Origin of the sequence: Sphingomonas sp. CFBP 13720 (assembly GCF_014842075.1) — a bacterium.
Classification (GTDB): domain Bacteria; phylum Pseudomonadota; class Alphaproteobacteria; order Sphingomonadales; family Sphingomonadaceae; genus Sphingomonas.
In genome coordinates this window covers 288358-343455 of the sequence record NZ_JACYVA010000001.1, presented here as the reverse complement: position 1 = coordinate 343455, position 55098 = coordinate 288358, and the positions used below count along the sequence as shown (strand labels likewise).

The window sequence follows — 55098 nt, the reverse complement described above, 5'->3', positions numbered from 1 at the left end:
TGCGAAGCTGGATGCCGATGATGATGGTCGGCTCAGCTTCGACGAATGGGCGGCAAAGACGACGGGGAAGTTCGTGAAGGCCGATGCCGGTCGCAATGGCGCGCTCGATCCGGCAGAGTTCGCGACGACGGCAGTAAAACGCAAACCGGCACGGCGGGTCGAGTGTCCCCCTGCCGCCGAAGATGCGGAAAGTTGACGCTTACGTAAGCGTAATCTAAAGTCCGAAGATGGGCGCTTCCGCCAGCTTCGCACCGACAACGCCTTTGCAAGACGGCGAACATTTTTCGATCGGCGATCTGTGCCAAGCGTTCGGGGTGACCCCACGGGCGCTGCGCTTTTATGAGGACGAAGGGCTGATCGCGCCCGAACGGCGTGGCGTCACCCGCGTCTATACGCGGCGTGATCGTGCGCGGCTGGCGTGGATCCTGCGCGGCAAGCGGGTGGGGTTCAGCCTGTCCGATATCCGCGAGATGATCGACCTGTACGATATGGGCGACGGACGGCGCGCGCAGCGGGAATTGACCGAACGCAAATGCCGTGATCGGATCGCGCTGCTCGAAGAACAGCGCCGCGATATCGACGCGGCCGTCGCCGAGTTGCGCCAGTTCGTCGACACGCTGACCCATCGGACCGGTTCGACAGAAGCCGGCACGGAGAAGGATTGAACGATGCCCCAATATACGCCGCCGGTGCGCGACACGCGCTTCGTGCTCGACCATGTCCTGCGCATCGGCGAGCATGCCGATCTGCCGGGTTTCGTCAACGCCACGCCCGACATGGTCGAACAGGTGCTGGAGGAAGGCGGGCGGTTCGTTGCCGACGTGCTGTTCCCGCTGAACCAGTCGGGCGACCGGGAGGGATGCACGCACCACGCCGATGGTCGCGTGACGACGCCGACGGGCTTCCCGGAAGCCTATCGCCGGTTCGTCGAATCGGGCTGGGGGACGTTGTCCGCGCCTGAGGCGTTCGGAGGGCAGGGGATGCCGCACGTCGTGTCGACCGCGTTTCAGGAATATATGATCTCCGCCAACATGGCATTTGCGATGTATCCCGGCCTGACGCACGGCGCGGTCGCGGCGTTGCTCGCGAAGGGAAGCGTCGAGCAGCAGGCGCGGTATGTGCCGAAGATGGTGTCGGGCGAATGGGGCGGCACCATGAACCTGACCGAACCACAGTGCGGCACCGATCTGGGCCTCATCACCACCCGCGCCGTGCCGACGGGCGACGGGGCGTGGGCGATTACCGGAACGAAGATTTTCATCTCGTCGGGCGAACACGACCTGACCGACAACATCATCCATCTGGTGCTGGCCAAGACGCCGGGCGCGCCGGATAGCTCGAAGGGTATTTCACTGTTCGTGGTGCCGAAGTTGCTGGTGCGCGATGACGGGACGCCGGGCGAACGCAACGCGGTGTCGTGTGGTTCGATCGAGCACAAGATGGGTATCCACGCCAATTCGACCTGCGTCATGAACTATGACGGCGCGACCGGATGGCTAGTTGGCGAGGAGACGAAGGGGCTGGCCGCGATGTTCATCATGATGAACGCAGCGCGTCTGGGCGTGGGTCTGCAGGGACTGGGCGTGGCGGAGGCCGCGCACCAGAATGCGGTGCGCTATGCTGGCGACCGGCGGCAGGGGCGCGGACTGACCGGGGCGCAGGAGCCGGACGAGAAGGCCGACACGCTGTTCGCGCATCCTGATGTCCGGCGGATGCTGATGGAAAACAAAGCGCTGACCGAAGGACTTCGCGCGCTGTGCCTGTGGGGCGCATTGCAGGTCGATCTGGCGCACGGCGCTTCCGATCCGGCGGCGCGCGAGTTGGCCGACGATCTGGTCGGGCTGCTCACTCCGGTCATCAAGGGATATGGCACCGACAAGGGGTATGACGTCGCGACGTCGGCGCAACAGGTGCTGGGCGGTCATGGCTACATCGCCGAATGGGGCATGGAGCAATATGTCCGCGATGCGCGGATCGCGATGATCTATGAAGGCACCAACGGCGTGCAGGCAATGGATCTGGTCGGGCGCAAGCTGGCGAAGAACGGCGGGCGCGCGGTACAGCACTTCTTCCGTATCGTCGGCGAAGCGATTGTAGCGGCGAAAGGCGTGGACGCCACCGCCGACTTCGCGACCCGGCTGGAGCGCAGTCTGAACGATCTTCAGGCGGCAACCATGTGGTTCGTCGGCAACGGCATGCAGAACCCGAACCATGTTGGCGCAGGCGCCTATGCGTACATGCACCTGATGGGGATCGTCGCGACCGGGCTGATGTGGTTGCGGATGCTGGAGGCGGCGGAAGCAATGTTGGCGGCGGGCACCGGCGATCCGGCGTTCCTGCGCGCCAAATCGGTCACCGCGCGCTTCTTCGCGGAACGCATCCTGCCCGACAGCGGCGCGCTGCGTCGCAAGATCGAGGGCGGGGCGGATGCCGTCATGGCGTTGACGCCGGAGATGTTCGCGGCGGCATGAAGGTCGTGCCGCCCCCTCCGGTCCGTACCGGAGGGGGCGGCGGGGCGACGTTACTTTCCGTCGCGAAGCTTGCGATGCACTTCGAGGTCGAGCACCGACGAATCGGCACCCTCGGGCATCAGGCCCAGCCGGCGTGCGACCTCCTGATACGCTTCGACCTCACCGCCCATGTCGCGGCGGAACCGGTCCTTGTCGAGCTTCTCGTTCGTGGTCATGTCCCACAAGCGGCAGCCATCGGGACTGATTTCGTCGGCGAGGATGATCCGGCTGAAGTCGTTGTCCCAGATGCGGCCGAATTCCAGCTTGAAGTCGACCAGCCGGATGCCGACACCCGCGAACAGGCCCGACAGGAAATCGTTCACGCGGATCGCCATGTCTGCCATCTCGTGCAGTTCGTCCTGCGCCGCCCAGCCGAAGCACAGGATATGTTCGTCCGATACCATCGGATCGCCCAGCGCGTCGTCCTTGTAATAATATTCGATGATCGTGCGGGGCAGTTGCTGCCCCTCCTCGATTCCCAGCCGCTTCGAAATAGAGCCGGCGGCGACGTTGCGCACGACGACCTCGATCGGCACGATCTCGACCTGCCGGATCAGCTGCTCGCGCATGTTCAGACGGCGGATGAAATGCGTCGGCACCCCGATATTGCCGAGCAGCGTGAACACATGCTCGGAAATACGGTTGTTCAACACGCCCTTGCCGTTGATCGTACCCTTTTTCTGGGCGTTGAAGGCGGTGGCGTCATCCTTGAAATACTGGATGAGCGTACCCGGTTCCGGACCCTCATAGAGAATCTTTGCCTTGCCTTCGTAGATCTGGCGGCGGCGAGCCATACGCATTCCTTCGACGATGTAGCGAGGGCGGCGCTCCGCCCGACAGAGCCCGCCGCATAGCGGAAGGCCCGCCGCCACGCAATCAGGCCGGACGGGCTCCGCGTGCGTGCCACGCCCGTGCGAATCGGGACCATGCCCAGAAGCCGAACAGCGCGAGCATCAACGGTGGCAGGGCCACACCAAGCAAGGCAAGCGTCGTTCCGAACGTCCAGCGGGCCGATGCGACGGCGAGGTCGGCGGCATAGGTCAGCGGAGACGTCGCATCGAAGCTGCGCGCCGCCTGACCGGACACATAGGCGAAGGTGACGGGCGTCGCGGCCAGCGCGGCACGTTGCGCCGCGACGCCGACGTCAGCGCGGCGGGCGGCGGCTACGAAATCCGTGCGCTGGCGTTCGAGTTCGGCGCGTGCTTCCCCCGTGGTTCCGACGGTGCGCGAGTCGATCGTCACCCGCTCTGTGGCAGCGGTTTCGCGTTCTCCAGCAAGCTGTTCGATCCGTGCGCCGGCGTCGTCACCATCGATCTGTGCGGTCAGCACCATACCCTCCGCCGCCTCGATCGCCTTGATACCGTCGCGCCCGAACGCACGGGCAAGTTCGGGCGCGAGCCGGAAGCCGAGCGAGGCATCGATCCGGTTGTCGCTGTTGCGGGCGTACCGCATCGCCGTGATACGGCAGCGCGCGATGCCCAGTCGTTCGCAGGCGGCGGCATGCGCCTCCTGCACAGCCGAGATCCGCGGGGCGGGCGCACGGAACGTGTAGGCATAGCGAAAGGCGACACCCGGCGCGGCGGTAACGTTGATCCCGGGTGCGTGATCGCGAGCCTGATCCCCGGATGAATCGTCGGGCACCGAGCCGCACCCGGAGGCGAGGAGAGCGATCAGTATCCCGAGTCCAAGACGCATCGAACGCTCCTGCCTTAATCTGGACCAAAATGTGGCAAGAATAAGGCAAACGCGTCAAGCACCTCTCAGCTTGGTTGCAATCGTCGCCGGATTTGCCGCTTCGCTTCCGCCCACGCCGGCGTTTCCGGCGCGACCAGTTCGACATGACCGGTATCGGCGACGGTGTGCAGATCGACCGTGTCGCCGGCAGCATGCGCGAGGGCGGCATAGTCGGTCGCCATCCGGTACGGCACGATCCGGTCTTCGCGGCCGTTGACCAGCGTTTGCGGCACGCCCAGCGGTAGCAGGCGGGGGATCGAGGTGTCGGCGAACCGGTCGTCGCGCCCTTCGCCGACAAGCTGTGCGATGACGTCGGTGCCGCAGCCGTTTTCCGGGCTGGCTTCCACGTCGGCAAGATCGGGCAGGCCGCCAATGCTGACGATATGGCGGATGGGCAATGGGTCGGGTGTGCGCAGCGCGCTGTCTGCCGGTAACTTTGCGCGCGCCGCCAGCCACAGTGCGAGGTGTCCCCCCGCCGAGTGGCCGACCGCTACTACCCATGTAGCGTCCAGTCCGTGCTTGGCTCCCGTGTCGCGCAGCAGGTCCGCAGCGGCGGCGACATCTTGGAACGTGCCCGGATAGCCGCCGCCGTCGCGGTCGACCCCGCGATAGTCGATGTTCCAGACCGCGATGCCGTCCGACCGAAGATCGTCCGCGATCCAGTCCATCAGCCGCCGGTCGGCGATGCTGCTCTGCCAGCAGCCTCCATGGACCATCAACACGACCGGACGCGGCGTACTGGCCCGGTCGGCGGGCAGCCAAAGGTCGACGACCTGCAACCGGTCTTCGCCATAGCGGACGGTGACGTCGGGCGCCGGGCGCGGACGGCTGGTGAGGTCGGTCCAGGCCAGCGGGACTGGTTGGGCGGCGGGCGGCTTCGTCGTCATGACCGACGCCCGTATCGAAACTTGTCCGTTGCCGCGACTCGTCCCGACCGGAAGGCTTGTTCGCCTGCACTACGACCAAAGAACGAAGGCATCGTATAACAAATGATGTACGGTACGGATGCCTGCTGTTGCGGGCGATCTGTTGGATCAGGACCGTGCAGACGGTCGCGCAAGGGCTGGGTCATTGGGACGGATACGGACGATCGAACGCGACGCGATTCTGGATGCAGCGGAATCGGTGACCATGGCGAAGGGACCCGCCGGCCTGACGATCGCGGCGGTGGCCGAGAAAATGGGCATCACGAACGGCGGCGTGCAGTATAGTTTCCGCAGCAAGGAAGCGATGATCGCCGCCATGTTCGAACGTTGGCGCGAGGAATATGCCGATCGGATGGCGCAGTTGCAGATCGATACCGACGACGGTCATGCGATGACCCGCGCACATATCGACCTGACGCGGAATTTCGACGAATGCTCGCGGCGGCGCGTTCCGAGCATCCTCGTCGCGATCCTGAACTCGCCGCAGCATGTCGCGCTAACGCGGGCATGGTATCGCGACCGGGTCGACGCCATCGACGCGACGACCGATGAGGGCCGGATGCTGCGGGTGGCGCTGTTCGCGATCGAGGGCGCGTTCCTAATGCGGCTGTTCGGGCTGGTCGAGATGGAGCCGCACGAATGGGACGAACTGGCGGCCGACGTCCTGCGCCTGATCGACCGCGAGCCCGTGGCGGCGGTATCCATGACGTCACGCGCGGCCTGATCCCGGTTCGTTCCAATTCGGACCTCGCGGTGATGCCGTCGGCCTGCTATCGCGTACCACGATGGCCAACGACCTGACCGATACCACCCCGATCATTCCCGAACCGCCGATCGGCGTGTTCGACGCACCGTTCGACAGCGCGTTGTCCGAGCGCTATCTCGTCTATGCGCTGTCGACGATCACCGCGCGATCGTTGCCCGACGTACGCGACGGGCTGAAACCCGTACATCGTCGTCTGCTGTGGGCGATGCGGCTGCTGAAACTCGACCCCGCGTCCGGGTACAAGAAGTGCGCACGCGTTGTTGGCGACGTGATCGGCAAATATCACCCGCATGGCGACCAGTCGGTCTATGACGCGATGGTCCGCCTCGCGCAGGATTTCGCGCTGCGCTATCCACTCGTCGACGGCCAAGGCAATTTCGGCAATATCGATGGCGATAATGCCGCCGCCTATCGCTATACCGAAGCACGGTTGACGCAGGTCGCGATCGACCTGATGGCCGGCCTCGACGAGGACGCGACCGACTTCCGCGCGACCTATAATGGCGAGGATCAGGAACCGGAACTGTTCCCCGGCATGTTCCCCAACCTGCTGGCCAATGGTGCCAGCGGCATCGCCGTCGGCATGGCGACCAGCGTACCGCCGCACAACGCCGCCGAACTGCTCGACGCCGCGATCGTGCTGGTCGATCAGCCGGAGGCGGACGATGCGGCGGTGCTGGCCCATGTCCGCGGGCCGGATTTCCCGACGGGCGGCATCGTGGTCGATCCGCCCGCCGCGATCCGCGACGCCTATGCCACCGGCCGTGGCGGGTTTCGCGTCCGCGCGCGGCACGCGATCGAGCGGGAGAAGGGCGGCGGATGGCAGATCGTCGTCTCGCAGATTCCGTACGGGGTACAGAAGGGCAAGCTGATCGAACAGATCGCCGCGCTCATCAACGACCGCAAGCTGCCGATCCTGACCGACGTACGCGACGAATCGGACGCCGAGATCCGCATCGTCCTCGAACCGCGCAGCCGGACCGTCGATCCGCAGGTTCTGATGGACGGGCTGTTCCGGCTGACCGATCTGGAAACGCGGATACCCTTGAACCTGAACGTGCTCGACAAGGATCGCACGCCGCGCGTGATGTCGCTGCGCGAGGCGTTGAAGGCGTGGCTCGACCATCAGTTCGAAGTCCTGCGCCGCCGTTCGGAACACCGGCTGGCGAAGATCGCCGACCGGATCGAACTGCTCGACGGCTATCTTGCCGCCTATCTCAATCTCGATCGGGTGATCGCGATCATCCGCGGCGAGGACGAGCCGAAGCCGGTACTGATCGCGGAGTTCGCGCTGACCGATCGGCAGGCGGAAGCGATCCTGAACATGCGGCTGCGCTCGCTGCGCAAGCTGGAGGAAATGGAGATTCGCGGCGAGCGCGCGAAGCTGGAAAAGGAACAGGCCGAACTGACGCTGCTGATGTCCAGCGAGGCGCGGCAGCGCACGCGGATGAAGCGCGACCTGGGCAAGTTGCGCGACCGGTATGGCCCGGAAACCCCGCTCGGCCGGCGGCGCACCACGATCGAGGAAGCGGCACCCGCGCGCGAGATTCCGCCCGAAGCGATGATCGAGCGCGAGCCGCTGACCGTGATCCTGTCGAAGCGCGGCTGGGTCCGCGCGCTGAAAGGGCATGTCGATCTGGCGTCGGCGGATACCGCCAAATTCAAGGAAGGCGACGGCCCGGCCTTCGCCTTTCACGCGCACACCACCGACAAGCTGTTGCTGGCGACCGATGGCGGGCGTTTCTACACGCTCGGCGCCGACCGCCTGCCGGGCGGACGCGGGTTCGGCGAGCCGGTGCGCGCGATGATCGATCTGGAGGGCGAGGCGCAGATCGTCAGCCTTGCCAAGGCGGCGGCGTCGGAACGACTGCTGCTGGCGGCGACCGACGGGCGCGGCTTCATGGTGCGGATCGCCGACGTGCTGGCGGAAACGCGCAAGGGTAAGCAGGTCATGACGCCGCGTGCCGGCGCGCGGCTGCGTGTGGTGCGGCCGATCCTGCCGACCGACGATTATGTCGCGGCGATCGGCGACAACCGCAAGCTGGTGCTGTTCCCGCTGACCGAACTCGCCGAACTGGCGCGGGGGCAGGGGGTGCAGTTGCAGCGCTTTCGCGACGGGGGTCTGTCGGATGCACGGACGCTGCGGTTCGCCGACGGGCTCCACTGGGCGATGGGCGGCGGTACAGGCCGGACGCGGACCGAAGCCGATCTGTCGCCGTGGCGCGCGGCACGCGGTGCGGCGGGACGGATGCCGCCGATCGGATTCCCGCGCGACAACCGGTTCTGACGCCGGGGGCGGTTCGTGGGCAGTGCGCTGGCCTGCCGCGTCCCGACGCCATACTACCCCTCGTCTCTTCGGATGAGTGGGTCGGAGCATGGCAACGATGACGTATTGTTTTAGGCGGCCTTAACCCTCCCGCGTCTACGTTGCGGGCAATGGTATTCCGTCGTTCCCTGTTCCCGGTCGCGAAACCGCCTGCCACCGTCGCGAACGACGTGCGGGAAGAACAGGTCGCGTCGGTGGTCCACAGCGACGTGATCTGCCCGATGACGCTCGATCTGTTACCGGTGCCGACCGCCGTCATGGCGCTGACCGATGGCGCGATCGTGTTCGAAAGCGTGAACCAGGCGTTCAAACAGGCCGGGTTCGGCACCGATGGCATACGGTCGCCGCTGACGGCTGCGGTCGGCGAGCAGATCGCCGCCTTTCTGCGGTCCACCGATGTGCGACAGCGGCTGGCGCTGCGGCTGGGCGACGCGATCGATTGCCGGCAATATGACGTGACACTGGCGCGGCGAGCGGCGTTGCGGACGATCGCGCGATGCATCGTCACGCTGGTCGACCAGACGCCCGAACAGCGGACCGAAACCAGCCTGCGGCGCGAAATGAACACCGACTCGCTGACCGGACTGCCGAACCGGGCGGGGTTCGACGACCGGATCGACGAGCGCATCACCGACGCCAACCGCGTTTCCTACGCGGTGCTGGCGATCAACCTCGACCGGTTCAGCCGGATCAACGCGTGCATGGGGTCGCTGTCGGGCGACGAATTGCTGATATCGGTCGCTCGCCGGCTGCGAGGCGCGTTGCGCGCGCGTGATACGTTGGCGCGAACCGGTGGCGACGAATTCGCAGTGCTGATGACGGTCGATGACGGGTCCGAAGATGCGTTGCAGGTCGCGGGCCGGATTCAGCAGGCGCTGGTCCAGCCATTCCGGCTGTCCGACTTTCAGATACAGGTCGATTGCTCGATCGGGATCGCGTTGGGGCAAGATGCGGCGGACGACACCGAAAACCTGATCCGCCACGCGCAATTCGCCGTGAAACGGTCCAAACGGACCGGCCAGACCGAGGTCTATCGTCCCGACCTGTTCGATATCGTGCGCAACCAGTTCTCGATCGAGACCGAATTGCGCATGGCGATCGAGCAGGGCGAACTGAGCTTCGCTTTCCAGCCGATCTGCGACCTGTCGACCGCGCGGGTAAGCAGTTTCGAGGCGCTGGCACGATGGCGAACGCGCGACGGACGCGCGATCTCGCCGACGGAATTCATTCCGGTCGCGGAGGAATCGGGATTGATCGTCCCGCTCGGGCGGCTGGCGATGGACCAGGCCGCGCGAACGCTGGCGACATGGGACGCGGCATCGGGCGGGCATTGCGGCGTCAAGATGGCGGTCAACCTGTCGGCGGTGCAGTTGCAGCGCGACGATGTGGCGACGATGGTCGGCGACGTGCTGTCGCGCCATGGGTTGTGCGGAAAGCGCTTCGACATCGAACTGACGGAAAGCGCGTTCGTGGTCGATCCCGACCGGACCTTGCGAACCATGCTGACGCTGAAGGAACTGGGTGCCAGCATCGCGATGGACGATTTCGGCACGGGATATTCGAACCTCGCCTATCTTCAGAAACTGCCGATCGACAAGCTCAAGATCGATCGCAGTTTCGTCACCGGCATGATGGCGGATCGCGACAAGGTGGCGATCGTCGGCGCGATCCTCAGCCTGTCGCAGGCGCTGGGCATGCGGACGGTGGCAGAGGGAATCGAAACACCGGAACTGGAACAGGCGCTGGCGGCGATGGGCTGTGCGTTCGGGCAGGGATTTTTCTATTCGCAGCCGATCGATGCCGATGCCGCCTATCGGTTCCTGATCGCGCGCAACCACTGATCCACGACCGCGTCGGCGATGGCGGCGGTGCGGTCAGCGTCGGGAAACCGCTCCGCGATCCACTGGGTCTCGACCGCGCGCAGCGCCCGCGCCACGTCCGGCCCCTTTGCCAGCCCGCGCTCGACCAGCGCGCCGCCGGACAGTGGCAGGACGGGGCGGGTCCAGTCGCGCAGTTCCGCGACGGCATCAATGTCGCCGGCCAGCAGCGCGCGGTCGATCGCCCCTTCGATCCCGATGCGATAGCCGAGTGCCAGTGGTGGTTGCGGGGGATCGATCGCCAGCGCCACCGCGATGCGCTTGCGTTGCGCGTTCGACAACTTCAGCCGGGCCGCCACCGCTTCCGCTTGGGCCGGGGGCAGCAGCGCGGCGAGCCGCCGGATCGGATCGGCGGGCAGCGCGGCGGCGGCTTCGGTCGCCGCCAGCGCCGTCAGCCGATCGACCGCCGCCGCATCGATCTCGGGCAGCACCGGGCGCAGGATGCCATACGTCACCATCAGCCGGACGATCGCCACCGCGCCGCGCGTCGCCAGCAGCTTGAGCAGTTCGTCGGCGATGCGTTCGCGCGACAATGCCATCAGATCGTTGGCGCGCGCGATGCACGCCGCCAGTCCGTCGGCGTCGGGCACGTCGCCGAATCGCGCGAGAAAGCGGAAGAAGCGCAGGATGCGCAGATGATCCTCGGCGATACGGCGCAGCGGATCGCCGATAAACCGCACCCGTCCCGCCGCCAGATCGTCCAGCCCGCCGAAATAATCATGCACCGTGCCGCCGCGCAGGTCGGCGTAGAGCGCGTTGATCGTAAAGTCGCGCCGCGCGGCATCCGCCTGCCAGTCGTCGGTGAATGCCACCTCCGCATGACGGCCATCGGTGGTCAGGTCGTGGCGCAGCGTGGTGACTTCGACCACCGTGCCGTCGCTGATCGCGGTGACCGTGCCGTGGGCGATCCCGGTCGGCACCGCCTTGATTCCGGCGGCTTCCAGCCGTCGGACGACCTCGGCGGGCGTATGGATCGTCGCGATGTCGATGTCCGATACGTCGCGTGCCAACAAGGTATCGCGCACCGCACCGCCGACATAGCGCGCGCCGCCCGCATCGGCGTCCAGCGCGATCGCCAGCCGGTCGAGGCCGGGGCGGTCCATCCACCCGGCGTGCGGCAAGGTCCTCACGGCCATGCGAGCCGCCGCGACAGATTGACGATCATCGCCGCGGTCGCTCCCCAGATGCGCCATTCGCCGAAGATCAGTTCGTGGAACTGGCGTTCGCGTCCATCATGCCATCCGCTGCCCGTTGCATGGTTCGCGCGATCGAGCAGGAAAGTGAGCGGCACTTCGAAGATCGCCTCCACCTCGGCCGGTGCCGGGACCAGCGGCAGCCCGGCGGGGACCACCGCCAGTACCGGCGAGACTTCGAACCCGGTAACGGTGCGATAGCGATCGAGTGTCGCGACGACCTCTGCCTGCGCCGGTGGCAGGGCGATTTCCTCCCATGCCTCGCGCAGCGCCGCTTCGGCCGGGCCGGCGTCGTCGGGATCGACGCTGCCGCCGGGAAAGGCGATCTGTCCGGCATGGTTGCGCATCGTGTCGGTCCGACGGGTGAGCAACACGCCGGGATCGGCGCGATCGGTCACGGCGATCAGCACCGCCGCCGGTCGCCATCCCGTCAGCGGCTCCGGCGGTTCACCGTTCAAATCGCCCACCAGCAGGTCGTCCGCTACCGCCCGCAATCCGCCACGCAATCGTTCGGCAAGGGTCATGCGGGTTCGAAGGCGAAGAACGTCCCATCGCTCCACAATCCCTGCCGTCCATCCGGGCCGGGGGTCAGTTCAGCGACCAGATCGTAGAATACGCTGCGGGCGATCAATGCGTCCATCCCGCCGCGAACGCGGATATAGGGGCGGGGGGCGTCGGCCGGACCCTCGACCCGGATCGGATGGTCAGGACCGGCCACGACCAGTTCTTCGGTGTTCAGCCGGAAGGCGATGCGCGCCGCCGGACCTTCTCCCGACAATTTTGCCTCGACCGCCACGAACGGCGCATCGTCGACGGCGATCGTCAGTTTCTCCACCGGTGTGACCAGCACATGGCTGCCATCGGCTTCCCGGCGCAGGATCGTCGCGAACAGCCGCATCATTTCGGGGCGGGTGATCGGACTGCCCTGATGATACCAGCTGCCGTCGGCGGCGATTCGCATCTCGCTGTCGCCGCAATGCACGGGGTTCCAGCGGTCGACGGGCGGAAGTTTCGCGTCGGCCGCCAGACGGGCGACCTCGGCCAGCGAGAGGTTGGCGAAATCGGGGAGCGGCGGCATCGGCATGCGCCCCGTTACCGTGACGCGACGGGCGACGACAAGGGGTGTGGTATCAGGCCGTGACCGTAACGCGTGGCGCGACCATTCCCGCCCGGTCGGGTACTGCGCCCATCGCCAGCAGCCTACGCTGTTCATACGGGCCGGGCAGCCGCCAACCGCCGGTACGATCGGCGGAAAATCCGAACCGGCCATAATATTCGGGATCGCCGATCAGCATCAGCGGCGCGTCCCGCCCGGCGGCGCCGATCGCGCGCGCCATCAGCGCCCGTCCGATGCCCTCACCCTGCCGGTCGGGGGCGACCGCGACCGGGCCGACCATCACCAGCGGCGCGACGCTGCCGTCGGCGCCGGTCAACTGGACCGGCCAGCACTGGATGCTGCCGATCAGCCTTTCGTCCGCCAGCAGCGCGAAGCTCAGTTCGTCGATCGCATCGGTGCCCGCGCGCACGCGATAGGCGGTGCGGCCGCGCCGTTCGGGGCCGAACGCGGCGTCGAGGAGCGCATCGACCTGATCGGCCGGAACCTGCGACAGGGGAATGGGGTCGTTCAATCTGCGTCCGATATCGTGGAATGGGTGCGGCCTGTACCGCCGATCGTCGCCCGCGCAAGTGCGAACGCCATCCGGCTGTGCTGCCGCGCGGCATCTGCTATCGCCGCCATGTTCCTATTCGATGACAGGTGCCGTTTGCGCGATTCGCTTCAGCTGGAAGTCCACGACCTCGAAGTCCGGGTGCTGACCGGTATTTATTCCGAGGAAACCCACCTGCCGCAACCGTTGCGCATTTCGGTGACGGTCGATCTGGACTGTCCCGAACATTTCGCGCCGGACACGCCGTTGTCGGCCTCGAAAAACTATCTCGACCTGAAACACGCGGCGTCGACGGCATTGCCCGAAGGCGTCCAGTTCTCGCTGGTCGAAGGGGTCGCGGATCATATCGCGCAGACGTTGCTGATGTCCGACCCCCGGGTACAGCGGGTGCAGATCCGCATCGTCAAACTGGCGATTTCCGAAGCGGGCGAATCGATCGGCATCAATATGGTACGGCACCGCCGGTGACCCGCCCGCTGGCGCTGGTTACGGGCAGCTATCGACGGCTGGGCGCGCACCTTGCGGTGCGGCTGGCACAGGCCGGCTGGGATATCGCGTTGCACGCGACGCGCGACGGCGAACCCGACGCGGCGGCGCTTGCGACGATCGCGGCGGCGGGCGCGGACTGTCACCGTTTTGCGGCGGACCTTGCCGATCCGGCGGCGGTACGCGGGTTGATCCCGGCGGTCGCGGCGCGGTTGGGGCGACCGGTGACGTTGCTGGTCAACAATGCCTCGTGTTTTCGCGCCGACGATGCCGCCACGCCGTCGCCCGAATCGCTAACCGCGCATTTTGCGGTGAATGCCGCCGCGCCGTTCGTGCTGGCAACCGAACTGGCGGCGCAGGGCGGGGCGGCGGTCGTCAACATCCTCGACCAGCGTATCGCGCATCCCCCGGTCGACCAGCTGGCCTACACCCTGTCGAAACAGGCGCTGGCGGAAGCGACGCGGACGCTGGCGCTGTCCTTGGCTCCGGCGGTGCGGGTGAACGGCATCGCGCCGGGGCTGACCATGCCGACGCCCGACTATGATGCCGGACAGGTCGAACGGCTGGCGGCGATGATGCCATTGGGCCGGTTGTCGACCCCGGACGATATCGGCGATGCACTGATCTTTCTGGCACATGCGCAGGCGAGTACCGGACAGGTCGTGTTCGTCGATGGCGGCGCGGGGCTGGTCCGCTTCGATCGGGATTTCGTCCACCTGGGACGGTAGGGAGGGGTGGGGGAGCGGCCCCGTTCCGTCAGCCTGCGCGTCCGTCGTCGCACGGCCCCAGCGCGTTCAGCACGAACCGGTAGTCGTCCCGCGCCGTCGCGACATTGTCCGGCTCCTGCGACTGGAGACTCGTTTCCGGCAATTCGGCGGGCAGTCCGCAGGCGAGGCGATACCAAGCGAGCGTTCCCGGACGCGCCGGTCCGCCCGCCTCATCGATGATGTCGCTCAATGCCAGCGCCCAGCGGCGATCCTCACCCGGACGGCGCAATATTAGGAGCGATACCGGCGCGCCCGTTGCGGTCTGGACGAAGATCTGCGTCTCGCCTTCGCCCGGCAACGTGCCCGGCACGTGGAACGCGGTGCCGATACCTTTGACGGCGGGCGGCGCGGCGGGGTCCAGCACTTCGCGCACGGTGCCGCGCACCTGCTGGTCGAGGGCGGCGCTCCATGCAAGCTGCGCATCGGGGGTGACGAGCTGGACCTGATCCGGCCGTCCCGCCACGGCACGTGCGAAGGCGATGACCCGTTGACGCTTCAGATTGGGCGCCCGCCCGCGCGGGTCCAGCGGTACGTCGACCAGATATCCGACCCGCGCCGCCAAGCCCGCCGGACCGCGAATCAGCGCGGCGACATCGACCGTAACGTAAAAACGAGCCATGCCGGGCGCGAGGCCGATTGCTTCGGCAGGCGCGATCCGCGCGGCCGACCGGACCGTCGCATCGATGACCATATCCGCCGACAGCGTCAGTCGCATCAGCCGCGCATAGGGTATCGCCGGCGAATCACTTGCGATGACCATCCGCGCATTCTGCGCGGCGACAGGCAGGGGAATCATTGCGAATGCCGCCATGATCGACGCGGCGGACAGGGCAAACGATGATCGCTTCATGCTTTTTTCATAGGGTGGTGTCCCGTGCCGTAACAGACTTAAATCGGTCATTGCAGGATTGTACGATTGTTTCGTCCGACAAAGCGTTTGCGTCGTTCAATGGCTCACGATAGACAATCGGGGTCCGGAATGCCGCGTAGCTTCGGACAGACGGTTTTTCCGCGCCGGTGCGCCCGGGCGGGCTTACCCAATGTGCCGGGCTAGAGGAGTTTGGTTGCTGAATGGCTTACGCTGACCAAAAAGCAGGTAATGGTCGGATCGTAGCGCTGATCATCGTGGCGATTTTACACGTCGCGATCGGTTATGCGTTCATCACCGGCCTCGCCTATAAATACGTAAAGAATGTGGTCGAGGATACCGAGACGTTCGACGTCGTCGAGCCTCCGCCCCCGCCAGAGGAGATTCCTCCTCCGCCCCCTCCACCCGAACAGCCGCAGCCGCAATCGCCGCCGCCGGTCGTCACGCCTCCGCCGATCGTGCGGACGCAGGCGCCGCCGCCAGTGGTGATTCAGTCGGTTACGACCCCGCCCACGACCTATAACCCGATTCCGACCGCGGGTCCGATCGCGCCACCGGCACCTGCTGCACCTCCGGCTCCGCCGGCTCCGGTCATCAGCAAGGCCGCGGCCGTACGCGGAAACCCGGGTTCGTGGGTTACCAACGACGATTATCCTGCTGCTGCGCTCAATTCGCAGGATCAGGGCGTCAGCGGGATCACGTTCGAAGTGAACGCTTCGGGACGGATCGAGAATTGCCGCGTGTCGTCCAGCTCGGGTTCCGCGCTGCTCGATCGCACGGCATGCCGTCTGGTCACGCAACGGGGTCGCTACTCGCCGGCACTGAATGCCGCGGGACAGCCGGTACCGGGCGGGACGAAGACACTCCGCTTCACCTGGCGTCTGCCGGAAGACTGATCGTGATGCGTGCGTATCCTGCGCATGCATCGGCCACCCCGCCGGTTATCGGCGGGTCGGATTATCCATCCTTGATCCATCTTTAAGGAAACGACTCAATGCTCACCCCGATCCTCGCCGCCGGTGCCCCCGCCGGGGCGCCCAACTTCGGCTTCTTCGAGGCACTGCAGCAGGGTGGCGCGATCGCGTTCACCACGCTCGGTATCCTCGTCATCATGTCGGTCGGCTCGTTCTACATCCTGTTCACGAAGCTGCTCGAACAGCAGAAGATCATGAACCAGGCGAAGCGCGTCCGCGCCGTGTTCTGGCAGTCGAACTCGCTGCGCGAAGGCGCCGCGAAGCTCGACAAGAACTCGGCCTATCGCCAGATCGTCGACGACGGCCTTGCCGCGCAGGAACAGCATGGCAAGCTGACCGATCCGGTCGAAGCACATGACTGGCTGCACGGTTCGCTGGCGCGTTCGGAAGCGTCGATCAACTCGAAGCTGGGTGGTGGTCTCGCCTTCCTCGCGACCGTCGGCGCGACCTCGCCGTTCGTCGGTCTGTTCGGTACCGTGGTCGGCATCTACCGCGCACTGGTGAAGATCGGTGCCGCCGGTCAGGCCGCCATCGGCGACGTCGCCGGCCCGGTCGGTGAAGCGCTGATCATGACCGCCATCGGTCTGGTCGTCGCGGTTCCCGCCGTGCTTGCCTACAACTGGCTGCAGCGCCGTAACAAGAGCATCGCGGAAGACCTGTCGGCCTTCTCGAACGACGTGCTCGGCTACCTCGCGTCGAACGGCGCGGTTCGTCCGACCGTCGCTCGCGCCGCGTCGTCGACCATTGCCAAGCCGGTTGCCGGCACGACGACCGCCGGCCAGGCCGGTGGCGTGCCGACCGCACCGCGCGTCTGATCTGACGTGACATTGCCGCCGGGCCACATCGGCCCGGCGGATCGATCTGAGTGCAAGTGGATAGGATAGCCTTATGGCGATGAGTACTGGCGGCGGTGGCGATGACGCCCCCCTCTCGGACATCAATACCACGCCGCTCGTGGACGTCATGCTCGTGCTGCTGATCATCTTCCTGATCGCGGTTCCGGTCGTGGTCCAGCAGGTGAGCGGCCTCAAGCTGCCCAAGGTCGTGTTTGAACCGACCACGACCAAGCCCGAGAATGTGTCGCTTTCGGTGCTGGGCGAAGGCAATGATTGCGGCGTGTACTGGGGCCTGACGCGGGTCAATGCGGACGAACTGCGCACCCGCGCGGTGAAGAAGCTGGAAGACGAGGTCGCGCGTCAGGGTGGCATCGGCAACCCGAAACTCGAACTGCCCGAAGTGCATATTCGCGGCGACGTGAACACGCCGTATCGCTGCATCGGTGGCACGATCTACCAGATGCAGTCCGCCGGGTTCACCAAGGTCGGGTTCATTTCGGAACCGGATCCCAACACCACCCCGCGCGTGCGCCAGTAGGAGTATTCTGATATGGCTATGAGCAGTGGTGGTCGCGGTGACGACGAACCCATGATGGACATGAATACCACGCCGTTGATCGACGTGTTGCTCGTGCTCCTCATCATGTTCATCATCACCATTCCGATCCAGAGCCATGCGGTGAAGGTCGATCTTCCGCAGCCCGACAACCGGCCGCAGCCGAATGTCGATCCGCAGAAGAACAAGATCACGATCAACGCACAGGGCGTCGTGTCGTGGAACGGTGCGACGGTCGACGAAGTAACGCTGACCGATTATCTCAACCAGTCGGTTGGGCTTAGCCCGCAGCCCGAACTGCACTTCCAGCCTGACGCCACGGCGCGGTATGAAGTGGTCGACGGCGTGCTCGCGATCATCAAGCGGGCAAACGTGACGAAGTTGGGCTTCGTCGGAAACGAACAGTATCGCGCCGCCTTCTGAAGGTTGCGATCGTTCGGACGATATCGGGGTGGCTTCGGCCACCCCTTTTTTTTGCCCGTCCCGGATCGAGCCGGAATGACCGCTTGCACGGACGTCTTAAAAGTGAAACATTCCTGTCATCGAAAAGAAATATTCAGGAGATGACGGGATGACCAAAGGTATCGCAACGCTGCTTGGACTGGCGCTGGCGGCGGGTGGCTTCGCCGACAGCGCGATGGCTCAGGACGCGCAATATGCGCATGCCGCTATCACCGGCGGAAATCTGCCGGGAGCGGAACGCGCACTGGAACGTGAAACGCGCGCGGGCAGCCGCGAACCCGAGGTTTTGCTGAACCTCGCGGCAGTCTATGCGATGACGGACCGCACCGATGCCGCACGGTCGCTGTACACGCGGGTGCTGGCAGCGGACGATGCGTCGCTGGTCCTGTCGTCCGACCGGATTGCCAGCGCTCACGACGTAGCGCGCGCCGGGTTGCGGCGACTGTCCGGTACGCCGACGCAGCAACTCACGGCACGATAACTGCAACCGGATCCGGGCGGCTTAGATGGTCGCCCGGTATTTGCTCGACGATATCGTCCCGTTGCGCGACTCCTGCCGGATTGATGATCGCTTTCCTGTTTGCGCTCAACGAACAAAAGAGGGTTTGGCTGGTTCCGGCTCGCAGCGCGCGCCAACTTTCGAGCGGATTTGCCGCCGGGCTTAGCGTTGCCCTCGGTTTCTAGGCGGAATATCGCGTCTTCCCGTGATTCCGTAGAAGAACCCGGTTCCTCCAGCGGGTAGTAACGCAACCCGATCGGAATAAGATTCCCGCCACCCCGGATCAGTCGGTCGCGCTGGCGCCACGACCCTTCACTCCCGCAACCGGATCAACCCTTCCTGCGCGACGTTTGCCACCAATCGTCCGTCGCGTGTGAATATCCGCCCGCGATTGAACCCGCGACCGTGGCCAGCCCATGGACTATCCGTCGAATAGAGCAGCCATTCATCGACCCGGAACGGCGCATGCAGCCACAACGCATGGTCGAGGCTGGCGGTCTGCACCTGTCCGGTCATCCAGTGGACACCGTGCGGCAGCATGCAGGTGCCCAGCAATAGCATGTCGCTGGCATAGGCCAGCATCGCGCGGTGCAGGTCGGGATCGTCGCCGACCGGGGCGACCACGCGGAACCAGCTATGCTGCACCGGCGGACGCGGCGTCGTGTCAAGCCAGTCAACCCCGTCGACCGGACGGATCTCTATCGGCCGCGCGCGCAGCAACATCGCGCGGAGGGCCGGCGGTATCCGGTCGCCCATATGTTCGCGCAGTTCGCGTTCGGACGTCAGCGATTCGGGCGGGGGTATGTCGGGTATCGCATCCTGATGATGCATGCCGTCCTCTGCGATGTGGAAGGACGCTGCCATGTTGAGAATGGGTTGGCCCTTCTGGATCGCGATCACGCGCGTGTTGGCGAAGCTGCGACCCGTAAAATCATGGACGACCCGGTAGAGGATCGGGTGCGCCTCGTCTCCCGGCCGCATGAAATAGGCGTGGAGCGAATGGGCGGTCTTGTCGCGCCCGACCGACCGTTGCGCCGCTTGCAGCGCCTGCCCAATGACCTGTCCGCCGAACACGCGTCCTTCGCCGCCGGGCTGCCGCGCGCCGCGATACAGGTCGGTATCGATTTCCTCGACGTCGAGCAGGCTAGTGAGTTGCGCCGCCAATACGGTCGGATCGATCATGACGCTCCCTTCGGTTTTGATAGCGATTGCGGGGATCGGGGTTCGCCCCGAACGCTTCGACACCTGCAATGGCTTCACCGGCGTGCGAGCCGACCGAAACCCGAGCGATGCCGCATCCGAACCGGTGGGCGGCCGTGCCAGTCGAGGCGACGAAGCGGATGGAAGCCGCCGCGCAAATGCTACTGCCCATGATCGCGCCGAACGAGCATTGAGCGGCGGGCATGGTGCTGCTCCCGGCTCCGACGGGACGCAAAGTCTATGCGCACCACAGGGAAGCCCACCGGATCGATCGCACCTATCGTTTCCATGCGGGCCGATCCGATCGATGACGCCCCGCTGTCCATGGGCGCGGTTCGCCGATCTGTCTTAACGGCGCGCGGCGGGATTGGCGGGTTAGCGCCATCGGGAGAGCCGTTCCCGCCCCGAACCGGCAATCGGTCGCCTTTACGGGCGCCTGCGCGGTCCGTAGCGACGGCATTGCGACATTCCCACGGTCTGGAACGACGCGTAGCAGGATACTGGAGGAGATAGTCGGAAAAGTCTGCCATGGCGGATCGGCATTCCGTTGGAAGTCGTCTCCTCGCGTGATCTGGACCTGTTCCTGGGTCCATGTGACAGGAAGCGATGCGGAAAGAGGGCCCACCGCCGACGATTGCCGTACCGTGGACCCCGGAATAGGTTCGAAGGGATGATAGTGCAGGCGACAAGCACCGTCGTGGCAATTGTCATCGACTAACCGCGAACCCTCCGCCGATCGCCATCGCCATCGCCATCGCCATCGCTGTCACCACGGCTCGGTCGGGGCTGACGGTGTAGCTGCATGCCGACGCTTCGCGCCACGCGCTACGGCATTTGGGGGCGGGCATCACCAGCAGATCCTTCCGTGCCGGCAAGCCGGGGTCATCGCCGTCGCCCTTACGGTGCGCAACGACGGCATGGCTGCATTACCGGCGTTTCGAACGACGCAGGCGCGGCATCGGCGAGCGGGCATCATCCGCACATGCCTGCTTCCCCGCATGCCGTATCGATCGCCAGCGCTTTCGTCGCGACCGGTTCGTACGGACGGCGTGGTCGGGTTCCGGCCATCCTCACCCGACCACCATCCGGGTCGGTCGGCACGGTACGACTTGCGGCTTCAAGGCTCGCCCGTTGGTTAGCCGATGCCTTGCGTGCAACACGCCCCAGAACGACAAAGCTTGTCCGTCCGCTCTGCGTAGAGCGAGTCGCACGCGATACGCCGCTTGCGCGCTCGCCATTCGGATCAGTTGAACCGACCGCCGGTCTCGGCCTTCTCGCGCAACAGCGGCGCGACGGCGAAGCCGTGTTTTTCCAGCCCCGCGACGATCTTGGCCGCGCCTTCGATATTCGCCCAGAACATCGGCCCGCCGCGATAGGGCGGCCAGCCATAGCCATAGGCCCACACCACATCGATGTCGGACGCCCGTTGCGCCTTGCCTTCGGCAAGGATTCGCGCGCCTTCGTTGACCATCGGGTACAGGGTGCGCTCGACGATTTCCTGATCGGTCACGTCGTGCTGCGGCGTACCGGTGCGTTCGCGGAAGTCGGCGATGATTTCCGCCACGCGCGGGGAAGGCGACGGCGTGCGGTTCGCATCGTAATCGTAGAAGCCCGCGCCTTTCTTTTGGCCCCAGCGTTCCTCGGCGGCCAGCGCGTCGCGGATGTTTTCGATGCGGGTCGGATCGCGATGCCATCCGATATCGACACCGGCCAGATCGGCCATCTGGAACGGTCCCATCGGCATGCCGAAATCGACGTGCACCCGGTCGACCTGATCGGGTGTGGCCCCTTCGAGCAACAGCTTCATCGCTTCGATCTGGCGCGGCATCAGCATGCGGTTGCCGATGAAGCCATCGCACACCCCGGCCACCACCGCGACCTTGCGGATCTTCTTCGCCAGCGCCATCGCGGTTGCCAGCACGTCGTCGGCGGTCTTCGCGCCACGCACGACCTCCAGCAATTTCATGACGTTCGCCGGTGAGAAGAAATGCAGCCCCACCACGTCCTGTGGCCGGGCGGTCGCGGCGGCGATGACGTCCAGATCGAGATAGCTGGTATTCGTCGCGAGGATCGCGCCGGGTTTGCAGACCGCGTCCAGCCGGCGAAAAATGTCCTGCTTGACCGCCATGTCCTCATACACCGCCTCGATCACAAGATCGCAATCGGCCAGTGCTACAATGTCGAGCGTCGGCGTCAGCAACGCCATCGCAGCCGCCACCTGATCGCCGGTCATCCGGCCTTTCGCAGCGGTCGCATCGTAATTGCCACGGATGGTCGCGGTCCCACGATCCAATGCATCCTGCCGCGTCTCGACGATCGTGACGGGCATCCCGGCGGACAGGAAATTCATCGCGATCCCGCCACCCATCGTCCCTGCGCCGACGACGCCGATCTTTGCGATCGGGCGCAGTGCAACGCTGTCGGCGATGCCGTCGATCCGGCCCGCCTTGCGTTCGGCGAAGAACAGATGGCGCTGCGCCGCCGACTGTACGCCGAAGATCAGCTTCATGAACTGTTCGCGTTCGAACTGGACCCCTTCGGGATAGGCGGTTTCGCTGGCCTTCACCACGCATGCGATGGTCGCAGCCGGTGCCTCATAGCCCCGGAACCGGCGGGCATTGGCGCGTTCGAACGCGGCGACGGCATCCGGGTCGGGGGACAGGGGCCGTTCGGACGTACGGGGCAGGGGGCGAATGTCGGCGACTTCCCCGGCAAAGGCGATGGCTTCGTCGAGCAGGCGGTTTCCGTCCGCCAGCCGGTCGATGATCCCCGCCGCCTTTGCCCGTACCGCGCCGATCGGATCACCCTTTGCCACCAGTTCCAGTGCCGTGGCGATCCCCGCCAGTCGTGGCAGGCGCTGCGTTCCGCCGGCACCGGGCAGCAGGCCCAGCTTGACCTCCGGCGTACCCAGTTTCGCATCGGCTACCGCGATCCGGTAGTGACTGGCGATCGCGACCTCGCATCCGCCGCCCAGTGCGGTGCCGTGGATCGCGGCGATGACCGGCTTGTCCGATGCCTCGATCAGGTCGGTCAGTTGCGGCAGGAGCGGTTCGACCGGTGGCTTGCCGAATTCGGTGATGTCAGCGCCCGCAAAGAAGGTTTTCCCGGCGCAGGCGATGACGAGCGCGCGGATGGTGTCGTCGGCGGCGGTCTGTTCGATCGCTGCTTTCAGTCCCAGCCGGACAGCGGCGTTCAGCGTGTTGACCGGTGGATTGTCAGCGATCGCGACGAGGATGTCACCATGCCGTTCGATCTGCACCGTCATCGCCGCACACTCCATTTTTTTGCATACCGGTTATTCGAAAATACTGCCGGACGTGGTGTCTTCTATCGTCGCTGGCGATGCGCTAATCAAGTGCAGCCGATCTGGCCGAACGGCAGAACGACAAACCCGATATTCTGCGGAGCGACATGGTGCGTGCGAACGAAGCGATGGACGCCGCGTCCGCCGGGCCGCTTTCGCTGGACGCGGTGCGTGCCGAACTGACGGCGCCGGGTGCGCGGTTCGAAATGGCGCAGGCGATGGTCGACGGCGTGCCAACGCGCGTCTGGAAACATGCGCCGCCCGATCTGGCCGCCGTCGCCCGCCTGTCGCGTGGGCATGGCGAGCGACTGGCCGCGATCCATGGCGAGGACCGCGTATCCTATGAAGCGCAATTCCGTGCGATTGCCGCGCTGGCCGGGCATTTTCGAACACTGGGCGTGGCAAAAGGCGACCGGGTCGCGCTGGCGATGTCCAACCTGCCCGAATGGCCGGTCGCGTTCTTCGCCATCGTCAGTATCGGCGCAATTTGCGTACCGTTGAATGCGCGGTGGACCGCCGCCGAACTGGCGTTCGCGATCGAGGATGCCGATGCGACGATCCTGATGGTCGATGGCGACCGGTTCCGGCGGTTGTCCGACGCTGGAACGGCGATGCCGTCGCTACGCCATATCCTCGTCGCCCGCGCGTCGGAACCGCCGACGGGTATCGGCCGCGCGCTGGAGACCGTGATCGGCCGCTGTGCCGATTACGCCGCGCTGCCCGATCGACCGCTGCCCGAAACGCCGATTGCGCCCGACGACGATTCGACGATCTTTTACACCAGCGGCACCACCGGTCGGCCACGCGGCGCGGTCGGCACGCATCGCAATCTGTGCACCAACATCCTGTCGTCGGGCTATGCCGCCGCACGGACGATGCTGCGGCGGGGGCGGGCACCGATATCCGAACCGCGCGTCATCCTGTTGGTCGTGCCGCTGTTCCATGTCACCGGGTGCAGCGCGATCCTGATGGGCGCGATGGCGACAGGCAGTACGATCGTGCTGATGCCGCACTGGGACGCGGGCGAGGCGTTGCGGTTGATCGAACGGGAGCGGGTACAGGTCACCGGCGGCGTGCCGACGGTGGCGTGGCAGTTACTCGACCATCCCGATCGCGCCACGTACGACCTGTCGTCGCTGGATACGATCAACTATGGCGGCGCGCCTTCCGCGCCCGAACTGGTCCGGCGCATCGATGCGGAACTGGGCGCGGTTCCCGGCAATGGCTGGGGCATGACCGAAACGATGGCGACCGTGACCCAGCATGGCGGCCCGGATTATCTGGCGCGACCGACCAGTTGCGGCCAGCCGGTCGCGGTTGCCGACCTGAAGGTCATGACGACCGACGGATCGCGCGAACTGCCCTCCGGCGAGGTCGGCGAGTTGTGGGCACGTGGGCCGATGATCGTGAAGGGATATTGGCGGCGACCCGATGCGACCGCCGCGACCTTTGTCGACGGGTGGGTCCGTACCGGCGACCTGGCTCGGCTGGACACGGACGGCTTCTGCCATATCGTCGATCGCCTGCGCGATATCGTCATTCGGGGTGGCGAGAATATCTATTCGATCGAGGTGGAGAACGTGCTGCACGCTCATCCCGCCGTCGCCGATGCCGCGCTGATCGGCATGCCGGACCGAATCTGGGGGGAGCAGCCGGTCGCGATCGTTCACCTCCGCCCCGGATTTACCGCGACCAAAGACGAATTGCGGAATTTCGTGCGAGCGAGGCTCGCCGGATTCAAGGTGCCGGTCGCGGTCCGCTTCGTCGACGCCGCGTTGCCCAGAAACGCGGGCGGCAAGATCGTGAAGCACGCGTTGCGCATTATGTTCGGCGACACGGGTACGTAGATCACGTCGGGGGCGGCGGACACGCTAAGCCTGTACCGGCCAAGTAAATCATAGTATCTTCCGTCCGGGCAACGGGGGAGATTATTATGGCGACCATGCATATGCCGGGACGTGCGGTCGACGACCGGCGCTTCTTCCTGAAAATGGCGATCGCGATGGCGGTGGTCATCATGCTGGGATTCTCGATGCAGGTCGCGATGGGGCGGTCTACCTTCGCCGCGCCGGTCCTGTTGCATGTCCATGCGCTGGTATTCTTCGGATGGACCGCGTTGTTCGTCCTGCAAAGCGCGCTGGTCGATCGCGGCACGATGACGCTGCACCGCCGGGTCGGCTGGATCGCGGTGGGATGGGCGGCGGTCGTGGTGGTGCTTGGCATCTACATGACCGTGATGATGGTGCGACGCGGGGCGGCCCCGTTCTTCTTCACGCCGTCGCTGTTCCTGTTCATGAACGTGCTGGGCGTCCTGTGCTTCGGCGGACTGTTCGCCGCCGCGATCCGGTTGCGCCGCCGCACCGACTGGCATCGCCGATTGATGCTGTGCGCCATGGCCACGCTGACCGGACCTGCGATTGGGCGGCTGTTGCCGATGCCGCTGCTGATCCCATGGGCGGCATGGGGCGTGACGGCGGCGGTGCTGATCTTCCCGATCATCGGTGCATTTGCCGACCGTCGCCGCACGGGGCGGGTCCACCGCGCATGGATCTGGGGCATCGCCACGATCGTCGCGGTCCAGTTCGCGATGGAGATCGTCGCCGCCAGCCCGCCCGGCCTTGCCCTGTATCGCACGGTCGTCGTGGGCGGCGCGGGCGAGACCGTCGCACCGCTGGACTATCCGCCGTTTCCGCCGATGTGACGGATGGGTTCGCCTTTGTAGCACGCTCTTGGCGGGACATGGGCGAGGTGCCGGCTGCGGTCGTTTGACTGCGTCGCGCGGTTCGTTCGGATAGCCCGTACGACCATCCGCGAATTGACATACTGTAGCATATCGCCAATACACTCCTCAAAATCTGGGGAGTCATCATGCGTCAAATCGTTCTCGCGTCCATCGCGGTCGTCATCAGCGCTTCACCGGCGGGCGCGTTACCCGAGGGGTTCAAGGCGCGTGCCGATGCCTTGCTGGCGCAATCCTATGCCGCCGATGGCCCGGGGGTGTCGGTGTCGATCAGCGAACACGGTCGCGTCGTGTACGAGGCGCAGCGCGGGATGGCCGACATCGCCACCAAACGGCCCGTCGCGGCGGCCACGGTGTTTCGCATCGGATCGATCACGAAGCAGTTCGCATCGGCCACGCTGTTGCAGATGGTCGCCGAAGGCCGGGTGGCTCTGGACGACCCGCTGTCGAAATTCATTCCCGACTATCCGGGTGGGCGGGACATCACGATCCGCCAGCTTCTGAACCATACGAGCGGAATCCAAAGCTATACCGACATTCCGGGGTGGCTGAGCGAGGCGAATACCGCGCGGCGATATTCCACCGATGAAATGATCGCGGTGTTCCGGGGCAAGCCGCCGGTGAGCGCACCGGGTACGGCATGGGCCTATAACAATAGCGGCTATATTCTCGTCGGTGCGGTCATCGAAGCGGTGGCGAAGCAGCCGTGGCATGAAGAAGTCGTCCGACGACTGACCGCGCCGCAAGGCTTGCGCAGCATTCGCTATGGCAACGACCCGGTACCGGGCGGCGCGATGGCCACCGGCTATACCGGCAACGATCCCAAGGTGTCACAAGCGATCGACATGAGCGTTCCCGGCGCAGCCGGGGCGCTGGTCGCGACCGCTGGCGACGTCACGCGCTGGGGCGATGCGCTGCATCATGGCAAGCTGCTGCCCCCCGCGCTGTACGCGCAGATGATCGCGCCGACGACGCTGCCGGACGGTACGACGCGCCCCTATGGGTTCGGCGTGAGGCCCGGAACCGTCCACGGACTGCCCGTCGTCGGGCATAGCGGGGGCATCTTCGGGTTCGCCAGCGATACCATGTTCCTGCCCGGTCCCGACATGGTCGTCACCGTGTTGACCAACAGTGACGAACCGCAAACTTCGCCGGGTGTCGTGCTGCGGCGGCTGGCGGCACTGGCGGCGAATAAGCCCTATCCAACGTTTGCGCCGCAACCGCTGGACCCGGCGGCGGTCGAACCGTTCCTCGGCACCTACCGGATCGGCGGGAAGGACCGCGTGCTGCGCATGGAGGACGGCAAGCTGGTATATCGGCGCCCGGACCAGTCGACGCCGCTGATACCGGTCGGCGCGAACCGTTATGTGCTGGGCAAGGACGGGTTGAACTGGATCGAACTGGGCCGGGACGCGGCGGGGCAGCCCCGGCTGGTGTTCTTTACCGATGGCGTCGATGTCGATGGACCGGCGGCACGGACCGGTCCGGTCCCGGTGGAGGCCGCCGCCGTGGCAGTACCGGCAGCGACGCTTGCCCGCTATGTCGGCAGCTATGCCGCGGTGTTCGGCAAGATCGCGGTGACGCAGGCGGCAAGCAGCCTGACCGTACAGGTCGCGGGCCAGCCGGCATTCCCGCTGCGCGCGCTGTCCCCGACCGAGTTCGAGGTGGCGCAGGTCGGTGCCAAGGTCCGCTTCCTCGAAAAAGACGGCAGGATCACGGGTCTGGAGGTCGCGCAGGGCGGGCGGACGATCCCCGCGACGCGCGACTGACGCGAAGGGCGGCGGTTGGTGCCGCCGCCCTTCGCAAACGCAGCGAAAACTGCTAGGTGCCCGCGCATGCTGAATCTGAACGGTATCACGGTGCGCCTTGGTGGGCGGACGATCCTCGACAATGCCAGTGCGGCGCTGCCGCCGGGCAGTCGCGTCGGGCTGATCGGCCGCAACGGCGCGGGCAAGTCGACGCTGGTGCGCGTCATCGCCGGCATGCTGGAACCCGATAACGGCACCGCTGAAATGCCGCGCGGCAGCCGGCTGGGCTATGTGGCGCAGGAAGCGCCCGCCGGACAGGCGACGCCGTTCGAAACCGTGCTGGAAGCGGATGTCGAACGCGCCGCGCTGATGATCGAGGCGGAGACGTGCCACGATCCCGACCGGTTGGGCGAGGTCCACGAACGGCTGCTGGCGATCGATGCCTATGGCGCGCCCGCCCGTGCCGCCCGCATCCTCGTCGGCCTTGGTTTCGACGACGAGATGCAGGGCCGCGCGCTGGAAAGCTATTCCGGCGGCTGGCGGATGCGCGTCGCGCTGGCGGCGTTGCTGTTCAGCCAGCCCGACGTGCTGCTGCTCGACGAACCGTCGAACCACCTCGATCTTGAAGCGGTGATGTGGCTGGAGGATTTCCTGAAGGGCTACAAGGCGACGATCGTCGTCGTCAGCCACGAACGCGATTTCCTGAACAACGTCGTCGATCACATCCTGCATCTGCATCAGGGTAAGATCACGCTGTATCCGGGCGGCTATGACGCGTTCGAGAAGCAGCGCGCCGAACGCCTCGCGCAGATCGAATCGGCGCGTGCGAACCAAGCGGTGCAGCGTGCCAAGCTGCAGGAATATGTCGCGAAGAACTCTGCGCGCGCGTCGACCGCGAAGCAGGCGCAATCGCGCATGAAGATCCTCGCGAAGATGAAGCCGATCGCGGCAATGGCCGAAGATCCCAGCCTGTCGTTCGATTTTCCCGATCCCGACGAATTGCGCCCGCCGCTCATCACGCTCGACATGGCCAGCGTCGGCTATACCGACGTGCCGATCCTGAAGCGGCTGAACCTGCGCATCGATCCCGAAGACCGCATCGCGCTGCTGGGGCGCAACGGCAACGGCAAGACGACGCTGGCCCGGCTGCTCGCGGCACAGCTGGCGCCGATGGACGGCGAGATGAACGCGGCCGGCAAGATGAAGGTCGGGTATTTCACCCAGTATCAGGTCGAGGAACTGAGCACCGATGACACGCCGCTGGAGCATATGACGCGCCAGATGAAGGGCGCGTCACCAGCCGCGGTGCGCGCGCAGCTCGGCCGGTTCGGCTTTTCGGGCGACAAGGCGGTCACGCTGGTCGGCAAGCTGTCGGGCGGCGAACGCGCGCGGCTGGCGCTGGCGCTCATCACCCGCGAAGCGCCGCACATGCTGATCCTCGACGAACCGACCAACCATCTGGACGTCGACGCGCGCGAGGCGCTGGTCCAGGCGCTGAACGCCTATACCGGCTGCGTGCTGCTGGTCAGCCATGATCGCCACATGCTGGAGGCGACCGCCGACCGGCTGGTGCTGGTCGATGACGGCACGGCCAAGGAATTCGACGGGTCGATCGACGATTATATCGCGCTGATCCTCGGCAATTCCGCCAAGGAAAAGGCGAAGAAGGCGAACAAGAAGGACGACCGCAAGGCCGCCGCCGAAGCCCGCGAGAAGGCGCAGGTGCTGAAGAAGGACGCGCAGGCGATCGAACGCGATCTGCTCAAGCTGACCGAACAGCGCGACGCACTCGACGCGGCGATGGCGGGGCAGGCGACGCCGGCGCTGGCGAAGTTGACGATGGCGCAGTTGATGAAGCGCCGTGCCTCGCTCGATACCGAGATCGAGGCGGCCGAGGCGAAGTGGATGGTGGCGAACGAGGCGTTGGAGGCGCTGGCGGCGTAGGGGGGATTGTCGCGGTAGTCGCGCCGGGCTGGACTGACATGCCCTCTTTCACCCTCACGGCATGACGTCACCCCAGCGCAGGCTGGGGTCTCCCTGGGGAGGGCGAAGCGCCTGAACGGCGAAAGACCCCAGCCTTCGCTGGGGTGACGTTCATCGATATGGGCGACGGATACCAAGCTACCTTCGACACCGGCCCCCGTCCACGCTAGGAACGATCGCAATGTCCGACTCCTTCCTCGCGCTCGACCTGCCGCCCGTACCGGAGGCGGCGCAGCCCTATCGCGTGCTCGCGCGCAAATATCGGCCGCAATCGTTCCGTCAGCTCATCGGGCAGGACGCGATGGTCACCACGCTGGGCAATGCGATCAAGCGTGGGCGGCTGGCGCATGCGTTCCTGCTGACCGGCGTGCGCGGGGTCGGCAAGACGTCGACCGCGCGGCTGATCGCGAAGGCGCTGAACTGCATCGGACCGGACGGGCAGGGCGGACCGACCATCGATCCATGCGGGGTGTGCGAACCGTGCCGGGCGATCGCCGAGGGGCGGCATATCGACGTGATCGAGATCGACGCTGCGTCGAACAACGGCGTCGACAGCGTGCGCGAGATGACCGAGGCGGTACGCTATTCGGCGGTTTCGGCGCGCTTCAAGATCTACATCATCGACGAAGTCCACATGATGTCGACCCCGGCGTTCAACGCGCTGCTGAAGACGCTGGAAGAACCCCCCGCGCACGTCAAATTCCTGCTCGCGACGACCGAAGTGCACAAGGTGCCGGTGACGGTATTGTCGCGATGCCAGCGGTTCGACCTGCGCCGCATCCCGGCCCACCTGCTCGCCGCGCATTTCGCGCATGTCGTGCAGGAAGAGGGCGTCGAGGCGGAGGACGAGGCGCTGGCGCTGATCGCGCGCGCGGCGGAAGGGTCGGCGCGCGACGGTCTGTCGATCCTCGATCAGGCGATCGCGCATGGCGGCATGGACGGCGGCGGGGTTCGTGCCGACAGCGTGCGTCAGATGCTGGGCCTGTCCGATCGCGGCGCGATCCGCACGCTGTTCGACCTGTTGCTCAAGGCCGACGGTCCGGGTGCGCTTCGCGCGCTGCGGGCGCAATATGACCTTGGCGTCGACCCGGCGTCGGTACTGCGCACACTGCTGGAAACCGTGCATGCCGTGACGATCGTCAAGGTCGGCGGCGATCGTGGTCCCGGACAGTCAGCGGAGGAACGCGCAGCGTTCGACGGGTGGAGCGCGCTGTCCTTCCCCATGCTCCACCGCCTTTGGCAGTTGCTGCTGAAGGGGCATGACGAGGTATCGCGCGCCGCGCTGCCGATCGAAACCTGTGAAATGGCGTTGCTGCGCATCGTCCATGCTTCGTCGATGCCGGACCCGGGCGAACTGGCGCGGCAATTGGCATCTGGCCAGATGCCGTCGCTGCCGGTCGCGCCCGCCGCGCCGCCGCCGCCCGAGCCGGTCGCGGAACAGGCGGTGGCCGATCCGCTGCCCGAAACGATGGAACAGGTCGCGGCACTGTTGTCGAAGCACGGCCGCCATTCGCTGGAGGCGCAATTCCGCAATTGCGCGCGGAAAATCCGGCTGGAACCACATCTGATCGAACTGGGTGGCAGTCGTCCGCTGCCCACCGATTTCGCCCGCGATCTGGAACAGGCGCTCAAGGGGATCACCGATACCCATTGGCGCGTTCTGATCGGCGAGGGCGCGGGTGAGGATACGTTGCGCGAACAGGAACTGGCGCTCGCCAATTCGGAACGCGACGCGATCCTCGACTCTCCCTTGGTGGCGGCCGCCTTTCAGGCGTTCCCGGATGCCACCCTAGATCATTGGCAACGCAGCGACGGGAGTATCGCGCGATGAAGAATATCGACGACATCATGGCCATGGCGCAGAACGTCCAGAACGAACTGACCAAGGCGCAGGCTAATCTCGACACGATCGAGGTCGACGGACAATCCGGCGGCGGTCTGGTCAAGGTTCGGGCGTCCGCAAAGGGGCGCATCCTCGGCGTGGAGATCGACGATTCGCTGCTTCAGCCGGGCGAGAAGAACATGCTGGAAGACCTGGTCGTGGCAGCGTTCAACGACGCGCGTGCCAAGGCGGATGCGGCCAGCTCGACCGAAATGTCCAAGCTGACCAGTGGCCTGCCGCTGCCGCCGGGCTTCAAGCTGCCGTTCTGACCGGTCGGAACGGGCATGGAACAACTCCCCCGATCGCCGGTTGTCGCCGGTAGTAAAAATATAAGGGAGGATGCACCATGGAACCCGATCGCGTCGAAACCGTGACGACCAACGGCACGCCACACACGACGATCATCGAACGCCGCAGTTCTGGCGGTGGCCTGCTGATCGGTCTGGCGGTGCTGATCGTCGTCATCGTCGGCGCCTATTTCCTGCTTAACCGGGCGGAAAACGACAATGCGCGTACCGGCGCCGTGACCGAAGCGGCCAAGAGCGTCGGCGGCGCAGCGGACAAGGCCGGTGACGCGGTCGAGAAGGCGGTCAAGTAATCTTCCCGGCGCGGGTGGCTCAGGACAGGCAACCGTCCAGTCGCTCGCGCCGGACTACCCCGATGCGCCGGTCGATCGTCCGGGCATAGCGGCCGGTAAACCCGGTCGGCGCGATCCCGGCGCGCTTCTTGGGCAATGGCAGCACCGCAGCGATCTGTGCCGCCTCACGCGACGACAGCCGGTCGGCCCCGTGTTTGAAATAGCGTCGCGCGCCTGCCTCTACGCCGTACGTGCCGATGCCAGTTTCCGCCACGTTCAGATATACTTCCATGATCCGGCGCTTGCCCCACATCGCCTCGATCAGCATGGTGAACCATGCTTCCAGCCCCTTGCGGAAGTAACCGCCGCCCTGCCACAGGAACACGTTCTTCGCGGTCTGCTGACTGATCGTCGATCCGCCGCGGATGCGTCCGCCAGTCGCGTTGCGGCGTGCAGCGTTGGCGATCGCGACGTAATCGAACCCGTTATGCGCGCAGAACCGGCTGTCCTCGCCGGCGATCACCGCGCGCGGCATGTCGGGATCGATCGTCGACAGCGACCGCCATGTCTTGGTGACGCCATGGCCGGTCGGAACGTCGCCCAACATCGTGACCGTGATCGGCGGCGGTACGAACCGCAGCACCAACACCCACAGCACGGAAAGTACGACGAACCCCAGCACGAAGCGCGTGGCCCAGGTGAGGGTCCACCGCACCCATGTCCGCTGGGGCTTCGGTTTCGGGCGGGACGCGGGTCGGGCAGCCATGATCTCCGCCTAGTCGCAAGCGACCGGGCAGGGCAAGGCCGCCCGAACGTCAGGTCGCCGGCAGCATCCGCCTGTCGCCGGCCAGCCGCATCATCGCCTTTTGCAGCTTTTCGAACGCGCGCACCTCGATCTGACGGACGCGCTCACGGCTGACGCCGTAAACCTGGCTCAGTTCTTCCAGCGTCTTGGGATCGTCGGTCAGACGGCGTTCGGTCAGGATATGCTTTTCGCGGTCGTTCAGATCGTCCATCGCCTCGACCAGCATGCCGTGACGGACATCCGCCTCCTGCGCTTCGGCGACAACGCTGTCCTGCAACGGGCCGTCGTCGGCCAGCCAGTCCTGCCACTGGCTCTCGCCATCCTCGCGCATCGGCACGTTCAGCGACGTATCGCCGCCCATCGCCATGCGCCGGTTCATCGACGTGACCTCGTCCTCGGTCACGCCCAGATCGGTCGCGATCTTGGCAAGATGCTCGGGGCTGAGGTCGCCGTCCTCGAACGCATCCAACTTGGACTTCATCCGTCGCAGGTTGAAGAACAGCTTCTTCTGCGCCGCCGTGGTGCCCATCTTCACGAGGCTCCACGACCGCAGGATGAATTCCTGGATCGACGCGCGAATCCACCACATCGCATAGGTGGCTAGGCGGAAGCCGCGATCGGGTTCGAATTTCTTCACCCCCTGCATCAGCCCGATATTCCCTTCGGAAATCAGTTCGCTGACCGGCAGGCCATAGCCGCGATAGCCCATCGCGATCTTCGCGACGAGCCGCAGGTGCGACGTGACCAGCTGCGCTGCGGCCTCCGGGTCGCCATGCTCCTGGAACCGCTTGGCGAGCATATATTCCTGCTCGGGTGCCAGGATCGGAAATTTGCGGATCTCCGATAGATAGCGGTTCAGACTCGCCTCGCCGCCGAGTGCAGGGATCGTCGCGGGGACGTTGCTGCCGATAGCCATGTTGATACTCCCTTGCCTCGGGGCGGGCGGGTATGCCGCATCGCCGCAATCTTAACCGTGTAGATGCACCAACAGTTCCTGCATGTCAGCCGGAAGGTCGCTGTCGAACGCTAAAGCGATACTTGTCACAGGGTGGATGAACCCCAGATGCGCGGCATGCAACGCCTGTCGTCGAAAACCCATGGTTTCCAGCGTCTGGCGAAGCGCCGGGCGACGGCCGGCATAGACCGGATCGCCCAGCAGCGGGTGACCGATCGACGCCATGTGCACCCGCACCTGATGCGTCCGCCCGGTTTCCAGCCGGCATTCGATCAGCGTCGCCACCCCCGACAACGGCCGAAGGTTGCGCCAGTGCGTCACCGCGTGCTTGGCCGTGAGCGAATGGACGATCGCCATCTTCTTCCGATCGTTCGGAGAGCGCGCCAGCGACGCGTCGATGGTTCCCTCCGACGCCTTCACCCGCCCCGACGCGATCGCCAGATAGCGGCGGTCGATGCTGTGATCCTTGAACTGCCGCGCCAGCCCTGCGTGCGCCGCGTCGCTCTTGGCGACGACCAGCAGGCCCGACGTGTCCTTGTCGATGCGATGGACGATACCGGGCCGCGCCACCCCGCCGATGCCCGACAACTGCCCCGCGCAGTGATGAAGCAGAGCGTTAACCAGCGTGCCGTCGAGGTTGCCGGCGGCGGGATGGACGACCAGCCCGGCCGGCTTGTCGACGACGATTAGATGCTCGTCTTCGTACACCACGCTCAGCGGAATATCCTGCGCCGGCGTGTCCAGTGCGACGGCGGCGGGAACGGCGATCGTGAAGCACTGTCCCGCCACGACCTTGCGGGACGTATCCGATACGCGGCCATCGGGACCGGACACATGGCCGTCGCCGATCAGCGCCTTGATCCGTTCGCGCGAAAGATCGGCCACGACATCGGCCAGCGCCTTGTCGATCCGTTGCCCGTGCGCGGCATCCGAAATGCGCGCCTCGATCGTGGAAACCCCCCGGTCCATCTGGCAGGAAGATGGGTATGAACCCCGTTTTTTCAAGCGACCTGCTGCTCGACCTGCTGCGCCGTGCCGATGGCCGCCGCCACGAAATCTGTGGCATCCTGCGCGGGATCGGGCCGGAGGTCGTCCGTGCCGATCCGGCCGCGAACGTCGCTCCCGACCCGGCCCGGCATTTCGAGATCGATCCGGGCGCGCTGCTGGCTGCGTGGCGTGACACGCGTCGGCCCGATGCGCCGGGCATCGCGGGATGGTATCATTCGCATCCGTCGGGCGATCCCGACCCGTCGCCGACCGACGCCGCGCGTGCCGATCCCGACGGGCGGTTGTGGCTGATCATGGGCGGCGGCGTCGCCCGCGTGTGGCGGGCGGTTCCGGCTGGCCTGCGCCATGGGCGGTTCGACCCGGTTCGCTTTCTGGTGCGCGCGAACCGCGTTGATATATGGTGCGAAGCGGTGCAGATGGACGACACCGGGACGTTGACGTCCATCGGCCAACGGGAAGTGCGGCGTTGAACATCACTCCTACCGATTTCGCCAGCCTGCTGTGTTCGCGACTGTGCCACGATCTGCTCAGCCCGGTCGGGGCGCTCAACAACGGCCTCGAACTGCTGGCCGACGAGCATGATCCCGACATGCGCGCCCGCTGTCTGGAATTACTGGCCGACAGCGCGCGGGCGTCGGCGAACAAGCTGAAATTCTTTCGACTGGCGTTCGGCGCGGCGGGTGGCTTCGGCGATTCGATCGACACGCGCGAGGCGAAGGCCGCGATCGAGGGGCTGTTCGGCACCGGCCATCGCGTCAAGATCGGCTGGCTGGTCGAATCACCGGCGCTGCCCAAGCCTGCGGTCAAGGTGCTGTTGAACCTCGCGCTGATCGCGGGCGACGCGCTGGTACGCGGCGGGCAACTGGATATCGGCGCGGAAATGACCGGGACCGGAGTCGATATCGTCGTGCGCGCCGATGGCCCGCGCATCGTACTGGACGCCGAACTGCGCGGCGCGCTGTTGGGCGACGAGGCGATGATGACGCCGCGCGCGGCCGCCGCGTCGCTGGCACGCGCGTTGGTCGAGGAGGGCGGGGGCGAGTTGCAGGTGTCACCTGCCGATTCCCCCGTGCTTTTGTTCGGCGCATCGTTCGGCGGCCGGTAAACTCCGCCTTAACCCGCACGCGGCAAGGATCGTCCACGAACGGGCGGGGCCGCATGGACGATCTGATACAGGAATTCATCGCGGAAACCCGCGAGACGCTGGAAGCGCTGTCGGGCGAGATCGTCGCGTGGGAAGCCGCGCCCGACGATCGCGCCCGGCTGGATGCGATTTTCCGGTTCGTCCACACCGTCAAAGGGAGCTGCGGGTTTCTCGACCTGCCGCGGCTGATGCGGTTGAGCCATGCTGCCGAAGACGCGCTGTCGGACGTTCGCGAAGGCAAGCGCAAGCCCGACCGTGCGCTGGTCGACGCGGTGCTGGCGGTGGTCGACCGGATCGGTGAACTGGTCGAGGCGATCGACGTCGGCGTCTCGCTGCCCGATGGCGGCGAGGATCTGCTGATCGCCGCGCTCGTCGAAGGCGCGAACGAGCCACCCGCAGCCGCCCCTGCGACCGCGCCGACCGCCGCACCCGCCGCCCGGGCACCGCAACGCAGCGTGCGATTGAACGTCGACCTGCTCGACCGGATGATGAGCGGCATGTCCGACATGGTGCTGGCGCGCAACGAACTGGCGCGCCGGCTGCGCGAAGCCGATCCCGACCCAGCGCTGGAGGCGGCGCTGATGCGATTGTCCGGGTCGGTCGCCGACATGCGCGACACGGTCACCCGCACGCGCATGCAGAAGGTGGAAACGCTGTTCTCGCCTTTGCCGCGCGTCGTGCGCGATACAGCGGCCGCGGTGGGCAAGACGGTGACGCTGGTCATCGACGGCGGCGACGTAGAACTCGATCGCGGCATGATCGAGGTGATGCGCGATCCGCTGGTCCATCTGATCCGCAATGCGATCGACCATGGCATCGAATCGCCTGTCGAGCGCCGCGCGGCGGGCAAGCCACCCGCCGGCCGGCTGCACATCGGCGCGCGACAGTCGGGCAACCAGATCGTGATCGAGATCGCCGACGACGGACGCGGGATCGATACCGAGGCGCTGATCCGCAAGCTGGTGACGCACGACCGGCGGAACGAGAGCGAGTTGCGCGCGCTGTCCGATCGCGAACGCTGCGAACTGATTTTTGCGGCGGGGCTGTCGTCGCGCGATACCGCCACCGAGATTTCGGGTCGCGGCGTGGGGATGGACGTGGTCAAGGCCGCGATCGACCAGATCGGCGGGCGGATCGCACTGGAAAACGTGTCCGGCCGGGGACTGCGCATCGTGGTGCAGGTGCCGCTGACCCTGTCGATCGTGTCGACGATCATCGTTCGTTCCAGCAGCCATTGCTTCGCGATCCCGCGATCGTCGATCCAGGAGATCGTGGCGGAGCGCGGTGCATCGACCCGGATCGACCGGATCGGCGATACGCAGGTCGCGGCGGTGCGTGACCGCCGGTTGCCGGTGGTCGACCTGTGTGCGCTGATCGACGAACCGGGCCGGACCGGCGACCGGATGCTGGTCATCGTCAGCATCGGCGCGGGCGACTTCGCCATCGCGGTGGACGAGGTATTGGATACCGAGGAACTGGTGGTGCGGCCCGCCGCGCCCCCCGTCATGGCGGCCGGTCTGTACGCCGGACAGACGCTGCCGGACACCGGACAGCCGATGCTGCTGCTCGACTGTTCGGGCGTCGCGCAACTGGCTGGCCTGCAATTCACCGAGGCGTTGCAGCGGGCGGAGGAAGAAGCGGAAGCGGCCCAGCCTGCGGTTCAGGCAGTGCTGTTCCGCGATCTGGACGGAGAGCGCCGGGTCATTCCGCTGACGGCGGTCGACCGGATCGAACGGATCTCCGCCACGACGCTGCGTTCGGTCGCCGGGCGGCTGCGTCTCGCGATCGACGGGCGGATCGTGTCGGCGATCGCGATCGCGCCGGTGCCGGAGCGTGACGTCGCGATGCTGCGGCTGACCGATGGCGATGTCGAGGTCGCCTATATCATCGACGACGCGATCGATATCATCGCGCTGCCCGACAATTTCGTGCCCGCCGCCGGACCGGGACCGGCCGCCGGCGTCGTCCTGCTCGACGGGGAACAGGTGGAGCAGGTCGATCCGCTATGGCTGTTCGCGCAACATGCCGTCGACGTCCCTTCACCCGATGCCGCACGCCCGGTATGCCTGCTGGCGGATACCGGCGGCTGGATGGGCAGCTTCCTGCGACCGATGCTGGAACAGGCGGGCTACCGCACGGTCGACCGGATCGGCCCCGACGAACGACCGGTCGTGATCCTTGCGCAGGCGGGGGCGGCGGTAGCCGGATCGGCGGACGTCCCGGTCGTCCGGCTGCGCATGGCGGCGGGCGATACCGGCGACGGCAGCGTGTACCGGTATGACCGCGAGCAGTTGTTGCATGCGATGCGCCGCGCGGTCGGAGAATGACGATGCACGATCTTTTCCTACTGGCCGAAATCGAAGGCCAGATGATCGCGATCCGGTCCGGTCAGGTCGAATCGGTGGTCGATATCGGCGCGATCACCCCGATCCCGCGCACGACGCCCGATGTGCGGGGGCTGGCCGCGTTGCGCAGCCGGGTAGTGACCGTGGTCGATGCCGCGATCGTGATGGGCGGCGGGGAATCGCGGATGGGCCGGCAACGTGCCGTGGTCACCCGCGTCGATGGACATTATTATGCATTGCAGGTCGATGCGCTGGACGACGTTGCCGAATTTCAGGCGTTGCCGCTGGCTTCGGGCCTCGTGCTGGGGCCGGCATGGCGCGCGGTGGCGACCGGCATGATCGAGATCGACGACTGCCCGGTCCTGATCGTCGACCTGTCCGCCATCGTCGCGCGCATCGGCCGGCAGACCCGCGTCGCGGCCTAAAAGCGGCAGTCCGTCTTAACCCGAAACTCACACAAAACGTGCGAGGCAGGACGAACGAGTATTAGGGGTTCTTGGCATGAAGAGTTGCTTGGTCGTCGATGATTCCAAGGTGATCCGCAAGGTGGCCCGGCACATACTGGAAACGCTGGACTTCGAGGTGCGCGAGGCGGGCGATGGCCGCGAGGCGCTGGACAGCTGTCTCGCCACGCCGCCCGACGTCATCCTGCTCGACTGGAACATGCCGGTCATGAGCGGCATGGATTTCCTGCGCGCGCTGCGCGAAAGCACGATCGCCCAGCGTCCCAAGGTGGTGTTCTGCACGACCGAGAACGGCATGGCCTATATCCGCGCGGCGATCGAGGCGGGGGCGGACGAATATGTCATGAAGCCGTTCGATCGCGAAACGCTGGAGAGCAAGCTCCAGATTGTCGGCGTCGCCTGACCGGAGCGACCGGCGATGGTCGCCCTTCCTTCCGTCGCCGTGGCCGCTTCGCCGGACCCGGTCCGCGTGCTGCTCATCGATGATTCGGTGGTCACGCGGGTCGTGGTCGCGCGGGTCGTCGATGCGATGGCGGGACATGTCGTCCATGCCGCGGTCAGCAGCGTCGAGGCCGCATTGGGCCTGTTGGCGCACAATGCCGTCGACCTGATCCTGCTCGACCTGAACCTGCCGGGGATGGACGGGCTGTCGGGCCTGCCGGTGCTGGCACAGGCGGCACCGGCAAGCCGGATCATGGTGTTGTCGTCCGATTGCATCGACGGTTCGCCCGCCGCACTCCACGCCCGCTCGCTGGGAGCGGTGGCGACCTTCGCCAAGCCGGCGTCGGCGGCGATGGCCGGGCGATTTGCCGATGAGCTGACGGCGGCGATCCATCGCGCGATGGAGCCGGGGGAGGATGGTTCGGCGGTCGGCGACGCGTTCGATGTCGTCGCCATCGGCGCGTCGACCGGCGGCATCCATGCATTGCCGCCGCTGCTCGACGCGATCCCTGCGGCGTTCGACGTGCCGATCCTGATTACCCAGCATCTGCCCGAAAGCTTCACGCCCTATTTCGCGAAACAACTCGAACGGCTGGCCGCCCGCCCGGTCGACGTGGCGCGCGATGGGTTGCGGCTTCGGCGGGGGCGGGTGATCCTTGCGCCCGGCGATGCGCATATGCGGGTGGTACAGGCCCCGGACGGTGCCGCGATCCGGCTCGATCGCACACCGTCGGCGACGGGCTGCATGCCGTCGGTCGATCCGATGTTCGAATCGATCGCCCGGCTGTTCGGACCGCGGGCGCTGGGCATCGTGCTGTCGGGCATGGGGCGCGATGGATTGCAGGGCGCGGGCGCGATCCGCGCGGCCGGGGGCGTCGTCGCGGCACAGAATCAGGCGACGTCGGTCGTATGGGGCATGCCGCGCGCGGTGACGGAGGCGGGGCTGACGCTGGCCATCGGCACGCCCGCGCAACTGGGCCAGTTCATCGCGCGCGGACAACGCCCCGCATGACCGTGCAGCAGCTTCCCCATGCCGCGCGTGGTGGTGCCGCCGGCGTCATCGTCGCGCTGCTGGAACAGCGTACCGGTCAGCAACTGGATATCGGCCGCAACTGGCGGATCGACAGCACGCTGCAACCGCTGCTGCGCGAACGGTCGCTGGGGTCGATCGACGAACTGGTTGCGCGAATGGTAGTGGACGCCGACCCCGGTCTGGCCGACGCGGTCGTCGACGCGCTGCTCAATCAGGAAACGTCGTTCTTCCGCGACGCCGCCGTGATCGAGTTGGTGGCGCAGGCGGCAGCGAACATGGCGCAGGAGGCGGGGGACCGCCGGTTGCGGATCTGGTCCGCCGCGTGCTCGACCGGGCAGGAGCCGCTGTCGCTGGCGATGCTGTTCACCGAACGCCACCTTCAGACCGGCATGTCGATCCCGGAGATTCGCGCGACCGACCTGTCGGCCCGCGTCCTCGCGCGTGCGCGGGCAGGGCGGTATACGCAGTTCGAGATCCAGCGCGGACTGCCGATCCGGCGGATGGTGCAGTGGTTCGATGCCCGCGACGATATGTGGGAGGCGAAGGCCGAGTTGCGGTATCGCATCCTGTATGCGGTCCACAACCTGATCGCCGATCCGCTTCCTCCGGGCCGGTTCGATATCGTGCTGTGCCGCAACGTCCTGCTGTACCTTTCGCCCGACATGCGCCGGCTGGTGCTCGACCGGCTGGCGACCGCGTTGCGGCCCGGCGGCCTGCTGGTGCTGGGCGCAGGTGAGACCGTGATCGGACAGACCGACGCGCTTGTCCCGTCGGAACGCTATCGCGGACTGTATCGGCCCGCCTGACGCTGTTGCCTTTCGCGCCGCGCCGCCGCAACGAGGGGACAGGCGTGAGCGGGAGAAGCCGGGTGGACATGTTCGAGACGCCGTCGCCGAATTTCGACGCGCGGGATTTGCCGGTAACGATGCTGGTGCTGCACTATACCGGGATGCAGGACGCGGCGTCCGCCATCGCGCGTCTGACCGATCCGGCGGCGAAGGTGTCGGCGCATTACGTTGTCGACGAGGACGGCACCATCCACCGGCTGGTCGGGGAGGAGCATCGCGCATGGCACGCGGGCAGGTCGCACTGGCGCGGCGTGACCGACATCAACAGTGCGTCGGTCGGGATCGAGATCGTCAATCCCGGCCATGAATGGGGCTATCGCGCGTTCCCCGATGCGCAGATCGACGCGCTGATCCCGCTGGTCCACGATATCAAGGAACGCCACGGCATCACGCGCGGCAACGTGGTGGGGCATTCCGACATCGCGCCGGCCCGGAAACAGGACCCCGGCGAACTGTTCCCATGGGGTAAACTGGCGCGGTTGCGGCTGGCGCTGCCGCGACCGGCGCGCGGGTTGATGGACCCCGAATGGAGCGACGGCGGCTTTCTGCTGGCGCTGGAGCGGTTCGGCTATGACGTCGCCGATCGCGAGGCGGCGGTCGTCGCGTTCCAGCGCCGCTTCCGGCCCGAGATGATCGACGGCATCATCGATGGCGAATGTCGCATGCTGCTGCTCGCACTGTTGCTGCCAAGGCCGCAGGGCGAGGATTGAACCCGACGCCGCACCCCGCTAGGGCGGCGGCGTCAGAGGGTCGGGCGGCCGCGTCACGCGCAAGCGTGCCGAGGAAAGTCCGGGCTCCACGGAAACGACGGTGCCGGGTAACGCCCGGCGGGCTTGCGGCTTGCGCCGCGGGTTCAGGGAAAGTGCCACAGAGAGCAGACGGCCTTTGGCTTCGGCCGGGTTACGGTGAAAGGGTGCGGTAAGAGCGCACCGCGCGGCCGGCAACGGCAGCGGCATGGCAAACCCCACCGGGAGCAAGACCGAATAGGGGCGGCATGGAACGTGGCGACACGTTCCGGGGCATCGTTCCGGCCCGCCGCCCGGGTTGGTTGCTAGAGGCGCCGCGCAAGCGTCGCCCAAGAGGAATGGTCGCCTATCCCGCTTCGGCGGGTGGACAGAACCCGGCTTACAGACCCTCTGACATTCACGCCCTGCGTACTGCGCTACGGCTTGCTTCGGGGCGCGCTTCGCCTATTTCGGATCGATGGCACGTTACACGCGATCGAACGACTGGGGCTTTCCTCGCTGGCGGGGCTATACGGCGGGGCGCGAGGCGCAGCCGGTGCGGCTGTGCGATCGCCATGGTTGCGAGGCTCCGGGGGACCGGCCCGCGCCCAAATCGCCCAACAGTCCCGAACGCTGGTATTTCTGCGAAACGCATGCCGGTGAATATAATCGCGGCTGGAATTACTTCGAAGGGTTGAACGAGGAAGACGCCAAGGCGCGCGAGGCCGACGAACAGCGTACCGCCAACGGCTATGCCAACGCATCGCACTACGCATGGGCGGGGTCGGGCGACGGCAGCCGTTCGCGCGACGAGATGAAAGCGCTCGAAGTGCTGGAATGCGATCCCGATGCCGAGTTCGACACGATCCGCCTCGCGTGGCGCAAGCTGGCGAAGGTGTATCATCCGGACGTCCGTCCCGGCGATGCTGATGCGGCGAAGCGGTTCCACGCGATCCAGGCGGCGTACGACGTGCTGCGCGTCGCCGAGGAACGCCGAACGTGGAAGCCTGCGTGAAGCGACCCGACGGCGTACGCGCACGATGGGACAAGGCGGTGCTGGTCTGCGCGAAATGTTCGCGCAAGCTGGACACCGGGTTCGGGGAAGATGGCAAGCCGCTCGCCAAGGCGTTGCGTCGGCATCTGAAACTGAAGAACGGACCGAAGGCGCGTGCCGGCGTGGTCGAGGTGAAGTGCCTCGACGTCTGTCCGAAGGGCGCGGTGGTCGTCGTCGATTCCGCGACGCCGGCGCACTGGCTGCTGGTGCATCCCGGCGATGATCTGGATGCCGTCGCCGCACGGCTGGGGATCGGTTAGGGCGGCTAGGCCCGGACCGGGTGTTCCGCTCGATAGGCCAGACAAGAGAAACGACCATCGTACAGGGCGAGCGGTCTTATCCCGACCCGTCCGTCGAGAGTCGCCATCGAGCTGTCAAAATGACGTTTCTGCGACGCCGGGGAAATGGCTGCTGTCGGGTCCCAAGGACAATCTGCGCTTCGTCGCAGCACGGTTGGGGATGGGCCCAAGGAGCGAGCGCCGGACCCGATGTTCGGCTGCGCTCGATGAGCGGGCAAAGCGAACCTGCCGCCGTGCAGGGCCAGCCATCCTATCCCTGACCCGTCTGTACTGAGCGGCCATTAAGCCTGTCGACATGGCGTATCGAAGGATCGCTGACCGCGCGTCGGCAGTTTGGGCACCGCGATCCGCACGGACGGCAGCAGGCCCCGCTTGTGCGCCTTACCCCATCCGCCCGGCGGTTTCCTGGATCAGCGCGATCATGTTGGGAATGCCCTGCGTCCGGTTGGAGCTTAGCTGCTTCCCCAAATCGAACGGGGCCAGCGCCGCGCCGATGTCGGTATTCGCGATCTCGCTTGCCGGGCGGTCCTGTACTGTCGCCAAAACCAGCGCGATGATGCCTTTGGTGATCGCGGCGTTGCTGTCGGCAAGGAAGTGCAGCGTGCCATCGGCCTGTCGGGGATAGACCCACACCGAAGCGGAACAACCGCGCACCAGGGTCGCATCGGTCTTCAGCGCGTCGGGCATCGGTTCCAGCTGCCTGCCCAGATCGATCAGCAACCGATACCGGTCGTCGCCGTCGAGGAAGTCATATTCTTCGTGGATGTCGTCGATGGTCTGCATCGCGTCGATATAGCGACGGCGCGGGGCAGGGAAAGGCTACAGTTCCACGCCTGCCGCGATCGCTTCCAGCTTGCGGATGCGTTCCTTCAGGTCGGCGATCTCGATCCGGGTGCCTGCGGTCGGGCCGGGATCGCGGTCGGGCAGCGCGCCATAGCCGATCTGCTGTTGCCGCAGCGCCAGCCAGCCGCGCCATCCCGACAATGTCGTGGCGGCGACGATCGCGACGGCGGCCAGCGTCGTCAGGGCGATCGCGAGGATGAAGGTGAGATTCATCGGAATACCCTCCTGTCGGGCGGTTCAGTTGAGCGGCGTGTCGCGCAGCCGGCCGATCTCGTCCGACAGGTCGACACCGCGGTCGGTGATGATGCGTTCGAGCACCCGGACGCGCTGTTCCAGCCGTTCGGTCTGTGCGGCGTACTGGGCGGCTTTTTCGGCCAGCGCGTTCGCCTCGATCGTCAGACGGCGTTCGCGATGTTCCAGCCACGGCTTGAATAGCAGATTGCCCAACAGCGCGATTACCGGGATCGATAGGCCCAGCAAAGGGATCCACAACGGACTCATCGTCGTTCCTTTCAGTTCGCGCGGGATGCGCAGTTGTTCGTGCAAGTAGCTGAAATTGCGTCGGCGTCTGGTTTAACGCAACGCGTCGATCTCGCGGGCGACGCGGGTAGCCGGGTCGGTGGCGATCCGTTCGAGAACCGCGATCCGTTCTTCCAGCCGCAGCACCTTGCCCTGCAATTGCGCGTTCTCTTCGGCCATCAGCCGGGCCTGCCGCGCGGCATCGGAATTGTCGCGTTCGGTGGTGCCGCCCCATTCGCCTTCCAGCGGATAGCCGTGCTTCGCGCGGATCGCGGTCGTGACGATCCATCCGATCGTGCTGATCGCTATCAGGGTCAATACGAACCCAGGTCCACCCCATCCCATCGTTTCTCTCCTTCGTTCTACCCCCCGGCGGGGATCGATCAGCGCAGGCTGTCGATCTCGTCCGCCAGACGGGTGTTGCGGCTGGTGTAATACATCTCGATATCGGCGAGCCGCTTGTCGATGTCGCGGAAGGTCGAGCGCATTTCGGATGCGGTGCGGGTCGGGTTCGACCGCACGCCTTGCCAGAACTTCTCGTCCTCGCGGCTTTCGTACAGGCCGGCCGGCTTCTTCTGTGCCATCCACGCGATCATGAAATACGCGATCACGGTCCATGGAAACCCGCCGGCCAGCGTCAGCAACACCGTGCCGATGCGGATCCACATGACCTCGACACCGGTATAGTCGGCGATGCCGGCGCACACGCCCGACATCTTGCCATTCGCCTTGTCGACATAGAATTTGGTGCGTGCGCCGGACATCAGTTCCTCCGTGAATAATCGTTGTCGCGCAGATCGCTGCGGCGGAAATCGTCCTCGTCGCGCCGGGGCAGCGAGGGGCGGAAATCGGGGTTGTCGGCAGCGATGATCCGTTCGATCGTCTGCAACCGTTCCTCTAGCCGCCGGGCGGTAAGGTGCATGTCGTCGAGCAGCCGTTCGTCCTCGTTGGTCAACGACGGCGACTGTTTCCACTTGGTGATATAGTGGAGGATCAGCCACGGCAGCCCGATGAACAGCACGCCGAGCGGGACGGCGATGCCGAAGAAGTCCTCCATCTCAACCCTCCCGGCTCATCCGCGCCTTCAGCGCAGCCAGTTCGGCGTCGATCTTGTCCGAGGACCGCAGTTCGGCGATCTCGTCTTCCAGCGTCTTGGGGATGCCCAGTCCGGCAGCGTCGGCGCGGCCCTCGGCCATGTCGGCGCGGCGTTCCAGCACATCGAAGCGGCTGAACGCATCGGCGGTCTTCGAACCGGCATACATCTCGCGCAGCTTGGTGCGGTTGTTGGCGCTCTCCATCCGGGTCTGGATGGCGTTCTGCCGAGTCCGCGCCTCGCGCAGCTTGGTCTGCAGCTTGGCGATGTCGCCTTCCGACGCGCGCAGCGCATCGTCCAGCACGATGATCTCGCTGTTCAGCTGTTCGGCCATGTCGACCGCCTTCTGCCGTTCGACCAGTGCTGCCTTCGCCAGATCCTCGCGGTCCTTGCTCAGCGCCAGCTCCGCCTTTTCGGTCCAGCTTTCCTGAAGCTTGTCCAGCTTGGCGATATGGCGGCGCATCTCCTTCTGATCGGCGATGGTGCGCGCGGCGGAGGCGCGGACCTCGACCAGCGTTTCCTCCATTTCGAGGATGATCATGCGGATCATCTTCGCGGGGTCTTCGGCCTTGTCGAGCAGGTCGGTGACGTTCGCGGCGATGATGTCACGGGTGCGGGAAAAGATACCCATTGGTTACTCCTTGGAAAAGCCGGGTGGCCGGAACGGAACGGGGTAGAACCGTTCCGGCCTGCCGCATTACGCAATAGGCGCTGCGGCAACGGTGAAGGCGATCGGACCGGATGCGGTCGTCATCGCCAGAACGCACAGGCTCGCCGTCAACGCGCCGATCATGCCGACGATCGCCTGGGGGAGGGTGGTGCTCTTGTACGTGGTCATGTCGGTTTCCCTGAACCTGGAATGTTGCGCCCTGTGTCGGGCTTGCAAACTACATTGCAGGGGGCGTGCCAGTTTAGAAAACGACGGTTTTGCGTCATTTCCGTTGCGTTTGGGCGAAGCCGGAAAAGACTGCTTGCGAACTATTGGGAAATTACGCCACGTTGCCGCCCATGGAACGCACCACGCAGGTCATCGGCCAGTCCGGCCCCTTTCTCGACGCGCTCGAACGCGCCAGCCGGGCGGCCGCGCTCGATCGACCCGTGCTGGTCATCGGCGAACGGGGCACGGGCAAGGAACTGGTCGCCGAACGCCTGCATCGCCTGTCGGGGCGCTGGGATCAGCCGCTGGTCGTGATGAACTGCGCCGCGCTGCCCGAAACGCTGATCGAGGCCGAGTTGTTCGGCCACGAGGCGGGATCGTTCACCGGCGCGTCGAAGGGCCGCGCCGGCCGGTTCGAGGAAGCCGACGGGGGCACGCTGTTCATGGACGAACTCGGCACGTTGTCGATGGCGGCGCAGGACCGGTTGCTGCGTGCCGTCGAGTATGGCGAGATCACGCGGATCGGGTCGTCGCGAGCGATCCGCGTCGATGTGCGGATCGTGGCGGCGACCAACGAACATCTGCCCGACCGGGTCGAGCGCGGCACGTTCCGCGCCGATCTGCTCGATCGCCTGTCGTTCGAGGTGGTGACGCTGCCCCCGCTGCGCGCGCGGCCGGGCGACATTCTCGTCCTTGCCGACTTTTTCGGACGACGCATGTCGGCAGAGATCGGGCGGGACGAATGGCCGGGGTTCGGACCGAATGCGGTCGACATGCTGATGGAATATCGGTGGCCCGGCAATGTCCGCGAACTACGCAACGCGGTGGAGCGATCGGTCTATCGATGGGAACGGCCCGGCGCGATCGATCATGTCGAAATAGACCCGTTCGCATCCCCCTATCGCCCGCAAAGCCCTGTAAAGGCGGCCGCTTCGACGACGACGGACGTTGCTGGAAAAGCTGAGGAACCGAGCCTAACCGACGACAATGGCGACGATTTCAAGACGCGGGTCAACCGGTTCGAGCGTCAGTTGCTGACGCGGGCGATGGCCGATGCCCGGTACAACCAGCGAACCTGCGCGGACGCGCTGGGCCTGACCTACGACCAGCTTCGCCATGCGCTTAAGCGGCATGGATTGCTCGGGCAGGGCGGTTGACCTAAGGAGCGACGGCGTAACGACCGGAGCCAAGCGACCCGTGCGGCGTTCGGTCACACGAACCGCCAAAGGAGGATTGCCATGGCTTTCGAACTTCCGCCGCTGCCCTACGCCTATGACGCGCTGGAGCCGACGATCGACAAGGAGACGATGACGCTCCATCACGACAAGCATCATCAGGCCTATACCGACAAGCTGAACGAGGCGGTATCGGAAGATGCCAGCCTTGCAGGCAAGTCGATCGAGGATCTGCTGGGCCAGATGAACGGCGCCCCGGCCAAGCTGCGCAACAATGGCGGCGGCTATTGGAACCACACCTTCTTCTGGGAAACGATGAAGGGTGGCGGATCGCAGCCGTCGGGTGCGCTCAAGGACGCGATCGACGCTCAGTTCGGGTCGCTAGACGCGCTGAAGGAGCAGTTCAACACCGCCGGCGCCAACCAGTTCGGTTCGGGCTGGGCGTGGCTCATCGTCGGTGCCGACGGCAAGTTGGCAATCACCTCGACCCCCAATCAGGACAATCCCCTGATGGACGTCGCGGCGGTCAAGGGCACGCCGATCCTCGGCAACGACGTGTGGGAACACGCCTATTATATCACCTATCGCAACGCCCGCCCGGCCTATCTCAAGGCATGGTGGGACGTGGTCGACTGGGACAAGGTCGGCCAGCGTTACGACGCGGCGGTCGCCTGATCGCGCGGGGGATCGCCTTCGGGCGGTCCCCCATGATTTTCAGTCCGCCGGCGGCAGTGGCGGAGCTTCGCGGTCCATTTGCAACCCATGCCGCAACAGCATCGGGATGTTCGCCATCGCGAACAGCAGCGTGAGCGGCACCGCGCCCCACAGCTTGAACCCGACCCAGAAATTCCACGTCGAATGACGCCAAACTACTTCGTTCAGCACCGCCATGAACGCAAAGAAGATGGCCCAGTTGACCGTTAGCTTGCGCCACCCTTCCGCACTTAGTCCCGGATAGGTGGTTTCCAGTAACTGCTGGAGCAAGGGACGACCGGTCAGTACGCCGAACGTCAGGATCGACGCGAACATCGCGTACACGATCGTCGGCTTCATCTTCAGGAACGTGTCGTCGCGAAAATATAGTGTCAGCGCCCCGAACACGAGCACAAGCCCGGCGGAAACCCACAGCATGGGTGAGATGTGCCCGGTCTTCCATTTCGACACCACGATCGAGATCAGGCTGGCGATCATGAATGCCGTCGTGGCGATCAGCACGCTGGCGAGCGAGTCGACCATGTCGGGCAGCGACAGGCGCGACGCCAGCAGGTTCGCGACGAAGAACACGCCCAACGGCCCGTAATCCAGCGCCAGTCGGAACAGCGGCGACGTGCGCGGTTTGGCTTCGGTCGTCATTTACGTACGCGCTCCACACCCGCGATGATGCGGGATACTTCATGCGCATCGAACCCGCGAAGGTCGTCGGCGGTTTCGCCCACCCCGATCGCGTGGATCGGCAACCCGAACTTCTCCGCCGCTGCCACCAGCACGCCGCCGCGTGCGGTCCCGTCCAGCTTGGTCATGACCAGCCCGGTGACGCCCGCCGTTTCCTTGAACACCTCGATCTGGTTCAGCGCGTTCTGACCGGTGGTGGCATCCAGCACCAGCACGACGTCGTGCGGCGATGCGGGGTTCAGCCGTCCGAGCACACGGCGGATCTTGGCCAGTTCGTCCATCAGTTCGCGCTTGTTCTGCAATCGGCCGGCGGTGTCGACGATCAGCACGTCGATACCGGTTTCGGTCGCCTGGCGCACTGCTTCGAACACGATGCCCGCCGCATCGCCGCCTTCGGCCCCGCTGACGATCGGCACGCCGATCCGCTCGGCCCATGTCCGCAACTGGCCGATCGCAGCCGCGCGGAACGTGTCGCCCGCCGCCAGCATCACGCCGTAATCCTGATCGACCAGCGTCTTGGCCAGCTTGGCGATCGTCGTTGTCTTGCCCGATCCATTGACACCGATGACCAAAATTACCTGCGGACGCGGAAAAGCCTCGATTTCCAAGGGCCTCGCGACCGGTTCCAACACTTTTTCGATCTCTTCAGCGACGACCAACCGGACGCCGAGTTCTTCCATGTTGCGCTCATACTGACCGTCGGCCAGCCGGGTGCGGACGCGCGCAGCGGTCGCGGGGCCAAGGTCCGACGCGATCAGCGCCTCCTCGATTCCGTCGAGGGTGTCGTCGTCCAGCCGCGCGGCGGACAGGCCGACAAGGTTGCCGGTCAGCCGGTCAGACGTTTTCTTGAGGCCGCCGAGCAGGCGTTCGTGCCAGGAAAGGCTCATAAGGGCATGCCGATCAACCGATCGCCTTCGTATCGAGTGAGCCGCGCCCGGACGATGGTCCCGGGCGGGGAGGGGGAGAGCAGCGTTACGTCGGCGAAGCCGGGCGTGTGCCCGCGCGTGCCGGGCCGCTCGACGAGGATATCGCTTTCGCTGCCGACCAGCGACGCAGCCCAGGCGGCATGGCGACGCGCGGCGGCGGCGCGCAGCCGTTCGGCACGCGCCTTTGCCACGGGCGGCGGCACCTGTGGCATGCGCGCCGCGGGTGTCCGGGCGCGCGGGCTGTAGGGAAAGATATGCGCATGGACGATGTCGCACGCATCGATCAGCGACAGGCTGTTCGCCGCCATCGCATCGTCCTCGGTCGGGAAGCCGGCGATCAGGTCCGCGCCGATCGCGATATCGCGTGCCGCCTTCAGCCGTTCGACCAGCCGAACGGCATCGGCGCGCAGGTGCCGGCGCTTCATGCGCTTGAGCACCATGTCGTCGCCCGCCTGGAAGGACAGGTGGACGTGCGGCATGATCCTTGGTTCCGATATCAGCAATTCCAACAGCTTACCGTCGATATTTGCAGGATCGAGCGAGGAAAGCCGCAGCCGCCGTACGGTGGTACGCATTAGGATCGCCTCGACCAGATCGCCCAGGCGCGGCACGCCAGCCAGATCGTCGCCATAGCTTGACAGGTCGACGCCCGTCAGCACGACCTCGCCGTGACCGGCCGCGACCAGCGACGCGACTTGCGCGACGATCGCGCCGATGTCCGCCGATCGCGACGGCCCGCGACCGGCGGGAATCGCGCAGAAGGTGCAGCGATGGTCGCAACCATTCTGCACCTCGACGAACGCGCGCGTCTGTCCGTCGAACCCGCCGGCCAGTTGCGGCGCGGTGTCGAGGATGCGTCCGATATCGCGCACGATCACCGGATCGGCCGAGCCCCATGCGGCGGGGTTCAGCTTATCCGAATTGCCGATGACGCGGCTGACTTCGGGCATCGCGGCGAACGAGTCAGGGTCGATCTGCGCCGCGCAGCCGGTGACGACCAGTTCGGCCAGCGGCCGTTCGCGCCGGGCGCGGCGGATCGCGCGGCGGGTGCCGGCGACCGCATCGTTGGTGACGGCGCAGCTGTTGACGACTACCATGTCGCGTACACCCACGATCGCCCGGATCGCCTCGCTTTCGGCGATGTTCAACCGGCAACCCAGCGTGATGATAGTGGGACCATAAGGAGATGGCATGGCCGGTGATCTAGGGACAGGCGACCGCGAAGTCCACGCGGCAGCGCGCGCGATTCTCGACTTCTGGTTCGATGAAGTGGGCGAGGACCGGCATTTTGCCAAGGACGACGCACTGGACGCGACGATCGCCGACCGCTTCGGCGGCCTGCGCGATGCCGTACTGGCGAACGAGGCGGCAGGATGGCGGGACGACCCCGACGCGTTGCTCGCCGCCGTGATCCTGCTCGATCAATTCTCGCGCAACCTGTACCGTGGGCAGGCGGCGGCGTTCGCGGCCGATCCGCTGGCGCTCGAACTGGCGCTGATCGGTATCGCGCGCGGCGACGACCGTGCGCTCCCGCCGCTACGGCGCTCGTTCCTGTACATGCCGCTGATGCACAGCGAGGATGCGGGTGTCGCGCGTTTCTCGCTGGTTTGCTTTGAGGCGCTGGGCGTGGCGAACAACCTGAACTTCGCGCGCGACCACGCCGAGGTCATCCGCCGCTATGGCCGGTATCCGTCGCGCAACGCTGCCCTCGGCCGGGAGTCGACCGAAGCCGAACGCGCGTATCTCAGCCGACCCAACGCCGGCTGGTAAGCGTCGCCAGCCCGGTCGCCAGATCGGGATCGGGCATGCCGCGCAGCAGCCCGCGCGCGCCCAGCATCCGCCGGGTCTCGGGCACATGCGTCGGCTTGCCGTACGCCCAGCCCTGCGCCTTCGAACAGCCCAGCGCCGCAAGGCGCTCGGCGAGTTGCAGCGTTTCGACGCCCTCCGCCGTGATCGGCAGAGCAAGGCTGTGGCCAAGGCCGATGATCGCGTTGACGATCGCCGCCGAATCGGCGCTGTCATGCATCGACAGCACGAAGCTCTTGTCGATCTTGATCCGGTCGAACGGCAACGCCCGCAGATGCGCAAGGCTGGAATAGCCGGTACCGAAATCGTCCAGCGCCACGTTCACGCCCTGATTCTTCAGGCTGCCGATGATCGACTGCGCCAGCGGCAGATTTTCGAACAGCGCGCTTTCGGTGATTTCCACTTCCAGCCGGGTCGCGGCAAAGCCGGTTTCGACCATCGCCTTGATGATCTTCTGCGCCAGCCACGCGTCGCGCAACTGCCACGGCGATATATTGACCGATAGCGACAGCGACGGGTCCCAGTCGCGTGCGGCAGTGAACGCCTGTCGCATGATGGAGAGCGAAAGGTCGCCGATCAGCCCCGCTTCTTCGGCGATGGGGATGAAGCGGTCAGGCGGAATATTGCCCAGTTTCGGATGGTTCCAACGGGCCAGCACCTCGAACCCGGTCAGTTTGCCGGTGGTCAGGTCGACCTGTTGCTCGAATACCGGCACGATCTGTCCCGCCGGAATCGCGATACGAAGCCCGCTTTCAAGGTCGTTGCGATCGTGCAGCGCCCGCTCCATCGACCGGTCGAACCATGCGAACTGGTCGCGCCCGGCATTCTTGGCCGAATACATCGCGATATCCGCCGCCCGCATCAGCGAATCGATCGTGGTGCCATCGAAATCGGATCGCGCGATGCCGACCGAACAGCCGATGTGACAGCGGAATCCCTCCGCCTCGATCGGCTGGGCCAGCCGGCGGACGAGCAGTTCGGCGATACGGTCGACCGTCGCGGGTTGCGTCGGATCGAACGTCAGCACGCAGGCGAACTCATCCCCCCCGAACCGCGCGGCCAGCGCGTCGGCGGGCAGGGCAGCGGTGACTTCGGCCGCGACCGCGCGCAACAGCGTGTCGCCGGCGGAATGGCCGTGCATGTCGTTGACGGTCTTGAAATGGTCGAGGTCGAGGATCATCAACGCGACGGCACGGTCGGTGCGGATCGCCTCAGCCAGCATTTTGGTGCCCTGTTCGCTCAGGCTGCGGCGATTGAGAAAACCGGTCAACGGGTCGCACGCCGCCAGTGTCCGGGCACGTTCCTCCGCCGCGGCGCGGACGCGCACTTCGGCATATAATGCCCGGTGCCGGCGCCATCCGAACAGGATCAGCGCGATGTTGAGCAACAGCGCGAAAACCAGCGATTCGTCGACCGGCGCTCCGCCGTCGAATTCCCACGCCAACAGTCCCGACAGCACGCTGCTGCCGATACCGACGAACAGCAGGATCGACGCGACGCTGATCGCGCCGGCCAGCAATTCCTTGCGTGTCGCCGGCAGTGGCGACTCCGATGTGGTCTCGGCCCCAGTCATTGCGCGTTGCCATCCCATATCCAAGCTGACAGGTGCTAGGCCCGACCCGTATACAAGTGGTTAACAACCGGCGGCTTGCATGGCCGGCCGCGTTCCTTTAAGAGCGCCGGATCGTTTCCACTTTGGAAGCGCCCAGCATTGCCGCCCATGGGCGACGCCGGCCGACGAGGTTTCGTCCGCCGGCGTATTTTGCTTGAGCGTTTCCGGTGGAACAAGACCGGAGTTTGCGCCACGTGTTCGAAAGTCTGAGTGACCGGCTGGGAGGGGTGTTCGATCGCCTGCGCGGTCGCGGCGCGCTGACCGAGGCCGATGTCCGCGCCGCGATGCGCGAAGTCCGCGTGGCGCTGCTCGAAGCCGATGTGGCGCTGCCGGTCGCACGCTCGTTCGTCGACAAGGCGACCGAGGCGGCGATCGGTCAGAACGTGCTGCGGTCGATCACGCCGGGGCAACAGGTCGTCAAGATCGTCCATGACGCGCTGGTCGACATGCTGGGGCCGGACACGGCCGAATTGGACGTGGCGGTCACGCCGCCCGCCGTCATCATGCTGGTCGGGTTGCAGGGGTCGGGCAAGACCACGACCACGGCAAAGCTGGCCAAGCTGCTGGCAAAGCGCGAAGGCAAGAAGGTGCTGATGGCGTCGCTCGACGTCAATCGCCCAGCCGCGCAGGAACAGCTTGCGGTACTGGGGACGCAGGTCGACGTCGCGACGCTGCCGATCGTACAGGGGCAGCAGCCGGTCGACATCGCGCGCCGCGCGCTGCAGGCGGCGAAGCTTCAGGGCTATGACGTCGTCATGCTCGATACGGCCGGGCGGCTGCACGTCGATCAGGCGCTGATGGACGAAATGCGCGCGGTGGCGGACATCGCGCGTCCGAACGAAACGCTGCTGGTCGTCGATGCGCTGACCGGTCAGGACGCCGTCAACGTCGCGCAGAATTTTTCGGATCAGGTCGATCTGACTGGCGTCATCCTGACCCGGATGGACGGCGACGCGCGCGGCGGTGCCGCTTTGTCGATGCGGGCCGTCACGGGCAAGCCGATCAAGTTTGCGGGCGTCGGCGAAAAGCTGGACGCGATCGAACCGTTCCATCCCAAACGCGTCGCGGGCCGCATCCTCGGCATGGGCGACGTCGTGTCGCTGGTCGAACGTGCGGCGGAATCGATCCAGGCCGACGATGCCGAACGCATGGCCGGACGCCTCGCCAAGGGGCAGTTCGACATGAACGATCTGCGCGGGCAACTGGCGCAGATGCGGCGCATGGGTGGCCTCGGCGCGCTGGCGGGGATGATCCCCGGCATGAAGAAGGCACAGGCGGCGATGGCGTCGGGCGCGATGGATGAAAAGATCCTGCTGCGCATGGACGCCATGATCACGTCGATGACGGTCAAGGAACGCGCGAAGCCCGAACTCATCAATGCCAAGCGCAAGATCCGTATCGCCAAGGGATCGGGCACGACGGTGCAGGACATCAACAAATTGTTGAAGATGCACCTCGAAATGCAGTCCGCCATGAAGAAGCTCAAGAAGATGGGCGGTCTGAAGGGCATGATGGCGATGCTGGGCAAGGGCGGCATGGGCGGCCTCGGCAACGCGCTGGGCGGTCCGGGGCTGGGCGACCTGCTGGGCAAGGCGGGCGGCGAGATGCCCGGGCTGCCGGGGCTGGGCGGGGGCAAGGGCATGCCGCAACTGCCCCCCGGTTTCGAAAATCTCATCAAGAAGAAGTAACCGCCGGCACATCACCGGCTTACGCAATACGAAGAAGGAAGAACTACAATGGCAATCAGCATCCGTCTGTCGCGTGGCGGCTCCAAGAAGCGTCCGTACTACCGCATCGTCGTCGCCGACGCGCGCAGCCCGCGCGATGGCCGCTTCATCGAGAAGATCGGCACC

61 protein-coding genes and 1 other RNA gene (2 of these 62 cut by a window edge) are annotated in these 55098 nt (G+C 65.9%); 36 read left to right on the top strand and 26 right to left on the bottom strand.

Annotated elements, in window-relative coordinates; translation table 11 throughout:
* The 3 genes in view from IFT55_RS01680 to IFT55_RS01670 are tightly spaced (at most 31 nt apart) and all read left to right on the top strand, a layout consistent with a single transcriptional unit that may run on beyond the window.
* On the top strand, window positions 1-196 hold the 3' end of the coding sequence (locus tag IFT55_RS01680) for an EF-hand domain-containing protein (protein ID WP_192088655.1). The gene continues 266 nt to the left of window position 1, outside the view; the window shows 196 of its 462 coding nt (coding positions 267-462); the start codon falls outside the window, past its left edge; it ends in the stop codon at window positions 194-196.
* Between the two features lie 31 nt (window positions 197-227).
* A complete protein-coding gene (locus IFT55_RS01675; RefSeq protein WP_192088654.1) occupies window positions 228-665 on the top strand; it encodes a MerR family transcriptional regulator in 438 nt (145 codons plus the stop codon).
* A gap of 3 nt (window positions 666-668) precedes the next feature.
* A complete protein-coding gene (locus tag IFT55_RS01670) occupies window positions 669-2471 on the top strand; it encodes an acyl-CoA dehydrogenase C-terminal domain-containing protein (protein WP_192088653.1) in 1803 nt (600 codons plus the stop codon).
* Between the two features lie 50 nt (window positions 2472-2521).
* Here the strand turns inward: IFT55_RS01670 and purC are convergent, their stop codons facing one another.
* From purC to IFT55_RS01655, 3 genes are all read right to left on the bottom strand, one after another.
* A complete protein-coding gene (gene purC, locus IFT55_RS01665; RefSeq protein WP_192088652.1) occupies window positions 2522-3304 on the bottom strand; it encodes a phosphoribosylaminoimidazolesuccinocarboxamide synthase in 783 nt (260 codons plus the stop codon).
* 82 nt (window positions 3305-3386) lie between these two features.
* Window positions 3387-4205 (bottom strand): hypothetical protein, encoded by an 819-nt coding sequence (locus IFT55_RS01660; RefSeq protein ID WP_192088651.1) that lies wholly within the window; start codon window positions 4203-4205, stop codon window positions 3387-3389.
* A gap of 65 nt (window positions 4206-4270) precedes the next feature.
* Complete coding sequence (locus IFT55_RS01655) at window positions 4271-5131, bottom strand: alpha/beta hydrolase (RefSeq protein WP_192088650.1); 861 nt, start codon at window positions 5129-5131, stop codon at window positions 4271-4273.
* 118 nt (window positions 5132-5249) lie between these two features.
* On the opposite strand from IFT55_RS01655, the gene IFT55_RS01650 reads away from it, so the two are divergent.
* The 3 genes from IFT55_RS01650 (at window position 5250) to IFT55_RS01640 (ending at window position 10103) form a co-directional block, all read left to right on the top strand.
* On the top strand, window positions 5250-5894 hold the full coding sequence (locus IFT55_RS01650) for a TetR/AcrR family transcriptional regulator (protein ID WP_274604011.1): 645 nt from the start codon (window positions 5250-5252) through the stop codon (window positions 5892-5894).
* Window positions 5895-5955: 61 nt separating this feature from the next.
* Window positions 5956-8223 (top strand): DNA topoisomerase IV subunit A, encoded by a 2268-nt coding sequence (gene parC, locus IFT55_RS01645; RefSeq protein WP_192088649.1) that lies wholly within the window; start codon window positions 5956-5958, stop codon window positions 8221-8223.
* A 149-nt stretch (window positions 8224-8372) separates the two neighbouring features.
* The gene (locus IFT55_RS01640; RefSeq protein WP_192088648.1) at window positions 8373-10103 is read left to right on the top strand and encodes a putative bifunctional diguanylate cyclase/phosphodiesterase; all 1731 of its coding nucleotides are present in this window, start codon (window positions 8373-8375) and stop codon (window positions 10101-10103) included.
* On the opposite strand, the gene IFT55_RS01635 is transcribed toward IFT55_RS01640, so the two are convergent.
* Genes IFT55_RS01635 through IFT55_RS01620 form a run of 4 tightly spaced genes read right to left on the bottom strand, consistent with a single transcriptional unit; the run spans window position 10073 to window position 12960 of the window.
* On the bottom strand, window positions 10073-11275 hold the full coding sequence (locus tag IFT55_RS01635; protein WP_192088647.1) for a CCA tRNA nucleotidyltransferase: 1203 nt from the start codon (window positions 11273-11275) through the stop codon (window positions 10073-10075). The genes IFT55_RS01640 and IFT55_RS01635 overlap by 31 nt on opposite strands.
* A complete protein-coding gene (locus IFT55_RS01630) occupies window positions 11266-11856 on the bottom strand; it encodes a CoA pyrophosphatase (RefSeq protein WP_192088646.1) in 591 nt (196 codons plus the stop codon). Before IFT55_RS01630 ends, IFT55_RS01635 begins: the two co-directional genes overlap by 10 nt.
* Window positions 11853-12416, bottom strand: coding sequence for a DUF1285 domain-containing protein (locus tag IFT55_RS01625; protein WP_192088645.1), 564 nt, complete (start codon window positions 12414-12416; stop codon window positions 11853-11855). Before IFT55_RS01625 ends, IFT55_RS01630 begins: the two co-directional genes overlap by 4 nt.
* Window positions 12417-12462: 46 nt before the next feature.
* On the bottom strand, window positions 12463-12960 hold the full coding sequence (locus IFT55_RS01620) for a GNAT family N-acetyltransferase (RefSeq protein WP_192088644.1): 498 nt from the start codon (window positions 12958-12960) through the stop codon (window positions 12463-12465).
* Between the two features lie 135 nt (window positions 12961-13095).
* On the opposite strand from IFT55_RS01620, the gene IFT55_RS01615 reads away from it, so the two are divergent.
* Window positions 13096-13467 carry a dihydroneopterin aldolase gene (locus IFT55_RS01615; protein ID WP_192088643.1) on the top strand — a complete coding sequence of 124 codons (372 nt, stop codon included), beginning with the start codon at window positions 13096-13098 and terminating at the stop codon, window positions 13465-13467.
* Window positions 13464-14213: an SDR family oxidoreductase gene (locus IFT55_RS01610; RefSeq protein WP_192088642.1), complete on the top strand. Its 750-nt coding sequence runs from the start codon at window positions 13464-13466 to the stop codon at window positions 14211-14213. Before IFT55_RS01615 ends, IFT55_RS01610 begins: the two co-directional genes overlap by 4 nt.
* A 28-nt stretch (window positions 14214-14241) precedes the next feature.
* On the opposite strand, the gene IFT55_RS01605 is transcribed toward IFT55_RS01610, so the two are convergent.
* Window positions 14242-15102: a hypothetical protein gene (locus IFT55_RS01605; RefSeq protein ID WP_249403519.1), complete on the bottom strand. Its 861-nt coding sequence runs from the start codon at window positions 15100-15102 to the stop codon at window positions 14242-14244.
* 275 nt (window positions 15103-15377) lie between these two features.
* Here IFT55_RS01605 and IFT55_RS01600 point away from each other — a divergent pair, with 275 nt between their 5' ends.
* The 5 genes from IFT55_RS01600 (at window position 15378) to IFT55_RS01580 (ending at window position 18429) form a co-directional block, all read left to right on the top strand.
* Window positions 15378-16016, top strand: a complete 639-nt coding sequence (locus IFT55_RS01600; RefSeq protein ID WP_342029200.1) for an energy transducer TonB — start codon at window positions 15378-15380, stop codon at window positions 16014-16016.
* Between the two features lie 98 nt (window positions 16017-16114).
* The gene (locus IFT55_RS01595) at window positions 16115-16909 is read left to right on the top strand and encodes a MotA/TolQ/ExbB proton channel family protein (RefSeq protein WP_192088640.1); all 795 of its coding nucleotides are present in this window, start codon (window positions 16115-16117) and stop codon (window positions 16907-16909) included.
* Between the two features lie 73 nt (window positions 16910-16982).
* On the top strand, window positions 16983-17468 hold the full coding sequence (locus tag IFT55_RS01590; RefSeq protein ID WP_192088639.1) for an ExbD/TolR family protein: 486 nt from the start codon (window positions 16983-16985) through the stop codon (window positions 17466-17468).
* A gap of 12 nt (window positions 17469-17480) precedes the next feature.
* Window positions 17481-17909: an ExbD/TolR family protein gene (locus IFT55_RS01585; RefSeq protein WP_192088638.1), complete on the top strand. Its 429-nt coding sequence runs from the start codon at window positions 17481-17483 to the stop codon at window positions 17907-17909.
* 148 nt (window positions 17910-18057) lie between these two features.
* Window positions 18058-18429, top strand: a complete 372-nt coding sequence (locus IFT55_RS01580) for a tetratricopeptide repeat protein (RefSeq protein ID WP_249403518.1) — start codon at window positions 18058-18060, stop codon at window positions 18427-18429.
* Between the two features lie 330 nt (window positions 18430-18759).
* Here the strand turns inward: IFT55_RS01580 and IFT55_RS01575 are convergent, their stop codons facing one another.
* The 3 genes from IFT55_RS01575 to IFT55_RS01565 form a co-directional block, all read right to left on the bottom strand.
* Window positions 18760-19629, bottom strand: a complete 870-nt coding sequence (locus IFT55_RS01575; RefSeq protein ID WP_192088637.1) for an acyl-CoA thioesterase — start codon at window positions 19627-19629, stop codon at window positions 18760-18762.
* Window positions 19592-19852, bottom strand: a complete 261-nt coding sequence (locus tag IFT55_RS01570) for a hypothetical protein (RefSeq protein WP_192088636.1) — start codon at window positions 19850-19852, stop codon at window positions 19592-19594. Before IFT55_RS01570 ends, IFT55_RS01575 begins: the two co-directional genes overlap by 38 nt.
* A gap of 1038 nt (window positions 19853-20890) precedes the next feature.
* Window positions 20891-22912 (bottom strand): 3-hydroxyacyl-CoA dehydrogenase NAD-binding domain-containing protein, encoded by a 2022-nt coding sequence (locus tag IFT55_RS01565; protein ID WP_192088635.1) that lies wholly within the window; start codon window positions 22910-22912, stop codon window positions 20891-20893.
* A gap of 146 nt (window positions 22913-23058) precedes the next feature.
* On the opposite strand from IFT55_RS01565, the gene IFT55_RS01560 reads away from it, so the two are divergent.
* The 7 genes from IFT55_RS01560 (at window position 23059) to IFT55_RS01530 (ending at window position 31902) form a co-directional block, all read left to right on the top strand.
* Window positions 23059-24798 (top strand): class I adenylate-forming enzyme family protein, encoded by a 1740-nt coding sequence (locus IFT55_RS01560; protein ID WP_192088634.1) that lies wholly within the window; start codon window positions 23059-23061, stop codon window positions 24796-24798.
* A gap of 86 nt (window positions 24799-24884) precedes the next feature.
* On the top strand, window positions 24885-25652 hold the full coding sequence (locus IFT55_RS01555; protein WP_249403517.1) for a hypothetical protein: 768 nt from the start codon (window positions 24885-24887) through the stop codon (window positions 25650-25652).
* Between the two features lie 167 nt (window positions 25653-25819).
* The gene (locus IFT55_RS01550; protein WP_192088633.1) at window positions 25820-27460 is read left to right on the top strand and encodes a serine hydrolase domain-containing protein; all 1641 of its coding nucleotides are present in this window, start codon (window positions 25820-25822) and stop codon (window positions 27458-27460) included.
* Window positions 27461-27526: 66 nt separating this feature from the next.
* Window positions 27527-29383, top strand: a complete 1857-nt coding sequence (locus IFT55_RS01545; protein ID WP_192088632.1) for an ABC-F family ATP-binding cassette domain-containing protein — start codon at window positions 27527-27529, stop codon at window positions 29381-29383.
* 220 nt (window positions 29384-29603) lie between these two features.
* Window positions 29604-31253 carry a DNA polymerase III subunit gamma/tau gene (locus IFT55_RS01540; RefSeq protein WP_192088631.1) on the top strand — a complete coding sequence of 550 codons (1650 nt, stop codon included), beginning with the start codon at window positions 29604-29606 and terminating at the stop codon, window positions 31251-31253.
* Entirely contained in the window at window positions 31250-31573 is a 324-nt protein-coding gene (locus tag IFT55_RS01535; protein WP_192088630.1) for a YbaB/EbfC family nucleoid-associated protein, read from the top strand. Before IFT55_RS01540 ends, IFT55_RS01535 begins: the two co-directional genes overlap by 4 nt.
* Before the next feature lie 77 nt (window positions 31574-31650).
* Window positions 31651-31902, top strand: a complete 252-nt coding sequence (locus IFT55_RS01530; protein WP_192088629.1) for a hypothetical protein — start codon at window positions 31651-31653, stop codon at window positions 31900-31902.
* Window positions 31903-31921: 19 nt separating this feature from the next.
* Here IFT55_RS01530 and mtgA read toward each other — a convergent pair whose 3' ends face one another.
* Genes mtgA through IFT55_RS01515 form a run of 3 tightly spaced genes read right to left on the bottom strand, consistent with a single transcriptional unit; the run spans window position 31922 to window position 34610 of the window.
* Window positions 31922-32647 carry a monofunctional biosynthetic peptidoglycan transglycosylase gene (gene mtgA, locus IFT55_RS01525; RefSeq protein ID WP_192088628.1) on the bottom strand — a complete coding sequence of 242 codons (726 nt, stop codon included), beginning with the start codon at window positions 32645-32647 and terminating at the stop codon, window positions 31922-31924.
* A 49-nt stretch (window positions 32648-32696) separates the two neighbouring features.
* The gene (rpoH, locus tag IFT55_RS01520; protein ID WP_192088627.1) at window positions 32697-33602 is read right to left on the bottom strand and encodes an RNA polymerase sigma factor RpoH; all 906 of its coding nucleotides are present in this window, start codon (window positions 33600-33602) and stop codon (window positions 32697-32699) included.
* Between the two features lie 51 nt (window positions 33603-33653).
* Entirely contained in the window at window positions 33654-34610 is a 957-nt protein-coding gene (locus tag IFT55_RS01515) for an RluA family pseudouridine synthase (protein ID WP_192088626.1), read from the bottom strand.
* Window positions 34611-34627: 17 nt separating this feature from the next.
* Between IFT55_RS01515 and IFT55_RS01510 the strand changes: the two genes are divergently transcribed.
* From IFT55_RS01510 to IFT55_RS01460, 11 genes are all read left to right on the top strand, one after another.
* Window positions 34628-35119 (top strand): Mov34/MPN/PAD-1 family protein, encoded by a 492-nt coding sequence (locus IFT55_RS01510; protein ID WP_192088625.1) that lies wholly within the window; start codon window positions 34628-34630, stop codon window positions 35117-35119.
* On the top strand, window positions 35116-35754 hold the full coding sequence (locus IFT55_RS01505) for a histidine phosphotransferase family protein (RefSeq protein WP_192088624.1): 639 nt from the start codon (window positions 35116-35118) through the stop codon (window positions 35752-35754). Before IFT55_RS01510 ends, IFT55_RS01505 begins: the two co-directional genes overlap by 4 nt.
* Before the next feature lie 53 nt (window positions 35755-35807).
* Entirely contained in the window at window positions 35808-38120 is a 2313-nt protein-coding gene (locus IFT55_RS01500) for a chemotaxis protein CheA (protein ID WP_192088623.1), read from the top strand.
* 2 nt (window positions 38121-38122) lie between these two features.
* A complete protein-coding gene (locus tag IFT55_RS01495) occupies window positions 38123-38563 on the top strand; it encodes a chemotaxis protein CheW (protein ID WP_192088622.1) in 441 nt (146 codons plus the stop codon).
* Between the two features lie 76 nt (window positions 38564-38639).
* Window positions 38640-39005, top strand: a complete 366-nt coding sequence (locus IFT55_RS01490; RefSeq protein WP_192088621.1) for a response regulator — start codon at window positions 38640-38642, stop codon at window positions 39003-39005.
* Window positions 39006-39020: 15 nt separating this feature from the next.
* Complete coding sequence (locus tag IFT55_RS01485; protein WP_192088620.1) at window positions 39021-40055, top strand: chemotaxis protein CheB; 1035 nt, start codon at window positions 39021-39023, stop codon at window positions 40053-40055.
* Window positions 40052-40882, top strand: a complete 831-nt coding sequence (locus IFT55_RS01480; protein ID WP_192088619.1) for a CheR family methyltransferase — start codon at window positions 40052-40054, stop codon at window positions 40880-40882. Before IFT55_RS01485 ends, IFT55_RS01480 begins: the two co-directional genes overlap by 4 nt.
* Before the next feature lie 68 nt (window positions 40883-40950).
* Window positions 40951-41634, top strand: coding sequence for an N-acetylmuramoyl-L-alanine amidase (locus IFT55_RS01475; protein WP_192089628.1), 684 nt, complete (start codon window positions 40951-40953; stop codon window positions 41632-41634).
* A gap of 32 nt (window positions 41635-41666) precedes the next feature.
* An RNA gene (gene rnpB / locus IFT55_RS01470) (RNase P RNA component class A) lies at window positions 41667-42068 on the top strand.
* A 59-nt stretch (window positions 42069-42127) separates the two neighbouring features.
* Complete coding sequence (locus IFT55_RS01465) at window positions 42128-42664, top strand: J domain-containing protein (protein ID WP_192088618.1); 537 nt, start codon at window positions 42128-42130, stop codon at window positions 42662-42664.
* Window positions 42661-42963, top strand: coding sequence for a (2Fe-2S) ferredoxin domain-containing protein (locus IFT55_RS01460; protein WP_342029199.1), 303 nt, complete (start codon window positions 42661-42663; stop codon window positions 42961-42963). The genes IFT55_RS01465 and IFT55_RS01460 overlap by 4 nt, the downstream gene beginning before the upstream one ends.
* 420 nt (window positions 42964-43383) lie before the next feature.
* On the opposite strand, the gene IFT55_RS01455 is transcribed toward IFT55_RS01460, so the two are convergent.
* From IFT55_RS01455 to IFT55_RS01420, 8 genes are all read right to left on the bottom strand, one after another.
* Entirely contained in the window at window positions 43384-43785 is a 402-nt protein-coding gene (locus tag IFT55_RS01455; protein WP_192088616.1) for a SufE family protein, read from the bottom strand.
* Between the two features lie 36 nt (window positions 43786-43821).
* On the bottom strand, window positions 43822-44058 hold the full coding sequence (locus IFT55_RS01450; protein ID WP_192088615.1) for a hypothetical protein: 237 nt from the start codon (window positions 44056-44058) through the stop codon (window positions 43822-43824).
* 24 nt (window positions 44059-44082) lie between these two features.
* Window positions 44083-44346, bottom strand: a complete 264-nt coding sequence (locus IFT55_RS01445) for a hypothetical protein (protein ID WP_192088614.1) — start codon at window positions 44344-44346, stop codon at window positions 44083-44085.
* Between the two features lie 72 nt (window positions 44347-44418).
* Window positions 44419-44709 carry a hypothetical protein gene (locus IFT55_RS01440; protein ID WP_192088613.1) on the bottom strand — a complete coding sequence of 97 codons (291 nt, stop codon included), beginning with the start codon at window positions 44707-44709 and terminating at the stop codon, window positions 44419-44421.
* Between the two features lie 38 nt (window positions 44710-44747).
* Window positions 44748-45128, bottom strand: a complete 381-nt coding sequence (gene pspC, locus IFT55_RS01435) for an envelope stress response membrane protein PspC (RefSeq protein ID WP_192088612.1) — start codon at window positions 45126-45128, stop codon at window positions 44748-44750.
* Window positions 45128-45421, bottom strand: coding sequence for an envelope stress response membrane protein PspB (gene pspB, locus IFT55_RS01430; RefSeq protein ID WP_192088611.1), 294 nt, complete (start codon window positions 45419-45421; stop codon window positions 45128-45130). Before pspB ends, pspC begins: the two co-directional genes overlap by 1 nt.
* 1 nt (window position 45422) lies before the next feature.
* Complete coding sequence (gene pspA, locus IFT55_RS01425) at window positions 45423-46088, bottom strand: phage shock protein PspA (RefSeq protein WP_192088610.1); 666 nt, start codon at window positions 46086-46088, stop codon at window positions 45423-45425.
* 66 nt (window positions 46089-46154) lie between these two features.
* Window positions 46155-46295: a hypothetical protein gene (locus tag IFT55_RS01420; RefSeq protein WP_192088609.1), complete on the bottom strand. Its 141-nt coding sequence runs from the start codon at window positions 46293-46295 to the stop codon at window positions 46155-46157.
* Window positions 46296-46465: 170 nt separating this feature from the next.
* Here IFT55_RS01420 and pspF point away from each other — a divergent pair, with 170 nt between their 5' ends.
* Both pspF and IFT55_RS01410 read left to right on the top strand, forming a co-directional pair.
* Window positions 46466-47491 (top strand): phage shock protein operon transcriptional activator, encoded by a 1026-nt coding sequence (gene pspF, locus IFT55_RS01415; protein ID WP_192088608.1) that lies wholly within the window; start codon window positions 46466-46468, stop codon window positions 47489-47491.
* Window positions 47492-47572: 81 nt separating this feature from the next.
* The gene (locus IFT55_RS01410; RefSeq protein WP_192088607.1) at window positions 47573-48184 is read left to right on the top strand and encodes a superoxide dismutase; all 612 of its coding nucleotides are present in this window, start codon (window positions 47573-47575) and stop codon (window positions 48182-48184) included.
* Between the two features lie 39 nt (window positions 48185-48223).
* Here the strand turns inward: IFT55_RS01410 and IFT55_RS01405 are convergent, their stop codons facing one another.
* The 3 genes from IFT55_RS01405 to mtaB are packed head-to-tail and all read right to left on the bottom strand — an operon-like array spanning window position 48224 to window position 51020.
* Window positions 48224-48862 (bottom strand): septation protein A, encoded by a 639-nt coding sequence (locus IFT55_RS01405; RefSeq protein WP_192088606.1) that lies wholly within the window; start codon window positions 48860-48862, stop codon window positions 48224-48226.
* The gene (gene ftsY / locus IFT55_RS01400) at window positions 48859-49788 is read right to left on the bottom strand and encodes a signal recognition particle-docking protein FtsY (RefSeq protein ID WP_192088605.1); all 930 of its coding nucleotides are present in this window, start codon (window positions 49786-49788) and stop codon (window positions 48859-48861) included. Before ftsY ends, IFT55_RS01405 begins: the two co-directional genes overlap by 4 nt.
* Window positions 49785-51020, bottom strand: a complete 1236-nt coding sequence (mtaB, locus tag IFT55_RS01395; RefSeq protein WP_192088604.1) for a tRNA (N(6)-L-threonylcarbamoyladenosine(37)-C(2))-methylthiotransferase MtaB — start codon at window positions 51018-51020, stop codon at window positions 49785-49787. Before mtaB ends, ftsY begins: the two co-directional genes overlap by 4 nt.
* On the opposite strand from mtaB, the gene IFT55_RS01390 reads away from it, so the two are divergent.
* The gene (locus tag IFT55_RS01390; protein WP_192088603.1) at window positions 51019-51597 is read left to right on the top strand and encodes a DUF924 family protein; all 579 of its coding nucleotides are present in this window, start codon (window positions 51019-51021) and stop codon (window positions 51595-51597) included. The genes mtaB and IFT55_RS01390 overlap by 2 nt on opposite strands.
* Here IFT55_RS01390 and IFT55_RS01385 read toward each other — a convergent pair.
* The gene (locus tag IFT55_RS01385) at window positions 51572-53206 is read right to left on the bottom strand and encodes a putative bifunctional diguanylate cyclase/phosphodiesterase (protein WP_192088602.1); all 1635 of its coding nucleotides are present in this window, start codon (window positions 53204-53206) and stop codon (window positions 51572-51574) included. The genes IFT55_RS01390 and IFT55_RS01385 overlap by 26 nt on opposite strands.
* 233 nt (window positions 53207-53439) lie before the next feature.
* Between IFT55_RS01385 and ffh the strand changes: the two genes are divergently transcribed.
* Window positions 53440-54933: a signal recognition particle protein gene (ffh, locus tag IFT55_RS01380; protein WP_192088601.1), complete on the top strand. Its 1494-nt coding sequence runs from the start codon at window positions 53440-53442 to the stop codon at window positions 54931-54933.
* Between the two features lie 48 nt (window positions 54934-54981).
* Window positions 54982-55098: the 5' end (the start) of a 30S ribosomal protein S16 gene (gene rpsP, locus IFT55_RS01375; RefSeq protein ID WP_192088600.1), read on the top strand. It continues 267 nt past the right edge of the window; 117 of the gene's 384 nt are visible here — the first part of the coding sequence; its start codon is at window positions 54982-54984; its stop codon lies beyond the right edge, outside the window.

Coding starts and splice junctions, on each gene's coding strand:
- IFT55_RS01500 (WP_192088623.1), top strand. CDS start 35,808: ATGGACGATCTGATACAGGAATTCATCGCGGAAACCCGCGAGACGCTG.
- IFT55_RS01650 (WP_274604011.1), top strand. CDS start 5,250: ATGCCTGCTGTTGCGGGCGATCTGTTGGATCAGGACCGTGCAGACGGT.
- IFT55_RS01670 (WP_192088653.1), top strand. CDS start 669: ATGCCCCAATATACGCCGCCGGTGCGCGACACGCGCTTCGTGCTCGAC.
- IFT55_RS01495 (WP_192088622.1), top strand. CDS start 38,123: ATGCACGATCTTTTCCTACTGGCCGAAATCGAAGGCCAGATGATCGCG.
- IFT55_RS01420 (WP_192088609.1), bottom strand. CDS start 46,295: ATGACCACGTACAAGAGCACCACCCTCCCCCAGGCGATCGTCGGCATG.
- mtaB (WP_192088604.1), bottom strand. CDS start 51,020: ATGCCATCTCCTTATGGTCCCACTATCATCACGCTGGGTTGCCGGTTG.
- purC (WP_192088652.1), bottom strand. CDS start 3,304: ATGGCTCGCCGCCGCCAGATCTACGAAGGCAAGGCAAAGATTCTCTAT.
- IFT55_RS01655 (WP_192088650.1), bottom strand. CDS start 5,131: ATGACGACGAAGCCGCCCGCCGCCCAACCAGTCCCGCTGGCCTGGACC.
- IFT55_RS01585 (WP_192088638.1), top strand. CDS start 17,481: ATGGCTATGAGCAGTGGTGGTCGCGGTGACGACGAACCCATGATGGAC.
- IFT55_RS01480 (WP_192088619.1), top strand. CDS start 40,052: ATGACCGTGCAGCAGCTTCCCCATGCCGCGCGTGGTGGTGCCGCCGGC.
- IFT55_RS01440 (WP_192088613.1), bottom strand. CDS start 44,709: ATGGGATGGGGTGGACCTGGGTTCGTATTGACCCTGATAGCGATCAGC.
- rpoH (WP_192088627.1), bottom strand. CDS start 33,602: ATGGCTATCGGCAGCAACGTCCCCGCGACGATCCCTGCACTCGGCGGC.
- IFT55_RS01410 (WP_192088607.1), top strand. CDS start 47,573: ATGGCTTTCGAACTTCCGCCGCTGCCCTACGCCTATGACGCGCTGGAG.
- ftsY (WP_192088605.1), bottom strand. CDS start 49,788: ATGAGCCTTTCCTGGCACGAACGCCTGCTCGGCGGCCTCAAGAAAACG.
- IFT55_RS01455 (WP_192088616.1), bottom strand. CDS start 43,785: ATGCAGACCATCGACGACATCCACGAAGAATATGACTTCCTCGACGGC.
- IFT55_RS01465 (WP_192088618.1), top strand. CDS start 42,128: ATGGCACGTTACACGCGATCGAACGACTGGGGCTTTCCTCGCTGGCGG.
- pspA (WP_192088610.1), bottom strand. CDS start 46,088: ATGGGTATCTTTTCCCGCACCCGTGACATCATCGCCGCGAACGTCACC.
- IFT55_RS01535 (WP_192088630.1), top strand. CDS start 31,250: ATGAAGAATATCGACGACATCATGGCCATGGCGCAGAACGTCCAGAAC.
- IFT55_RS01555 (WP_249403517.1), top strand. CDS start 24,885: ATGGCGACCATGCATATGCCGGGACGTGCGGTCGACGACCGGCGCTTC.
- mtgA (WP_192088628.1), bottom strand. CDS start 32,647: ATGGCTGCCCGACCCGCGTCCCGCCCGAAACCGAAGCCCCAGCGGACA.
- IFT55_RS01560 (WP_192088634.1), top strand. CDS start 23,059: ATGGTGCGTGCGAACGAAGCGATGGACGCCGCGTCCGCCGGGCCGCTT.
- IFT55_RS01490 (WP_192088621.1), top strand. CDS start 38,640: ATGAAGAGTTGCTTGGTCGTCGATGATTCCAAGGTGATCCGCAAGGTG.
- IFT55_RS01565 (WP_192088635.1), bottom strand. CDS start 22,912: ATGACGGTGCAGATCGAACGGCATGGTGACATCCTCGTCGCGATCGCT.
- IFT55_RS01385 (WP_192088602.1), bottom strand. CDS start 53,206: ATGACTGGGGCCGAGACCACATCGGAGTCGCCACTGCCGGCGACACGC.
- IFT55_RS01450 (WP_192088615.1), bottom strand. CDS start 44,058: ATGAATCTCACCTTCATCCTCGCGATCGCCCTGACGACGCTGGCCGCC.
- pspB (WP_192088611.1), bottom strand. CDS start 45,421: ATGGAGGACTTCTTCGGCATCGCCGTCCCGCTCGGCGTGCTGTTCATC.
- IFT55_RS01640 (WP_192088648.1), top strand. CDS start 8,373: ATGGTATTCCGTCGTTCCCTGTTCCCGGTCGCGAAACCGCCTGCCACC.
- pspC (WP_192088612.1), bottom strand. CDS start 45,128: ATGTCCGGCGCACGCACCAAATTCTATGTCGACAAGGCGAATGGCAAG.
- IFT55_RS01390 (WP_192088603.1), top strand. CDS start 51,019: ATGGCCGGTGATCTAGGGACAGGCGACCGCGAAGTCCACGCGGCAGCG.
- IFT55_RS01570 (WP_192088636.1), bottom strand. CDS start 19,852: ATGCCCGCCGCTCAATGCTCGTTCGGCGCGATCATGGGCAGTAGCATT.
- IFT55_RS01445 (WP_192088614.1), bottom strand. CDS start 44,346: ATGAGTCCGTTGTGGATCCCTTTGCTGGGCCTATCGATCCCGGTAATC.
- IFT55_RS01485 (WP_192088620.1), top strand. CDS start 39,021: ATGGTCGCCCTTCCTTCCGTCGCCGTGGCCGCTTCGCCGGACCCGGTC.
- IFT55_RS01405 (WP_192088606.1), bottom strand. CDS start 48,862: ATGACGACCGAAGCCAAACCGCGCACGTCGCCGCTGTTCCGACTGGCG.
- parC (WP_192088649.1), top strand. CDS start 5,956: ATGGCCAACGACCTGACCGATACCACCCCGATCATTCCCGAACCGCCG.
- IFT55_RS01510 (WP_192088625.1), top strand. CDS start 34,628: ATGAACCCCGTTTTTTCAAGCGACCTGCTGCTCGACCTGCTGCGCCGT.
- IFT55_RS01595 (WP_192088640.1), top strand. CDS start 16,115: ATGCTCACCCCGATCCTCGCCGCCGGTGCCCCCGCCGGGGCGCCCAAC.
- IFT55_RS01605 (WP_249403519.1), bottom strand. CDS start 15,102: ATGAAGCGATCATCGTTTGCCCTGTCCGCCGCGTCGATCATGGCGGCA.
- IFT55_RS01515 (WP_192088626.1), bottom strand. CDS start 34,610: ATGGACCGGGGGGTTTCCACGATCGAGGCGCGCATTTCGGATGCCGCG.
- IFT55_RS01545 (WP_192088632.1), top strand. CDS start 27,527: ATGCTGAATCTGAACGGTATCACGGTGCGCCTTGGTGGGCGGACGATC.
- IFT55_RS01575 (WP_192088637.1), bottom strand. CDS start 19,629: ATGATCGATCCGACCGTATTGGCGGCGCAACTCACTAGCCTGCTCGAC.
- IFT55_RS01635 (WP_192088647.1), bottom strand. CDS start 11,275: ATGGCCGTGAGGACCTTGCCGCACGCCGGGTGGATGGACCGCCCCGGC.
- IFT55_RS01550 (WP_192088633.1), top strand. CDS start 25,820: ATGCGTCAAATCGTTCTCGCGTCCATCGCGGTCGTCATCAGCGCTTCA.
- IFT55_RS01530 (WP_192088629.1), top strand. CDS start 31,651: ATGGAACCCGATCGCGTCGAAACCGTGACGACCAACGGCACGCCACAC.
- IFT55_RS01675 (WP_192088654.1), top strand. CDS start 228: ATGGGCGCTTCCGCCAGCTTCGCACCGACAACGCCTTTGCAAGACGGC.
- IFT55_RS01630 (WP_192088646.1), bottom strand. CDS start 11,856: ATGACCCTTGCCGAACGATTGCGTGGCGGATTGCGGGCGGTAGCGGAC.
- IFT55_RS01660 (WP_192088651.1), bottom strand. CDS start 4,205: ATGCGTCTTGGACTCGGGATACTGATCGCTCTCCTCGCCTCCGGGTGC.
- IFT55_RS01580 (WP_249403518.1), top strand. CDS start 18,058: ATGACCAAAGGTATCGCAACGCTGCTTGGACTGGCGCTGGCGGCGGGT.
- IFT55_RS01590 (WP_192088639.1), top strand. CDS start 16,983: ATGGCGATGAGTACTGGCGGCGGTGGCGATGACGCCCCCCTCTCGGAC.
- IFT55_RS01475 (WP_192089628.1), top strand. CDS start 40,951: ATGTTCGAGACGCCGTCGCCGAATTTCGACGCGCGGGATTTGCCGGTA.
- IFT55_RS01625 (WP_192088645.1), bottom strand. CDS start 12,416: ATGCCGATGCCGCCGCTCCCCGATTTCGCCAACCTCTCGCTGGCCGAG.
- pspF (WP_192088608.1), top strand. CDS start 46,466: ATGGAACGCACCACGCAGGTCATCGGCCAGTCCGGCCCCTTTCTCGAC.
- IFT55_RS01540 (WP_192088631.1), top strand. CDS start 29,604: ATGTCCGACTCCTTCCTCGCGCTCGACCTGCCGCCCGTACCGGAGGCG.